This is a genomic window from Desulfosarcina variabilis str. Montpellier (assembly GCF_048565275.1).
In the GTDB taxonomy this organism is placed as follows: domain Bacteria; phylum Desulfobacterota; class Desulfobacteria; order Desulfobacterales; family Desulfosarcinaceae; genus Desulfosarcina; species Desulfosarcina variabilis.
The window spans coordinates 4670679-4728349 of record NZ_CP159846.1; the positions used below are offsets into that span (position 1 = coordinate 4670679).

Annotated in this window: 53 protein-coding genes, 1 tRNA gene, 1 other RNA gene and 1 pseudogene (2 of these 56 cut by a window edge); 19 read left to right on the forward strand and 37 right to left on the reverse strand. The window is 51.0% G+C overall.

Annotated features, from left to right (window positions below; all coding sequences use genetic code 11):
- The 3 genes from rnpB to ispD form a co-directional block, all read left to right on the forward strand.
- Positions 1 to 201: RNase P RNA component class A (rnpB, locus tag Dvar_RS21070), an RNA gene on the forward strand (it extends 177 nt beyond the left edge of the window).
- 51 nt (positions 202 to 252) lie between these two features.
- Complete coding sequence (locus tag Dvar_RS21075; protein WP_419663922.1) at positions 253 to 1557, forward strand: HPr family phosphocarrier protein; 1305 nt, start codon at positions 253 to 255, stop codon at positions 1555 to 1557.
- Complete coding sequence (gene ispD, locus Dvar_RS21080) at positions 1554 to 2276, forward strand: 2-C-methyl-D-erythritol 4-phosphate cytidylyltransferase (RefSeq protein WP_419663923.1); 723 nt, start codon at positions 1554 to 1556, stop codon at positions 2274 to 2276. The genes Dvar_RS21075 and ispD overlap by 4 nt, the downstream gene beginning before the upstream one ends.
- On the opposite strand, the gene Dvar_RS21085 is transcribed toward ispD, so the two are convergent.
- From Dvar_RS21085 to Dvar_RS21190, 22 genes are all read right to left on the reverse strand, one after another.
- On the reverse strand, positions 2268 to 3275 hold the full coding sequence (locus tag Dvar_RS21085; RefSeq protein WP_419663924.1) for a gluconeogenesis factor YvcK family protein: 1008 nt from the start codon (positions 3273 to 3275) through the stop codon (positions 2268 to 2270). The two genes, ispD and Dvar_RS21085, sit on opposite strands and share 9 nt — an antisense overlap.
- Complete coding sequence (locus Dvar_RS21090; protein ID WP_419663925.1) at positions 3272 to 4348, reverse strand: SprT-like domain-containing protein; 1077 nt, start codon at positions 4346 to 4348, stop codon at positions 3272 to 3274. The genes Dvar_RS21085 and Dvar_RS21090 overlap by 4 nt, the downstream gene beginning before the upstream one ends.
- A gap of 181 nt (positions 4349 to 4529) precedes the next feature.
- A complete protein-coding gene (rpe, locus tag Dvar_RS21095) occupies positions 4530 to 5180 on the reverse strand; it encodes a ribulose-phosphate 3-epimerase (protein WP_419663926.1) in 651 nt (216 codons plus the stop codon).
- 22 nt (positions 5181 to 5202) lie between these two features.
- Complete coding sequence (locus tag Dvar_RS21100) at positions 5203 to 6195, reverse strand: PASTA domain-containing protein (protein ID WP_419663927.1); 993 nt, start codon at positions 6193 to 6195, stop codon at positions 5203 to 5205.
- A gap of 3 nt (positions 6196 to 6198) precedes the next feature.
- Positions 6199 to 7146, reverse strand: coding sequence for a tetratricopeptide repeat protein (locus Dvar_RS21105; RefSeq protein WP_419663928.1), 948 nt, complete (start codon positions 7144 to 7146; stop codon positions 6199 to 6201).
- A gap of 6 nt (positions 7147 to 7152) precedes the next feature.
- Complete coding sequence (gene yidD, locus Dvar_RS21110) at positions 7153 to 7518, reverse strand: membrane protein insertion efficiency factor YidD (RefSeq protein WP_419663929.1); 366 nt, start codon at positions 7516 to 7518, stop codon at positions 7153 to 7155.
- A 59-nt stretch (positions 7519 to 7577) separates the two neighbouring features.
- Positions 7578 to 9302, reverse strand: coding sequence for a type II secretion system ATPase GspE (gene gspE, locus Dvar_RS21115; RefSeq protein WP_419663930.1), 1725 nt, complete (start codon positions 9300 to 9302; stop codon positions 7578 to 7580).
- Positions 9299 to 11680, reverse strand: coding sequence for a type II secretion system secretin GspD (gene gspD, locus Dvar_RS21120; protein WP_419663931.1), 2382 nt, complete (start codon positions 11678 to 11680; stop codon positions 9299 to 9301). Before gspD ends, gspE begins: the two co-directional genes overlap by 4 nt.
- A 48-nt stretch (positions 11681 to 11728) precedes the next feature.
- A complete protein-coding gene (gene gspC, locus Dvar_RS21125; RefSeq protein WP_419663932.1) occupies positions 11729 to 12610 on the reverse strand; it encodes a type II secretion system protein GspC in 882 nt (293 codons plus the stop codon).
- Between the two features lie 3 nt (positions 12611 to 12613).
- Positions 12614 to 13483 (reverse strand): type II secretion system protein GspN, encoded by an 870-nt coding sequence (gene gspN, locus Dvar_RS21130; RefSeq protein ID WP_419663933.1) that lies wholly within the window; start codon positions 13481 to 13483, stop codon positions 12614 to 12616.
- Between the two features lie 8 nt (positions 13484 to 13491).
- A complete protein-coding gene (locus tag Dvar_RS21135; protein ID WP_419663934.1) occupies positions 13492 to 14043 on the reverse strand; it encodes a hypothetical protein in 552 nt (183 codons plus the stop codon).
- Positions 14044 to 14049: 6 nt separating this feature from the next.
- Entirely contained in the window at positions 14050 to 15492 is a 1443-nt protein-coding gene (pilM, locus tag Dvar_RS21140; RefSeq protein ID WP_419663935.1) for a pilus assembly protein PilM, read from the reverse strand.
- Between the two features lie 154 nt (positions 15493 to 15646).
- Positions 15647 to 16717: a general secretion pathway protein GspK gene (locus Dvar_RS21145; RefSeq protein ID WP_419663936.1), complete on the reverse strand. Its 1071-nt coding sequence runs from the start codon at positions 16715 to 16717 to the stop codon at positions 15647 to 15649.
- A 7-nt stretch (positions 16718 to 16724) separates the two neighbouring features.
- Entirely contained in the window at positions 16725 to 17438 is a 714-nt protein-coding gene (locus tag Dvar_RS21150) for a type II secretion system protein GspJ (protein ID WP_419663937.1), read from the reverse strand.
- The gene (locus Dvar_RS21155) at positions 17431 to 17817 is read right to left on the reverse strand and encodes a type IV pilus modification PilV family protein (protein WP_419663938.1); all 387 of its coding nucleotides are present in this window, start codon (positions 17815 to 17817) and stop codon (positions 17431 to 17433) included. Before Dvar_RS21155 ends, Dvar_RS21150 begins: the two co-directional genes overlap by 8 nt.
- A gap of 1 nt (position 17818) precedes the next feature.
- On the reverse strand, positions 17819 to 18391 hold the full coding sequence (locus Dvar_RS21160; RefSeq protein WP_419663939.1) for a prepilin-type N-terminal cleavage/methylation domain-containing protein: 573 nt from the start codon (positions 18389 to 18391) through the stop codon (positions 17819 to 17821).
- A gap of 50 nt (positions 18392 to 18441) precedes the next feature.
- Entirely contained in the window at positions 18442 to 18897 is a 456-nt protein-coding gene (gspG, locus tag Dvar_RS21165; RefSeq protein WP_419663940.1) for a type II secretion system major pseudopilin GspG, read from the reverse strand.
- Positions 18898 to 19112: 215 nt separating this feature from the next.
- A complete protein-coding gene (gspF, locus tag Dvar_RS21170; RefSeq protein WP_419663941.1) occupies positions 19113 to 20339 on the reverse strand; it encodes a type II secretion system inner membrane protein GspF in 1227 nt (408 codons plus the stop codon).
- Positions 20340 to 20356: 17 nt separating this feature from the next.
- Positions 20357 to 21766, reverse strand: a complete 1410-nt coding sequence (gene rsmB / locus Dvar_RS21175; RefSeq protein WP_419663942.1) for a 16S rRNA (cytosine(967)-C(5))-methyltransferase RsmB — start codon at positions 21764 to 21766, stop codon at positions 20357 to 20359.
- A 29-nt stretch (positions 21767 to 21795) separates the two neighbouring features.
- Positions 21796 to 22755 (reverse strand): methionyl-tRNA formyltransferase, encoded by a 960-nt coding sequence (gene fmt / locus Dvar_RS21180; RefSeq protein WP_419663943.1) that lies wholly within the window; start codon positions 22753 to 22755, stop codon positions 21796 to 21798.
- The gene (gene def / locus Dvar_RS21185; RefSeq protein ID WP_419663944.1) at positions 22752 to 23261 is read right to left on the reverse strand and encodes a peptide deformylase; all 510 of its coding nucleotides are present in this window, start codon (positions 23259 to 23261) and stop codon (positions 22752 to 22754) included. The genes fmt and def overlap by 4 nt, the downstream gene beginning before the upstream one ends.
- Before the next feature lie 43 nt (positions 23262 to 23304).
- On the reverse strand, positions 23305 to 24249 hold the full coding sequence (locus Dvar_RS21190; RefSeq protein ID WP_419663945.1) for a bifunctional riboflavin kinase/FAD synthetase: 945 nt from the start codon (positions 24247 to 24249) through the stop codon (positions 23305 to 23307).
- Between the two features lie 108 nt (positions 24250 to 24357).
- Between Dvar_RS21190 and Dvar_RS21195 the strand changes: the two genes are divergently transcribed.
- The 6 genes from Dvar_RS21195 (at position 24358) to Dvar_RS21220 (ending at position 28460) form a co-directional block, all read left to right on the forward strand.
- A tRNA-Leu gene (locus Dvar_RS21195) sits at positions 24358 to 24444 on the forward strand.
- A gap of 257 nt (positions 24445 to 24701) precedes the next feature.
- The gene (mntA, locus tag Dvar_RS21200; RefSeq protein ID WP_419663946.1) at positions 24702 to 25115 is read left to right on the forward strand and encodes a type VII toxin-antitoxin system MntA family adenylyltransferase antitoxin; all 414 of its coding nucleotides are present in this window, start codon (positions 24702 to 24704) and stop codon (positions 25113 to 25115) included.
- A gap of 1 nt (position 25116) precedes the next feature.
- Positions 25117 to 25539 (forward strand): type VII toxin-antitoxin system HepT family RNase toxin, encoded by a 423-nt coding sequence (hepT, locus tag Dvar_RS21205; protein WP_419663947.1) that lies wholly within the window; start codon positions 25117 to 25119, stop codon positions 25537 to 25539.
- Positions 25540 to 25604: 65 nt separating this feature from the next.
- Positions 25605 to 26075, forward strand: coding sequence for a GNAT family N-acetyltransferase (locus Dvar_RS21210; protein ID WP_419663948.1), 471 nt, complete (start codon positions 25605 to 25607; stop codon positions 26073 to 26075).
- Positions 26076 to 26210: 135 nt separating this feature from the next.
- Positions 26211 to 26702, forward strand: a complete 492-nt coding sequence (locus tag Dvar_RS21215) for a GNAT family N-acetyltransferase (protein WP_419663949.1) — start codon at positions 26211 to 26213, stop codon at positions 26700 to 26702.
- A 33-nt stretch (positions 26703 to 26735) separates the two neighbouring features.
- Complete coding sequence (locus tag Dvar_RS21220; protein WP_419663950.1) at positions 26736 to 28460, forward strand: PocR ligand-binding domain-containing protein; 1725 nt, start codon at positions 26736 to 26738, stop codon at positions 28458 to 28460.
- Here the strand turns inward: Dvar_RS21220 and Dvar_RS21225 are convergent.
- Positions 28455 to 29204, reverse strand: coding sequence for a metallophosphoesterase (locus Dvar_RS21225; protein ID WP_419663951.1), 750 nt, complete (start codon positions 29202 to 29204; stop codon positions 28455 to 28457). The two genes, Dvar_RS21220 and Dvar_RS21225, sit on opposite strands and share 6 nt — an antisense overlap.
- Positions 29205 to 29416: 212 nt before the next feature.
- Here Dvar_RS21225 and Dvar_RS21230 point away from each other — a divergent pair.
- Positions 29417 to 29674 (forward strand): annotated as a pseudogene (locus Dvar_RS21230) (ankyrin repeat domain-containing protein); the annotation flags it as partial.
- A gap of 170 nt (positions 29675 to 29844) precedes the next feature.
- On the opposite strand, the gene Dvar_RS21235 reads toward Dvar_RS21230, so the two are convergent.
- The gene (locus tag Dvar_RS21235) at positions 29845 to 30465 is read right to left on the reverse strand and encodes a hypothetical protein (RefSeq protein ID WP_419663952.1); all 621 of its coding nucleotides are present in this window, start codon (positions 30463 to 30465) and stop codon (positions 29845 to 29847) included.
- 689 nt (positions 30466 to 31154) lie between these two features.
- On the opposite strand from Dvar_RS21235, the gene Dvar_RS21240 reads away from it, so the two are divergent.
- The 3 genes from Dvar_RS21240 to Dvar_RS21250 all read left to right on the forward strand — a co-directional run bounded on the left by Dvar_RS21240 (position 31155) and on the right by Dvar_RS21250 (position 33829).
- On the forward strand, positions 31155 to 31643 hold the full coding sequence (locus tag Dvar_RS21240; protein ID WP_419663953.1) for a hypothetical protein: 489 nt from the start codon (positions 31155 to 31157) through the stop codon (positions 31641 to 31643).
- Positions 31644 to 32116: 473 nt separating this feature from the next.
- Entirely contained in the window at positions 32117 to 32605 is a 489-nt protein-coding gene (locus tag Dvar_RS21245; RefSeq protein WP_419663954.1) for a MarR family transcriptional regulator, read from the forward strand.
- 30 nt (positions 32606 to 32635) lie between these two features.
- Complete coding sequence (locus Dvar_RS21250) at positions 32636 to 33829, forward strand: Bcr/CflA family efflux MFS transporter (protein WP_419663955.1); 1194 nt, start codon at positions 32636 to 32638, stop codon at positions 33827 to 33829.
- A gap of 100 nt (positions 33830 to 33929) precedes the next feature.
- Here the strand turns inward: Dvar_RS21250 and Dvar_RS21255 are convergent, their stop codons facing one another.
- Entirely contained in the window at positions 33930 to 34487 is a 558-nt protein-coding gene (locus Dvar_RS21255; RefSeq protein ID WP_419664142.1) for an ABC transporter substrate-binding protein, read from the reverse strand.
- Here Dvar_RS21255 and Dvar_RS21260 point away from each other — a divergent pair.
- Complete coding sequence (locus Dvar_RS21260; protein ID WP_419663956.1) at positions 34438 to 34569, forward strand: AraC family transcriptional regulator; 132 nt, start codon at positions 34438 to 34440, stop codon at positions 34567 to 34569. The genes Dvar_RS21255 and Dvar_RS21260 overlap by 50 nt on opposite strands.
- Positions 34570 to 34611: 42 nt before the next feature.
- Here the strand turns inward: Dvar_RS21260 and Dvar_RS21265 are convergent, their stop codons facing one another.
- Positions 34612 to 35289, reverse strand: coding sequence for a carbohydrate-binding family 9-like protein (locus Dvar_RS21265; protein WP_419663957.1), 678 nt, complete (start codon positions 35287 to 35289; stop codon positions 34612 to 34614).
- 37 nt (positions 35290 to 35326) lie between these two features.
- On the reverse strand, positions 35327 to 36421 hold the full coding sequence (locus Dvar_RS21270; RefSeq protein ID WP_419663958.1) for a site-specific integrase: 1095 nt from the start codon (positions 36419 to 36421) through the stop codon (positions 35327 to 35329).
- A 137-nt stretch (positions 36422 to 36558) separates the two neighbouring features.
- Here Dvar_RS21270 and Dvar_RS21275 point away from each other — a divergent pair, with 137 nt between their 5' ends.
- Entirely contained in the window at positions 36559 to 37632 is a 1074-nt protein-coding gene (locus tag Dvar_RS21275) for a DNA-binding protein (RefSeq protein ID WP_419663959.1), read from the forward strand.
- 24 nt (positions 37633 to 37656) lie between these two features.
- On the opposite strand, the gene Dvar_RS21280 is transcribed toward Dvar_RS21275, so the two are convergent.
- Positions 37657 to 39015 carry a hypothetical protein gene (locus Dvar_RS21280; RefSeq protein WP_419663960.1) on the reverse strand — a complete coding sequence of 453 codons (1359 nt, stop codon included), beginning with the start codon at positions 39013 to 39015 and terminating at the stop codon, positions 37657 to 37659.
- A 450-nt stretch (positions 39016 to 39465) separates the two neighbouring features.
- Here Dvar_RS21280 and Dvar_RS21285 point away from each other — a divergent pair, with 450 nt between their 5' ends.
- Complete coding sequence (locus tag Dvar_RS21285) at positions 39466 to 40248, forward strand: ATP-binding protein (RefSeq protein ID WP_419663961.1); 783 nt, start codon at positions 39466 to 39468, stop codon at positions 40246 to 40248.
- A 131-nt stretch (positions 40249 to 40379) separates the two neighbouring features.
- On the opposite strand, the gene Dvar_RS21290 is transcribed toward Dvar_RS21285, so the two are convergent.
- Complete coding sequence (locus Dvar_RS21290; protein WP_419663962.1) at positions 40380 to 41519, reverse strand: mandelate racemase/muconate lactonizing enzyme family protein; 1140 nt, start codon at positions 41517 to 41519, stop codon at positions 40380 to 40382.
- Entirely contained in the window at positions 41509 to 42249 is a 741-nt protein-coding gene (locus Dvar_RS21295) for a hypothetical protein (RefSeq protein ID WP_419663963.1), read from the reverse strand. The genes Dvar_RS21290 and Dvar_RS21295 overlap by 11 nt, the downstream gene beginning before the upstream one ends.
- Positions 42250 to 42951: 702 nt before the next feature.
- On the opposite strand from Dvar_RS21295, the gene Dvar_RS21300 reads away from it, so the two are divergent.
- Entirely contained in the window at positions 42952 to 45234 is a 2283-nt protein-coding gene (locus tag Dvar_RS21300; RefSeq protein ID WP_419663964.1) for an ATP-binding protein, read from the forward strand.
- A gap of 4 nt (positions 45235 to 45238) precedes the next feature.
- Here Dvar_RS21300 and Dvar_RS21305 read toward each other — a convergent pair whose 3' ends face one another.
- The 7 genes from Dvar_RS21305 to Dvar_RS21335 all read right to left on the reverse strand — a co-directional run bounded on the left by Dvar_RS21305 (position 45239) and on the right by Dvar_RS21335 (position 53016).
- On the reverse strand, positions 45239 to 45826 hold the full coding sequence (locus Dvar_RS21305; RefSeq protein ID WP_419663965.1) for an OmpA family protein: 588 nt from the start codon (positions 45824 to 45826) through the stop codon (positions 45239 to 45241).
- Between the two features lie 80 nt (positions 45827 to 45906).
- Complete coding sequence (locus Dvar_RS21310) at positions 45907 to 48960, reverse strand: caspase family protein (protein ID WP_419663966.1); 3054 nt, start codon at positions 48958 to 48960, stop codon at positions 45907 to 45909.
- Between the two features lie 202 nt (positions 48961 to 49162).
- On the reverse strand, positions 49163 to 50257 hold the full coding sequence (locus Dvar_RS21315) for a cache domain-containing protein (protein WP_419663967.1): 1095 nt from the start codon (positions 50255 to 50257) through the stop codon (positions 49163 to 49165).
- Between the two features lie 247 nt (positions 50258 to 50504).
- Positions 50505 to 51032: a metal-dependent hydrolase gene (locus tag Dvar_RS21320; protein WP_419663968.1), complete on the reverse strand. Its 528-nt coding sequence runs from the start codon at positions 51030 to 51032 to the stop codon at positions 50505 to 50507.
- 15 nt (positions 51033 to 51047) lie between these two features.
- Positions 51048 to 51836 carry a hypothetical protein gene (locus Dvar_RS21325; protein ID WP_419663969.1) on the reverse strand — a complete coding sequence of 263 codons (789 nt, stop codon included), beginning with the start codon at positions 51834 to 51836 and terminating at the stop codon, positions 51048 to 51050.
- Complete coding sequence (locus tag Dvar_RS21330; RefSeq protein WP_419663970.1) at positions 51833 to 52201, reverse strand: hypothetical protein; 369 nt, start codon at positions 52199 to 52201, stop codon at positions 51833 to 51835. Before Dvar_RS21330 ends, Dvar_RS21325 begins: the two co-directional genes overlap by 4 nt.
- A gap of 188 nt (positions 52202 to 52389) precedes the next feature.
- Entirely contained in the window at positions 52390 to 53016 is a 627-nt protein-coding gene (locus Dvar_RS21335; RefSeq protein ID WP_419663971.1) for a DsbA family oxidoreductase, read from the reverse strand.
- 524 nt (positions 53017 to 53540) lie between these two features.
- Between Dvar_RS21335 and Dvar_RS21340 the strand changes: the two genes are divergently transcribed.
- Together Dvar_RS21340 and Dvar_RS21345 are read left to right on the forward strand one after the other, a co-directional pair.
- Positions 53541 to 56222, forward strand: coding sequence for a PD-(D/E)XK nuclease family protein (locus tag Dvar_RS21340; RefSeq protein ID WP_419663972.1), 2682 nt, complete (start codon positions 53541 to 53543; stop codon positions 56220 to 56222).
- Positions 56219 to 57671, forward strand: partial view of a UvrD-helicase domain-containing protein gene (locus Dvar_RS21345; protein WP_419663973.1) — the start only. It continues 1712 nt past the right edge of the window; 1453 of the gene's 3165 nt are visible here — the first part of the coding sequence; its start codon is at positions 56219 to 56221; the stop codon falls past the right edge of the window. Before Dvar_RS21340 ends, Dvar_RS21345 begins: the two co-directional genes overlap by 4 nt.

Below are 57671 nucleotides of genomic sequence, written 5' to 3' on the forward strand. Positions count from 1 at the left end.
AGTTCTTCGGGTGACCGAGGAAGCTGGGTAAACCCCATCCGGTGCAAGACCAAATAGGGGAGTGCTTGAGGGCGGCCCGTCCAAGCTCCCGGGTAGGTTGCTAGAGGTGCCGGGCAATCGGCATCCCAGATGAATGATCGCCACCTTCGGTACGGGTAACCGGCCGAGGGGACAAAATTCGGCTTACGGCGTACTCCAACCGCTATTCCTGTCTACAATGAATATGCATAATTTCATGAATGGAGCCCTGCTGTGAACGGTTCGTATTGTGATATTTCTTTTGCCGAAAAGGTCCGCATTTTTTCTTCCGATTACCTGAAGTGTTGCGCCTACATTTCGAATCGCCAGACACCCGACCATGTTTTTACCAAAAAGCTATACTCCAAATTGATCAGTACCTCGCAGGTGCTCGAAGATTTCCTTGATTTCCACGGCGCGAAAAACAGTGAAGACTGGTACCTGTACCGTGAGTTATGCGCCAGTGTCAGGCATTTGAGTTTAGGCGCTTACTCGCAGAAGCATATTCTCAACCGTTTGGTTTTTTATGATATCCCCGATACGGATGACTTCCGGGAAGCGGGTGAAGAAACCAACCGGTCGCTCAACACCGTGCTTCGTAACCTGTCACCGGTCATTATCGATGAAGCGGCACGGCTGAATATTGCCATGCCGATGGATGCTTTCGGTCCTGAGGATTTCCCCGGCATCACTACCGGAGAAATGCTGAAATACGACATTGACGATGATGCCAAGGACGTCCAGAAACGTAACATCGTTAAGATCGCCAATGAATTTCTGAGCATAGCCAACACATTTGATCCCTTGGGGTTTTACGAACCCTATAAACATGAAGAGATGATCGCAATGGTGCCGGAAAAGGTGAACGAGGTGGAAATCCGGCGTTTTGAAATGCTGGTGCATAATCTTCAATCATCGTTCGACACCTACGTTATCCATGGCGGCTTTCGGTTTGGCGATCGCAAGTTGAAATCATTGAGGAGCTATTTTTCAGTTGTTTTTCACCTTCTGCAAATGATGGGACGTTTGCTCCATTTTTATGAGCGCCACCTGTATGAAGCCGGTTATAAAAATACCTATAAGCGCGTGCAAGATACGATGACATCTTTAGTCGACCCCATGATGCTGCTTGATCGAACTATCAATTACGGCCTGTATTATGCCTGCCACTACCTCAATTCAGGAAAAAAGATGGCCCGGGACATCCTCAATGAAAATATTGAGCGCAGCTCGATCATCGTGGGGATTCCGGTCAAGCTGGGATTTCACAGCCGGCCCAGCCTGCTGGTGGCCAAAATTGTGCAACATTTCGGCGGCCATGTGGAACTGGTTGTGGGTGAGGATCGATTTGACGCCAGCAGTGTGCTTGATATTCAATGGGCGGGAGGAAAAATTCAGAAGGAAGAGATCACCGAGGTCGTCTTTGAGGGAGACAGTCGTGCCCTGGCCGATATTCAGATCCTGGCCAGCGTCAACTATGGTGAAGACACCATGGGCAAAGGGGTGCCGCTTCCCAGCGAATTAAGTTATCTGAAATGATCTGCGCTGTGATTGTTGCCGGGGGTAGCGGCTCCCGGATGCAGGCGCCGGAAAAGAAACAATACCTGCATCTATCTGGACTGCCCCTGCTTTGCCATACACTGATGGCGTTTGACCGGTGCGCCGATTTTGACCAGATTTGCCTGGTGGTTCCCGGAGAAGACCTGGAAAAGTGTAAAACCGATGTTCTGGCGCCGTTGTCTCTGGCGCACGACATTCAGCTTGTGGCGGGTGGAAAACGTCGACAGGAATCGGTGTTGAATGGGTTGAACAGTTTGAAGGCGAAGAGCGGTATCGTCATGATCCATGATGGGGTGCGGCCGTTTGTCCGATCCTCGCTGATCGAGCGCTGTCTTAAGGGGGTACAGGCCACAGGTGCCTGTATCCCGGCCATCCCCGCCACCGATACTTTAAAGCAGGTCGATGCAAACGGCGTCATTGTCGGTACCGTAGAGAGGCAGACGATCCGTTTGGCTCAGACCCCTCAGACATTTTCCATTGAGTTGATCCGGCGCGCCCATCATGATGCGGCGCGCAACAATTTCGTTGCAACAGACGATGCATCCGTTGCCGAAAAATTCGGCGCGTCAGTGATCGTGGTCCCCGGTGACCCCGACAATATAAAAATTACCACCCCCCATGACCTGATCGTTGCCCAGGCCATTTTCAAGCGCTGGGGCATGATGCAGCAGGACAGTTTAGAATTCCATCTAACTTGAGGGGTGTGGTAAACCACCAAACATAATGCGTGCGAACAGGCCGGCAAGCTTTTGCGGATCATGGCGGATAATGTCGCCGGATGTTTCCAACAGATCTTCGGCAATTATTTTACACTGGTTATCGACCAACCCGATTTCCACAAATTCAGATTTTTGTTTGCGATAAAGCTTGAGTAAACGATTGTCAGGACGATGGTTGTTGACGATGGCTGAGGTGATTTTGCATCGCATAAAGCTTTCCAAGGTGGCAATAAAATCGCAGGCCTGGAAATGATTCGTCTCTCCATATTTGGTCATGATATTCACCACATGATACATGGGCGCGGATACTTCTCTGAGCTTTTCACAAAGCCCGGGAACCAACAGGTTGGGGATAATACTGGTAAACAGATCGCCCGGTCCAAGAATAATGATGTCAGCCTTGGCAATGGCTCTGAGCACCGGCGGAAAGACCGAAATCGTGTCACTGTGGTGAGGAACCAGGTAGACATCCCGGATGGTTTCACGTTGATGCCCCCGGGGCATGTCAATGGCACTTTCGCCGAAAATGCGGCTGCCGTCGGTCAACTCGGCCACCAGGGTGGCGCGGTCGATGGTGACCGGCAGAATTTGGCCTTTGACATCCAGTATCTCGGCCAGGGCCTGCACACCGGCTGGAAAGCTTCCCGTGTAACGCGAGAGCATGGTCAGCAGCATGTTGCCGGCGTTATGTCCCTTCAGACGCCGGTCTCTTTTAAATCGCTTCTGAAAGATCGACCGGGCGACGTCCTGGTGAGGAGACAGGGCCAGGATACACTTAAGAATGTCACCGGGAGGCAGTGTGCCCAGTTCATCGCGAAGCCGTCCGGTGCTGCCGCCGCTGTCCATCATGGATACCACCGCGCTGATACGGATACCGGTCAGCTGGCGCAGTCCGGACAGCAGGGCAAACTGGCCACTGCCACCGCCGATGGTCACGACATTCAGTGTATTTTTAAGGGCAGCGCATTTCTCGGTCACGAGGATCCTTTCCCGTGGTATTCCAATACCTGATTGTTGAATCCTGCAGCGTTCCGGATGCCTTTGGAAACGACCAGTTTCTTGCCGCATTGGGTTCCATCGGACAGCACTTGGGCATCGTGACTGGGGCCTTTTCGCGAAAACGAGCGTAAGTGGGGGTAACGCCGGGCCAGATAACGGGTCAACTTGTCGTCAACGCACATGGGCAGGCCGGTATCATTCACCTGCTGCGTGCTGATAGACGCCTGTTGTAACGTGCTTCTGAACCCCGCGATGACGCCGACAGCAAAATCGGTCTTTCGGTATCGGTTCAATTTTTTATCCTGGCAATAATCGGCCCAGGTATTGTCGATATAACGGTGGACGCTGGCATGGACATATTCGGCAATCTGAACATTTTGAACGGATCCGCTGATCTCCAGCACCCGTCCCATGCGGCCCTTTTCCAGCACCCAGGCCTGTGCCCACACCCCTTGAACAAAGTAAAAGTCCTGCAGCAGATGCGCCAGATGATACGCTTCACGGAAATGCCGCAGGCGAGGACGCCCTAAAAAGATGCTCGTGTAGCGTTGATCCTGGCCGTGACTGATCAGATCGATATTATGACGCCGAATCAAATCAAATGCCTTGCGCATGGCGGCGTGGGCCTCGTTGGGGTTACTGCTTTCAGCCAGGGCCATGAGCTTGCGAATTCGGATCACCATGCGATCATTATCATCCAATGGATCGCCCTGATTGAGCCGCTCATGAAGGGTCGGGTAGGTCCCCGAGGCTCGCGGGTTGGCGCTTAAAAAACGGCAAACCTGCTTGAAACTGCTGCCGTGACCGGTTTCTTTGGCGCCGGCCAGTCCCTCATGGGCCACCTGATGAGCCATTTCATGCAAAAGGACGTCCTTGACATCATCCCAGCCATGCTTCGAAACGAGTTCACTGCTTAAGATAATTTCACGTTTGGCAGGGTCCCAGCATCCCAACCGTTGAGGCATCGCGCGGATCGAAAAAAGCGGGCGCCTGATCGATTGCCGCAAGGGTGGGGGCAACAACCAGCACGCATTTTCCCATTCGGCGATCAAGCCGCGGATCACCTGATTTTCGAAAGCCGATTGTATCGCAGTGCTTTTCTTTATATTCGTCTGCAAAAAGCTAACGCTACCCTTTGATTCGGCATGGTCGCATGATTAAAATAATCAATGGAGCAGTTTTTTAGACAATAGCCGGTTGCTTGAAAATTGCATCGCCGGCCACCCTGGCCAATTACCAGCTGGACTTGAGTTCGGCAATGGTTTGCGCGTAATCGTCACTGCCAAAAATGGCGCTGCCGGCCACGAACACATCCACACCGGCCTGGGAAATCCGGGAGATGGTTCCCCCATTGACACCGCCATCGATCTGGATCAGGGTGGGTAATCCCCGTTCACGGATCATGGTTTTCAGTTGAGCGATCTTATCCAGTGACGAGGGGATAAACTGTTGTCCGCCAAATCCAGGGTTCACGCTCATGACAACAACAAAATCCAAGTCGGCAATGATCCACTGAAGGGTTTCCACTGGGGTTGCCGGGTTCAAGGCGACACCGGGCTTGGCCCCTTTTTCGCGGATCAGCTGAATCGTCCGGTGCAGGTGGGTGCAAGCTTCCTGGTGGACGGCAATGTAATCGGCACCGGCAGCCGCAAAGTCGGCGATATAGCGATCGGGCTGGGTGATCATCAAGTGGACGTCGATGGGTAGCTTGGTTGACCGGCGAACCGCTTCGACCACCAACGGGCCCATGGTAATATTCGGTACGAAGTGGCCATCCATGACGTCCACATGAATCCAGTCTGCGCCGGCTTTTTCCACAGCCTGGATTTCATCACCGAGTTTTGAAAAATCAGCCGACAGGATCGATGGTGCGATACATTTCATCCTTACTTACTCCTTCAAATTTTTAACGGCCGTCCATGATCTGAGAGTCTACCAATTGACCATCTACGTAAATGAGTACCGTGGGGTTACCACTTTTTGGAATTAAAAGCCAGATTTCTTGCCCAGGCCTTAAAAAATCGTCAAAAAGGTTGATGGAAAACAGCGCCTGATTCAACTTCACTTGTACCCGACGGTTTAAAAACCCGTTGTCCAGTGAAAAATGATACAGCCCCATCCCGTTGGCAGAAGGAGGGTTACCGATCGTTGGGCTGGTGGGCATTCGATTGACCTGCAAGTCTACAAGACTGCCCACCGTCACCCGATAGCCGGCCATCGGTGTCTGGGCAACAATGGTTTCCGGAGGCGCCTCATCATTGATGACGCTGCGAATATGTCCGGTGTTCAATTGTAGCTGCTCCAGACGACGGATCGCCATTTCCAGAGTGAAGCCTTTCAAGTCGGTCATGGCCGTGGAGAATGGATAGGATTCCTGGCTGACCAGCAGATCCACACATTTTTTTCTGCTTACCATGGAACTTGGAGGCGGAAAATGGGCGATGACCTGGCCAACGGGGTGCAAAGGGCTGTGCATGCGGGACACCACTCCCTGGCACAACCCGTTTTCAGTTAGCACAATTTTGCTTTGTTGAAAGGAGAGTCCTGCCAGGTTGGGCATCACCACGGACTCGGGCCCGCGGGAGACTTGGATTTTTACGTCCCTTCCACGTTTGATGGCACTGCCGGGTTCCGGGGATTGTTCAATCACATAATGCTGGGGCACCTGGTCATCATAGCGGGTGCCTTTCACGCGGGTGTTGAGGCCAAGGTCGGAGAGCATTTCAAGCCCAACCAGAACGTCCTTGCCGACCAGATTGGGGACGATCACCGTATCCTCGCTTTTAATCATCAGCGTCAGTGTCAGATACGTGCCGATGCCGGCCATGCCCATGAACAGGACGACCAACAGGATGCCCCGTAAAAACCGGATGGAAAAGGATTTGAGCGATACGTTCATGATTTAAAAATCGATCGACAGGCTCAAGGTGATGCCGGACGCCGTGGCGGCGATGGACAGCGGCGGCTGCTTATACCGGTAGAGGTCATTGCGAAACGCATCAACGCGGTTGCGATTGAATTTGTGTGCGCTTGAGACGGCGCCGTAAATATTTCCGCTGTAAAATCCGAATTCAATGAAACTGATCACGCCGCCGAGTGCGTAAAGCTCATTGTCAAAGGCCTCCCAGGCACTCAATATCAGGCCGGCATTGATTAAAAAGGCGGCCAGCGCATCCTGATAGCGGCCGCAATACATCTGCCCACCGCCGGGGATAATGGAAAGGAGCCCTGCGGTGAAGGGGTGTTTGGTCCGGATCTGATCATGGCGGGACACCGCCGCGTTTAATTGCGCCACCTGATAACGTGCCTGATGCGCCTGGGTGATCTGGCCAAACGATCGCTTGGCCGGCTCCCATTGTCCGGCATCCACATGCAGCCACCCCAGTTCGTAGCGGGCCCGGTCGATTATTTCCGGTTCCGTAGATGTGGCGATCAAATTGTGCAGATCCAGCATGGCCTGTTCGATCATGCCTTGGCGGGCATGGCTGCGGCTTAGCATAAAAAAAGCCTCGCTTTTGAGCCCCGCTGCCCTTTGATTGTCCGCAATGGCCATAAAAACCTGCACTGCATCCGGATATTGCGCGGCTTGGAAGTGAGCCATGCCAACCAGATAGTTGGCCCTGGACGTTCTGGGATCGTTTGGGAAGAAGTAGATGAAGCGGCCAAATTCATGGATGGCTTCATTAAATGCACCGCGGTCATAACAAGATCGGGCGTACCGGTATTGCTGGTCGGCATCAATGACCATGAACTGCTGCGCATCGGCCCAGGCGCTTTGGATAAAAAAGAAAAACACGCAGGGTATGAGCAGGGTATATTGGATTGGGAAAATTGGGCAAAAGCGCTTCATGGGATGTCACTGCCACCAGAAATCGTTGTTTCCAACCGGATCTTGACAGCGACGGCCATCACGCGTCATGACCATCGGACTGTGGTTTAATTCATCCCGACCGCAACGCATCAGCCGATCGCAGGCCATGATCCATCCCATTAGCGCCCCGTGACGATTGATGGCGGAAAGGGCATAACTCGAGCAGGACGGTGTCATGGGGCAACGCGGACCATCCGCAGCAGACAGATAACGGCGGAAAAAATGAATCGGCGATGCGGTGAATGTCGGATTCGCCTGTAGGTCATTGGTCACGGATGTGACCGGCTTGGCACAGGCACTGCCACCGGCCAGGATCAGCAGGATGATAATTACCAGTTTGGATCTCTTCATAGGCCATGGGTCAAGCCAAACGGATGCCTGGCGGATATCGGATGAATCTTCGATGACGGTTATTGCTGGGTGACACGCAAGACTTCTTCGATGGTGGTCTTTCCATCCAGTATTTTCAGAATCCCGCTTTGGCGCAGGGTTCTCATGTTGTTTTTAAGCGCGAGCTTCTTGATTTTCGTTGCATCATAGGTTTGCAAAACCAGGTTTTTCATGGCTTCGTCAAGATGCATGATCTCGAATATGGCCGCCCGTCCGCGGTATCCGGTGTTGAAACACTTCTCACAGCCTTGGGCCTGATAAAAGGTATGGGATTTAATTTGCTCATCGGTAAGACCGATACTGCTGGCGATGGCGCCGGGCTGGTAGGGCGTTTTGCAGTGATCGCAGAGTACTCTGACCAGGCGCTGGGCAAGCACGGCGATCACCGATGAGGAAATGAGAAACGGTTCCACACCGATATCGACCAGACGCGTGATGGTACTGGCGGAATCGTTGGTGTGCAGGGTGGAGAAAACCAGATGACCGGTCAGGGCCGATTGAACGGCGATGGAGGCGGTTTCCTGATCGCGAATTTCACCAATCAGAATGACATCCGGGTCCTGGCGAACGATTGAGCGCAACCCCACGGCAAAGGTGAGATCGATTTTGGCGTTGACCTGAATCTGGCTGATGCCCTTGAGCTGATATTCGACCGGATCTTCAATGGTGATAATATTGATGTCGGGTTTGTTGATTTCGGATAAAACCGAATACAACGTGGTAGTTTTACCGCTACCCGTGGGACCGGTCACCAGAATGATGCCGTTGGGCTGGGTCACCAGATGGTTGAGCAGCTCAAAATCATCCGCAGGCATGCCCAGCTCTTGCAAGTTCAGAATTTCACCGGATTTGTTAAGGAGACGCAGGACCACCCGTTCGCCAAAGGTGGTGGGCAGGGTGGAAACACGGACGTCGATGTCCTGGCTGCCGATTCTGACATCCAGGCGGCCGTCCTGGGGCAGCCGTTTTTCGGCAATATTGAGTTTGGCCATGACCTTGATGCGTGAAATCAGGGCCGCCTGAATCCATTTCGGCGGGGTCAACAGATCATATAGAATGCCGTCCACCCGATAGCGCACCTTGAAGCTGTCCTGGTAGGGTTCGATGTGGATATCGCTGGCCCGAGCCTTGACCGATTGAGAAATAATGTGGTTGACCAGCTTGATAATGGGGGCATCGCTGGTATCTTCCAGCAGGTCGGCCGTGTCCTCGATCTCGCTGATGATGGTACTGCCGTCATCTTCCATGTTCTGGACCAGTTGCTCGGCAGACCCCTGGCTCATGTCAAAAAGCAGGTTGATCGCGGCAAAAATGGCACCTTTTGTGGACAGCACCAGATTGTAGTCGGTAAAACCGATCAAACGAGCCAGGTCGTCCAGGGGCTGGAAAACCGCCGGATCATTAACGGCGATGATGTTGACCATCTCTTCCGGCAGCGTCGGCTGTCCGGCTGCCGGATTGTTTTTCAGCACCAGCGGGACCATGATGTGGCGCTTCAAAAATGCAATGGGGACATTGCGGGCCCGGTCCTCGCCGAAGCTTTCCAGCGGCAGTTCCGGCCAGAAGGGCAGCTCATAGAATTGACTGAGCGCATCCAAAAGCTGCGTTTCGTTAATGACCTTGCGTCGTAAAAGCACCTCCGATAAGATGTCGCCTTTTTCTTTCTGGAGCCTGACCGCATCGGCATAATCTTCATCGGAAACGCCGAATTTGTTTTTTAATATGTATTCCAGTGATTTGTTCATGGGATATTTCTTAAAATGAGGATGCCGCGGTATCCTTGTTTAATCAGTGCATCGCGAATTCTTCGGGCTGAATCCAGTTCCAACCCCTCGCCAATCTGAACCCGATACCAGATTTTTCCGTCCATATCCGTTTCAACGACTTTGGCTGCATGCCCCAGTCGGGTCAGCCGGTCCTTGGCATCCAGGGACGATTGTTCGTCGGTGAACGCATGCACCTGAATCATGTATGGACCGCTCGGCGCCATGGTTAATGATTCCGAACTGGCGCCTGCATCCTCTTCTTCAACGGACGTTGGGTCTGACGGGGGGGTAGGAACTGTGGCTTCGGGCAGATTGGATTCGATGGATGGGGGTTCGATACCGCCGGCGGCACCCCGATACAGCTTGATCTGGGCTTCACGCAGCTGATCGATCTGGGTCTTTTTGGACTCGAAGACATTGTTGGCTTCGTTGGGGTTCTGGATCACCCGGGGAGTGACGAAAAAGAACAGGTTGGTCTGGTCACTGCTTTTACCCATGGTCTTGAAAAGCCATCCCAGGCCGGGAATGTCCCCCAGGCAGGGAACCCGGTATTCGGTCTGATTAAACTCGTTGCCGATCAGCCCGCCCATGACCACCGTGGCACCGTCCTTGACCATGACCGTGGTTTCCACGGTCCGCTTGAGGGTCGTGGGCTGGGTGGCGCTGGATGAATCGGCCACGGTGGAGATCTCCAGGGAAAGGTTCAGCCGCACCATACGGTCCTTGTTGATCTGGGGCGTGATTTTAAGGGTCCGGCCCACATCCCGGTACTCAAAGGAGTTGTAGGTGTCGTTGTTGGAGGTGGAGGTGGCGGTCTGATAGGGAACGTTCTTGCCCACCATGATACTGGCCTCCTGGTTGTCGGTGGTCAAAAGCTGCGGGGTGGACAAGATGTTGACATCAGTGTCTTTCTTATAGGCCTGAATGACGGCGGCGATGCTGGGAAAGGTGATCCCGGCAATTTCGAGCGCCTCACCGAACACGCCCAGGCCAAAGCCGGAGGGCAGGTCCGGCATAAGCACCGTATCGCCGTCGGAGTTCACCGATTCTGAATAGGAAATGTTCGAATCATCGCCGGAATTAAACCCGCCACCGACCACGCCTTGATTTTCATTGCCCTCACTGTCCGTGCTGTTGAGTTCAATCGTGTCCCCGATCTGCCATTCGGTTCCCAATTTAAAGTTTTTATTCGTGTTGACCTCCATGATCAGGGCCTCGATATAGACCATTTTGCGGGGGATATCGACCTGGCGGATGATTTCCACCAGAGTGTCATAGTCGTCCCGATCGGCGGTGATAATCAAGCTGTTGGTGGCTTTGTCAGCGGTGATTTTTACGTCCTCGGAGATCACCGGGGCTTCCTTGGCCCCGCCTTTGCCGGTTTTATCCTGACCGTCGGAAGGGATATCCTTGAGAACGGTAACAATCTCCTCGGCAACGGCATAGTTCAGGTAGTAGACGTGGATTTTTTCCTTGCCCTTGGGGGTTTCCTGGTCAAGCACATCGATCAGACTGCGCATGCGGTTGGTGTCATCTTCACTGGCCACCATGATGATGCTGTTGGTGCGCTCGTCGGCCACAAAGGACGCGCTGCGATCCACAGATGCCGTCCGCGTTCTTCTTTTGCTATTGGATGACTGAGATGTTTTGAAAACAGTTTCCAAAAGGGTGACCAGGTTGGATGCATCGGCGTTGTGGACTGGAAACACCGTGACTTCCCGGCCCACGCCGGGGACGTCGATGGTTTTCAGAATTTTCATCAATCGCGCGATGTTGGAGTAATTGTCAGTGATGATCAACGTGTTGGTCGGCGCGTAGGAGAGGATGACGCTGCTTTTGGACACCATGGGCGTTAACAAGCGCTTGACTTCATCGGGATCGGCAAATCGCAGGGGAATCAGTTGGGTCACCACTTGGTCATTATCACTATCACCCTTGGATTTGAAACGTGTTTCAATATTTTTGGTCCGTGCATCCGGGGAGGGAATGATTTTGATCAGACGTCCGGTTTCCACCGTGGCGAACCCATGCACATCCAGGACCGATTCGAATACCTTATAGGCCTCATCAACGGAGATCTTGGAAGGAGAAATAATCGTGACTTTGCCCTTGACGCGCTGGTCAATAACAAAGTTTTTTCCGGTCAGCTCACTGATGAACTTGATGAAGACGCTGATGTCCACATTGTTAAAGTCTATGGAAACAAAACGCTGCGATCCGCCTGCCGCCTTTTGACCGCTTTTTGTTGTCTGGTTTTGGGCATAGCCGTTGGCGGCAATGAGAATACAGGTTAGTATTACGATCAGTGCGCCGATTACTCGCTTTTTAGAAGGGGAATTGTTTTTTTTGCTTTGCATGTCTTTTCCTAATTCGCGCCGACGGAGTAGGGAGCCCCCGTCGGTCGGCTATCTGATACGGTATTCGATGTTTTTATCCCTTCCCCGGCGTTTTAATTGCACAGAGAGCGAAGATGAAGATCTAAGATTGTCGACCAGCCGCAAGGCGTCGTCAACCGTTGAGATTTCAGTTCCATCCACGCCGGTGATCACATCGCCGTTCCTGAGGCCCATGCGACGAAAGATGGAATTGGGTTTTATCCTCGACAGGCTAAGCCCTGCTGGAACACCATCTTCCATATGGGGCTGGATTTTAACCTGGGTCATCAATGATCCGACGTCCGTCATTGCTTGATCGATATAGGACCGTCTAAGCGAGATGCGTTGGGCGCGCACAGCCCGGTTTGTGGGGGTACTCCGGCCAGAGGCCAGTGTTCCGGATCGGCCTGTTGATTTGCCGGCTTTCAGATCCTGCATCTGGAGGACCTCGTCCTTGCCGTCAACGGTCAACACTACCTTTTCCCTGAAGATCTCTTTGACCACCGCCGCCTGAATGGTGTCGCCGGTGCGGTACAGCTCTTGTTGGTGGGTCTTGACATCTTCAATGACCGCGTAGTCTCCATCCCTGGTTCCTGAGACCGTGCCCCATAATTTTAAATTTAACTTTGTTTCCTCTAAGGATTCAACATCCAATTTTTCGGCATTCGATTTGGCTTGAGTACTGGCGGCCGTGCGGGTTTCAAACAGATTTCGTTCCAACACCGCATTATAGGCGGAAAGCGGCTTTCGGGGGATATGCGCGTCGCTGACCGGGTACGCCGGTTTCTCGGTGGACACAGGGCCACCGCCCAACCTGTCAGTGACGCCTTCATAGAGGCCATCAACAGCAAAGTAGGCCATAATCATAATGCAAATCAGGTTGATGACAATAAAAATGGCTTTGGGTCTCATCGCCTATCTCATGGTCACATCCGGGCTGTCGATGGTTCCGAATACACGGAAATTGAGCCCCCGGGTGCCTAATGTTCGTGGGTTAACGATGCCCTGCGGAATCGTATCTTGCAGCCTGGCAAAAAGTTCAGGACGCGGTTTGATATTCCCATTCAGCCGCAATCGGCTGGAATCAAAAGGATCTTCTATCTCTATTCTGCCACTTATTTTACCTTCCATCAACGGGCCGTTGAAGGTGAAGGCCTTGATGCGAAGCGTCTGCCCGGCCAGCGAGAAGTCCGCTTCGGTCTGGTCCATGATCAATTCCGCAATGCCGAAAAAAGCCGGGTTCAGGGTGATCGTCAGGCCTGGGGCGGTCAGCAGCCCATTGGCCTGGCCGAAGGGCGCGCGGCCACCATCGTGGGTCAGCCGGCCGTTGAGTGGCCCGGCAAGTGTGAACCGGGTAATGGATTTCAGTGCCTCGATCTGTTCCAGGCGGATGGACGACAGGTCTGCTTCCGCATTGAGCCGGCGGGTGGGGCCGCTACCATTGATGAATACCCGGCCGTCAAGGGTGCCCTGGGCAATAGCAGCTTTACATTCAAATCGTTTTCGTTCCTGAAACAGCGTTGACAGCGCAGGGGATAATCGTGCGTGATCGACATGAACCAGCTTGTCTCCCTTGTGCCGGATATCGATATCAATAAAATTGGCCGCCAGCGGAAGGGCTGGCCGAATCGCATCCGCCGTGATCGACAGGGATGGATCAACACCGGCCAATCGATCGTTGACAAACGATTTGACCGCATTTTCAGGAAATAGAAGAAACAAAAAGAAAAAGACGGCCACCAAGGCGAATAGAATATAAATAGAAATGATCTTGAATAGGCCCATGAGAACCGCTAAATCTCCAAGGTTTCAACTTGAAATATGGTATTAATCAATCCCGCCTTCTGTTCACTTTTTGCAATCGACAGTCGCCTGATGACGATCATATCACGGGCGGTTTCAATGCCGTGAAGATAGGCCAGCAATTGGGACATGGTAATCTCCTGAAGTTTCATTTCGACCATGGAGAGTCGGTAGGGACTATCTTTTTGAGAGGTGGTGGTGGGCTTCATATAGGCGATATTGCTTTTCACCCCTGTCCGCCCGGCAAGGGTTTCCAAAAATGAAAAAAGTGTGAACCCTTGCCGCCGTGTTTTCAGCAGCTGTTGTGTTTGCTGGGCTTTGGACGATGTCTCCCGATAGGTCGTCTGCAGTTCTTTGATTTTCACCAACTGCTGTTCGCGGGTGGCAATCCGATCGGTTAGCTGCTCATTTTTGTCCAACACGGGAAACACCAGGAACTGGCAAAACAAAAAGATCACGATGGCGGCGATCGCTATGCCCACACTGATCTTTTCCCGCGTGTTGAGTTTAATGCTGCTAATTTTATTAATGTTAATCGCCATATTGCGCTAAATATCCAGTTTCAATTTAAACCGTACCCGGTTGCCCGACTTTTCGAGATCCGCCGAGCTGATGGTTACGCTTTTAAAGATGTCCGCACTTTCCAAACGTCCCTTGATATCGTCGACCGTGTTGAAGTTTTTTGTATTTCCTGAAAGCATCACATTGTCTTTGCCGACCACCATACGGTTGATCATGACATCGACTGATGCCGGAATTTTCTGGCTTAAGGCATCTAAAATGTCAACCACCCGCGCATTTGTGCCGGATAAACTCAGACCTGTACCGCCTTCTCCGGCTTCTTTGATTTTGACCTGCATCTGCTGCAAGGGATCGACAACACGGGTTACATCCGGAAACGTACTTTTGAATACCGTTTCAATCTGCTGATCCAGTTCAGTCAGACGGTGCTCTTTGGCGTTTAGGCGCATAAATTGACCGGTCAGTACCGTTGCAATGACCAATATGATCAACGCGGTGGAGACAATGATATTTTTCCGGTGTTCTCCCCAAAAGTGTTGAAATGTTGAGCGTTCGGTGGAAAAATTGATGCCACTGATGGTTTCGGTTTCCATCAAGGCCAAAGAAAGGGCCATGTCCATATGGCCGGCTTCCCATTCTGGCGTGTCGGTCTTTGCGGTCAGCCGAGGAAAGGTTCGAATCGCATCGATATTTTTGATCGACACCCCCATCAACCGGGACGTTTCATCACCCCGACCCAACAGATGGTATTGTGAACCCATGGAATAGACTGTGGATGGGTTGACCGAAATTCCCATATTTTCCTGGAGAAGGGTGAAGGTACGCTTGATCGCCATCTCCATGCTGCGCATGACCGGATAGCCACCGGCCCCCACCGGCAGCGTTCGCACCATGCGCACATGGCCTTCGCTCACCGCGTAAACCGTGTGATGCGTCTGACTGGTATCGATAAACAGATAGTCATTTTGAGGGCCGGCCATCCGGGTCATGATGCGCGTTGCGGCATAACCGCTAGGGGTGACGATGACCGGGTGAAGATTGACCGCTTCCAAAAGCGCCAAATACCGATCAAGCGTTTCTTTCTCAGCCACAAAAGCGAGAAGTTCCTGCCCGCCGTTTTGTTTCACGGCTTCAAAATCAAAGACCAGGGACTCTACCGACATGGGCAGGGTCGGTTCCAGTTCAAAAGGCAGCACCTGCCTGATTTTTTTTAAATCGGTAAAGGGTACGGAAAGGTTCCGAAAGGAGATAAAAGTCGTGGGAATACCGAGTACACAGGTGGCGCCGGTCGGTTTAAGGCTCTCCATCAGCGAATCGAGTACTTTGGACAGACCTTCATTCTCGTCACCGTCCGCTGGAATTGGGGCGTAAAACTGGTTTTCCAGCGTGCATCCCTTGAACCCACTATCCAACAGGACGGCAGCGATGGCCGTTTCGCTAATTTCTAAGCCGAGAACCTTGTGACTCATGGTTGATTTTCTATTTGTTGGTGAACGTTCAACAACGTTATTCAGTGGTGATCGTAGGTGTTGTGGTACCCGGCACCCAGCAATCGGCGCGTGACTAACGTTGAGCGATTGTCGAGATTGCTTAAGATATTAGCTGATTTTTTATTGATGTACCTTATTCTATTTGCCAAATCAAGGTTTTGCACGTCCAGCGACCGGTCTCCTGTTCTTTTTCTCGCTGAACCACCGTGGTCAGGGTACAGGTTCTGGCATCTGTTTTGGCGGTAGAGACAATGCGAAACAGGTCGCTGGCGGCGGTGACCAGATCGTCCCCAATATCAAGCCCGGCGGCACCGGGGACATTTTTTAGCCAGGTTGTGTTATTGATTTGATTGATATAGGTTTCATCGTTCTTGGCCACCCGGTATTCAACCAGCGCTTCCGCCAATTCGCTGCTTTCAGAAGGCAACAGGGACGACAGCACCAGTGCATCCGCCGTGGAAATGTTGATTTTGCCGTCATAGGTAAATTTGTTTGCTTCGTTTTTTGACAGCCCATGAACGGTCAAAAGCGATTCGATTCCACCTACGCCCCCCGCACCATAAAACAGCTCCGGCGTGACCCCTTGCACCAGTGCAATTTCTCCCAAGTGGTCGAAGGGGCCGTTTTTGCAACTGTAAGGCGGATCCAGCTGTTCGTAATAATCGGATTCAGCACCGCTGAGACCTGTGATGGCATCATCATCACCTTGATCCAACCAGTCCTTCATGGAGTTGATGACCATGTTGGGATCACTGTCCAGCGTTTCCTCGAACATGGCGAACACCTGCTCCAGCAATCGCTCCCAAAGCAACCGCTGTGTGGGGTTAAACTCCCGCCCTTCCGGGAATTTAACCAGGGCATTGACTTGGATTTTACCCCGTTCATCGGCAATGGTGACATCCAGAGCGCCTGTATCAAAGGGAATCAGCTCAAGCATTTCAGAGACCTTTTCCGGATTGGCCCAGTCCTCCTGAACGGTGTCCGTATTGTTTTCTTTGCGGTCAGTGATCAGCATCATCTTGGCAACTTCGGCTCCGGATCGTGCCATTTCGGACAGGACCAGCTGTTCGCGGGCCCGAATGGCGCTGCTTACCGATGCGCGGATACGGCGATTCAGCTCCAGGCCGGCGGTAAACAATACAGCGATTACGCCCAGCGCCACCAGAATCGCCACGCCCCGCTGGTTGGCCATGCACCGTGGCATGGTATGCCTACGTTTCGACTGCTTTGCGAAAAACATGCAACCGTACCCGTGTGGAAAAAGTTCTCGATCGATCCTGGCTTCCCGTGGTCAGGCGGATTTCGATCAACCGCGGCGTCGCATATTTGTTATCGGACGACTGCGAATCCCAGCGGTCGATGATCTCGCCTTCCTCATCCATGTATTCGAATTCCAGGGCCAGCACATTGTCACATAGAACCGGATCATCCGGGCTTTCTTCAAATTCCGGAAAGGGATAGAGGTGGTCCGCGCGGCGTACCACCAATTGGTCGTCAACGCCCTCATCCACATAATAGACAATTCGGCAGACCCCCTGACGCGGATCCTGGTTCAACGGCAGATGGGCCAGGGAGGCAAAGCGCAGACGAGAAAAGCTGCTTCCGGCCACATCCGTTGTATCGCCCACTAAACGATAAATATCCTCCTGCTCCTCTTCGTTGAACTCTGGTTTGGTGTAACGGGGGTAATCGGTAATGACCAGGGACCCCAGATCTTCGGCCATGCGCGTCAGGCAGATACGGGCCGTTTCAAACACGGCAACATCTCCACCCACGGCATCGGCACTTGAAAAAACAACCCGGAACGAGCCGAACACCGTGGTAATGATGACGGCGAAAATAAAAATGGCCACCATTATTTCAAGGAGGGTAAACCCGCCTGCCATCCGTGCTTTCTTTAATGCCGTTGGGTCTGTATTATTCATACAGCATCCTATAGGTGGTCAGGGTAAACGTCTGGTCACCGGATGCGACGGTCAAGGTGATGCGTTTCAAGGTCGGTCCGTCTTCCTTGATCAGATCGGAGGATGCGGTGTCGGTCTCGATCTGCCAGGTGAAGCCGGGATGCAGATCACCAAAATCACCATTGTCATCCGTCAGATCCTTCAACTCGCTGGTGTCGATATCGGACAGCTTATGGCGAGCCAGCATGGTCGCCATCGTATCAAACCGCCCGCGGGTGTCCATGAACAATGTCTGGGTATGCATGCGATAGATCGCCGTCAATGCGATGGCCACCACGGCCAGGGCCACCATCACTTCCATGAGCGTAAAGCCCTTGTCCCTGTTTCCCCCTTTGTCCATGCTACCACCTCTCTTCGCCGCGAATCACATTCACACGCGGCAAGAACGGCTCAATGTAAACGGACATACGATCCCCATTTTTGGTACGAATGCGTATGACTGCTTTGTCCGAATGGCCCTGAGGGTAAAAGGCAATGGGCACCGTCCCGCTTGAGATGCGGTCGGCTTGAGAAAACGCCACGTGGTCGATGCTCACGCCGTTGGGAAGGCGATAGCCATTTTCCCGGAGGCCGGCGGCTTCGGCTTCGGGCAGATCGGCGGGGGCAACCCATAGCTGTCGGGTATCAAGGGAAATATTCATCACATAGATTAGGCGCTGGTGAACTGCATTTTCCTTTGCCTGGTGAAAATTGGCGATGATCCAGCGCACGGTTTCATCGCCACTATCGGGGAAGATGTTGCTGTGCAAGCGCGGAATGGCCACGACCAGCATGATACTGATCAATGCCGTCACAGCCACCATTTCGAGCAGGGTAAATGCATGCTCGTTACGCAATCCTGCTGCCATCGGTTGCCTGGCGACAAGACGGCGGGGCATGGACGTTATGTTGAGTGATCGGCGTGTGGTACGCAAGGCATATGACCAAAAGTCGTTCAAGGCGTCAGGCCAGGACTTATTCCGGATCAGTCGGATTCCCAGCTGTTGATGTCGGCGTTGGTATCTTCGCCTCCGGACACGCCATCGGCACCATAGGACATGATATCAAAATCATCGTGGATGCCAGGACTCAGATAGACAAAGTCATTGCCCCACGGATCCTGGGGAACTTTGCCTTTTTCCAGGTATCCGCCTTTGCGCCAGTTCTTGGGAACATTTCCGGATGATGGTGCTTCCACCAATGCCTGTAATCCCTGTTCGGTGGTGGGATAGGCGCCGTTGTCCAGTTTATACAGCTTGAGCGCCGTTCCAATGCTTTCGATCTGCATGCGGGCCTTGAGTTTTTTGGCTTGTTCTGGCCGCCCCATGATCCGCGGGACAATCAGTCCGGCAAGGATACCGAGAATGACGATGACCACCATCAGTTCGATCAGGGTAAAACCACGACGGTTGTTTATAAAATGGTAAACAGTCCGCTTCATATTTCCTCCGCATCCATGTCGTAAGCCATTAAAAGACATTGGGTATCCAATTTTGTTGGTTGAAAAATAAAGTCGAATATTAACCCAATGCTTGCAAACAATCAAGGCATACAATGATTATGGTTTAGTAATTAATGGTAACCGCACACGCTGTTAACCGCCCATCATTAAAAGATCGACGTGGATCTTAAGGCAGCGCCATCGAACCACCCATTCTATCCCACCAACTGGTTCATCTCAAAAATGGGCAGGCAAATGGAAAGCACGATAAACAAAACAACCACGGCCATGACCAGAATCATGACCGGTTCCAGCATGGCCATCATGCTCATGATTGATGATTGGACTTCATTTTCATAAACGTCGGCGATTTTATAGAGCATGGTTTCCAGCTCCCCGCTTTGCTCACCGACTTGGATCATCTGCACGGACAGATCCGGGAAAACCGAGTCTGCGGCAAGCGATGCGCTCAACCCCTGGCCTTTTTCAACTTCGCCCGAGGCTTTTTCGATCAAACCGGAAATGACAACATTACCGGTAATGTTTTTGACGATTTCCAGGGCCGGCAGCATGGTTACCCCGTTTTCAAGCAGCGATGCCAATGTTCGCGTGAAACGGGCCACGGCGATTTTTTTAAGCAACGAACCGACAATGGGCAAGGATAGAAAAATGCGATCCGTGGTGGCCAGGCCGTGTTCGGTCTTTCTAAAGGCTTTCAGTGCGATCAGGCCAACGATAATGAAAACCACCAACAACCACCAGTAATTTTTGAAGATATCGCTGGCCGTGATGAGAACGCGTGTCGGGGTGGGCAGGGCCTGGTTCATATCCTCAAAGATGCCGGTGATGTTGGGCACCACAAAGGTCATCAGGAAAAACAGCACCACGGTGCCGATGAGGGTCATGAGAATGGGGTAGGCCATGGCCGTTTGGATTCGCGATTTCAGTTCCTGCTGCTTCTCCATGATGTCGGCCAGGCGCTCAAGAACGATTTCCAGTGTCCCGGATGTCTCACCGGCACGCACCATATTTACGTATATTTGAGAAAAGACGGACGGGTAGAGGGACAGGGACGAGGCAAAGCTGTTACCTTCGACAATGGAATCCTTGATGCGTGCGGCAAGCTTGGTAAACCCTTGGGTTTTGGTTTGGGACACCAGGGTTGTCAAGGCCGTGACCAAGGGAAACCCGGATGCCGTCAGCGTGGCCAGCTGCCTTGTCCACAGGCTTACCTGGGCCGGCGTAACGCGATTGAAAAATCCTTGAAATGGTGATTTGCGGACTTCTTTGGAACTGTCACCCTCGGTGATTTCCTTCACATTGATGGGAAAGCTGCCCATGGCGCGGATTTTTTGCCGCGCGGCCTGGGCCCCATCGGCATCAATGATACCGGTGACCGTTTTACCTTTTTTGTCAAGGGCCTGATAATCGTAAACGGGCATAGGATTGAATCCTGTGGTTAGCAGCGCGAAAGGCGTGCTGCGAAAAATCCGTCCATTTGGTGATGGTGAGGAATGATCCTGAGAAAACCGTCTTGGTTTATAAAAGGATGCACGCTTTTCTCTTCAATTGCCTGAGCGTGATTTATAACAAAATTTGGGTGGTTTTTCAAAAAGCGTTTGATGACCCCTTCGTTTTCTTCCGGCTCCATACTGCACACGGAAAAGACCAGGACCCCTCCGGGTTTGACCCATGGGGCCAAATTTTCAAGAAAACGCAGCTGTCGGGCCGCATAGCGGTCAATATCTTTTTTTTGGAAAGACCATTTTGCATCCGGATTGCGGCGCAGCACGCCCAATCCGGTGCATGGCGCGTCCAAAAGGACCCGGTCGAAACTGGAATGGGGCGCCATCGATAACGGCTGGTGCAGGTCCGCGGGGCTGGTCCTAATGATGGATATGCCCTGGCGGTGGGCCTCGTCTTGGAGTCGGGTCAGTTTGGACCCGGCATTGTCCAGGGCAACGACGCAGCCGCGATTTTGCATCATCCCGGCAATATGGGTGGTTTTGCCACCCAGGCCGGCACAGGCATCCAGAATGGTTTCGTCCGGCTGCGGGGAAAGGAAAAGGCTGACCAGCTGCGCAGCGCCATCCTGGACGGCAAACCGGCCGTCTTTAAACGCCTGCATTTCATGGATCGGGCAACGCGGCCCAGTCAGATTGAGCGCACCGGGAAGGGCGTCCAGCGGCTGAAGATCGGCAGCCTGGGCATCCAGGGCGCCAATCAGTTGCACCAGATTGTTTTTCAGAAAATTGCAGCGCAGGGTCAGGGGCGGAACGCTGTTCATCACGTCGCACAGCGCTGCGGTCTGGGCGACACCGTAGCGATCGATCCAGCGAGACACCAACCAGTGAGGAAAGGATTTGTCCAGGGCCATGTGGTCCACGGGGCTTGAGGCCGAATCGGGAAGCACAAACCGTCCGGGGGCGCGCAAAACATTTCTGAGCAGTGCGTTGACAAACCCTGCCGCCTTGCCCGCCCGATGGGAACGGGCCAGATTGACCGCGGTATTGACCGCCGCCGAGGGGGGAATGCGATCCATGAACAATATCTGCAACAGCCCCAGGCGCAAAATGTTGAGAACCAGGGGTGAGAGCTTTTTCACGGGGCGGTCGGCAAAGGTCTCGATGACGGCGTCCAGTCTCAGGCGCCAGCGCAACACACCGTAGACCAGCTGGTTGAACAGGGCCCGATCACGCGTGGAAAGCCCGGATGTCTGGGGAGCCATCTGATCGAGTACCTGATCCAGTGTGACGGCGCCGCTGCCGATCCGGCTTAGCACGGCCAGGGCAGCAGCCCGGGAATCGGTAAACAGTCGGCGTCGCCGCGATTGATTGCCCACGGCTGGGCGGTGGTTGGATGGGGGCATGGTTGATCGATGCTATGAAGAATAAATGGTTAGCGCAACTTTTTCGTTGACCCCAAACATGTGCCATCCGGCAGCCGACACCCACACAAAAAGTCATCAATGGGCAGGCGTTTTCCTGACTTGCCCTGAATTTCTTGGATGGCCAGAGCGTTTTTCCCGGTGGCGACCCGTAATTCGCCTGGAAAACACTCTATAATCGTGCCCGGGGTGATGCTGACCTCCCGATCTAGCACACTGGCCTTGAAAATTTTCAGGCGCACACCGTCACTGAACGTGTAGGCGCCGGGCCAAGGGGTCAAGCCCCGGATCAGACGCTCGATCTGTTCGGCAGGCAACGACCAGTCGATCTCTCCATCCTTTTTCTTGAGCATGGACGCATAGGTTGCCTGGTCGTGGGCTTGGGGGGTCGGCGTTAATGTCCCGCCCTGCAATTCATTTAGCGTATCGATGAGGAGCCGGGCGCCCATCAGGCTAAGACGGTCATGCAGACTGGCCGCGGTGTCATCGGATTCAATGGCGGTCTTTCGCATGAGTAAAATATCACCGGTATCCATGCCTTTGTCCATCATCATGGTGGTGACGCCGGTTTGTGCATCGCCTTTGATGATGGCCCATTGGATGGGCGCAGCCCCCCGATGACGAGGCAGTAGCGATGCATGGACATTAATGGCACCCTGGGTGGGGATAACCAAAAGCGATTGGGGTAAAATCTGACCAAAAGCCACCACAACGAACAGATCCGGCTTCAGCTCGGCCAGTTGGGTGTGGAATTCATCAGTGCGCACGGTTTCCGGTTGCAGGATTGGAACATCGTAATCCAAGGCGGCTTTTTTTACCGGTGGGGGGGTCAGTTTGCGACCACGCCCCTTGGGGCGGTCAGGCTGGGTAACCACCGCAACAACGGTATGTCCGCTGTCGTGAATGGCCCGCAGCGTCGGCACGGCAAAATCCGGTGTTCCCATAAAAACAATACGAAGGGGGCGACTCACCGTTTTTTCATCTCCTTATTGACGCGGCGTTTGTATAGATTGCGTTTCAATGCGCTGATACGATCGATAAACAAGGTGCCGCCCAGATGGTCCAGTTCGTGCTGGATGACGATGGCCAGCATGCCTTCGGCCTCAAAGCGCAGGGGATTGCCGTCACGATCCACGCCTTCCACCAAAACACGCGCATTGCGTTTCACGTCAGCCCGAAAATCGGGTACGCTCAGGCAGCCTTCGTTTTCCGAAACGATTTCGCCTTCACTTTCGATGATGCGCGGGTTGATCAGCACATGCAGATCATGGCCGTCTTCCTTGGGCGCGATGTCATAAACGATAAAGCTCTGGCTGATGCCCACCTGGGGGGCGGCCAGTCCAACGCCCGGCGCAGCGTACATGGTGGTGGCCATATTGTCGATCAGGGTCTGCATGGCGCCATCGATATTTTCGACGGGAGTGGTTTGCTTTTTCAATACTTTGTCAGGATAGGTAAGAATATCTAAAACGGTCACTTTGGCTAACCTTTGGTTTTATGGTGCCCATTCATAGACAACATTATTCAAAATAGGGGGCCAGAATTTTGCTGGCATCGGCGATGTCCTGATGGATTTGCTCCACCAGCTGGTCAATACCGGTAAATTTGATTTCAGCTCTAAGCCGCTGAACAAAATTAACCATTATTTTTTGCCCGTAAATATCCTTTTTAAAATCCAGGATGTGGGCCTCAACGGTAAAGATGTGATCATCAAAGGTGGGACTGTAGCCGATATTGGCCACCCCCGGATAACGAATGCCGGCGTGTTCGACGATAACGGCATAGACGCCGACTTTGGGGGACAGCTCGTCTTGCAGGTTGATGTTGGCCGTGGGAATGCCCAATAGTTTGCCGCCCCGGTCACGGCCATGGGCGACAACGCCGCGGATCTGATAATTACGGCCCAGCATCTTGGCGGCATTTTCAATCTGGCCGTCCATGACCAACTCGCGGATGGCCGTGCTGCTGATACGGCCGGTGGTACCGTTGGTTGCCTGAATCCAGTCGGCAACAACCACGGAAAAATCCATTTCCTCGGCAAATTGTTTGAGAAGGTCCACATTGCCTTCCCGCTTGTTGCCAAAGCTATAATCGCTGCCGACGACGATTACCTTCATCCCGATTCGCTTGATCAGGATGTCCTCGACAAAGGTCCGTGCTGACAGCTTGGCAAATTCCATGGTAAAGGGAAGGCAGATCAATACGTCGATGCCGGATTTTTCGATCAGCTCCATTTTCTGTTCGTTGAGGGTGATCAGCGGCGGGTGACCGTTTTGGGTGATGACCCGGATCGGGTGCGGTTCAAAAGTCATGGCAACGGCCGTCCCTTCGATGGCATCGGCCCGCTCGATTACCTCATGAAACAGCGCCTGGTGTCCGATGTGTACGCCATCAAAGTTGCCGATGGTAATGACTGCATTCTTGAACGGTTCTTTTACGTCTTCGATGTTTTTAATAATTTTCATGATGTTTTGATTTTTTCCACAAAAATGATCTTGACACAAAAAATAAAAACCTATAGTTAGTGCATCTTCAGTTTGAAATCAACCCTTTTGAATTCAAACCGAAAACGTGCCGAAGTGGCGGAATTGGTAGACGCGCTAGGTTCAGGGTCTAGTTGGGGTTCCCCAGTGGGAGTTCGAGTCTCCCCTTCGGCACCATCCGAAAAATAAAGGGCTTGCAGACAGCAACATCTGCAGGCCCTTTTTTATTCGGGGACTAATGAGATCTCGCCAATCCGGTTATGTTGCGCCGTAGCAGGTTAACTGAATTTTTCTCACGCAAAGCCGCGAAGAACGCCAAGAAGCGCTTATTGAAGATTTTTTTATGAGAAATGTCATCTTTGCACTGATGAAGGCGTTTGACTTTAGCCGCTACGTATATTAGATAAAATATATATGAAAACAAAGAGATAGAGATGAATACGGTGTTCAATAAAAAGGAGCTGACAAAATTTTTGGCCAACCATTCGGTCATTGAATCCGCCTATTTGTTCGGGTCCATGGCCGATGGCACGGATCGTTCCGGTAGCGACGTTGACATCGCTATCCGATTGGTGCCGGACTTGACACCTGAAGCGGCTTTTGATCTCAGGCTCGAACTGATGGATGCGCTGGAAGAAATTATCAATCGTCCTGTGGATATCGTTATTCTGAACAGCGCCTCGCTTAAGATGATTCGACAGGTGATGACAAAAGGCAAAATGCTTTATGCGCGTGACAGGAACGCAGAACGGGCATATGCAATCCAAAAACAAAAAGAGTATTTTGATTTTCAATTCTACATTGAAAAAAATCGTAAGGAATTGAAATCTTTTTTCGGAGCCGTTTGATATGCCAGACAAAGATGTGGTTGAATCAAAGCTGAATTTTCTTCGTGAGTATCTTGTCGACCTGAAAGAATACGAGATAATTTCTTTATCCGATTACAAGAAGAATAAAAAAGACCAGCGGTTTGTGGAGCGCACGATTCACCTTGCTTGTGAAAGCTGTCTGGATATCGCGGCCCACATTATATCAAAGGGCGGATTACGAGAGCCAAGAGACAATAAGGATCTTTTTTTGGTTCTTTTTGAAAACCGCATCATCTCAGAACCTGTATATGAAGCCATGACCAAAATGGCTAAATTTCGCAACATCATCGTCCACGACTACGCCCGCATCGATCCGGAAATCGTCGTTGGAATCCTTCACCGGAAGGTCGACGACTTCAGAAAATTTTCCAAGGAAATTTTGCAGTTCATGGATAAATCCTGAATTGTAGGATTTTTACCTTCCTGTCTTGGAAAAGTATAAATACCGCTGCAACCGTTGCTTTAAACATGGACATTGTCTATTCAACAATAACAGATTTTGATGCATGGATCTTTCTTGCAAGACAAGTCGAGCCGATTTTTGGTCCGATGGCAGATGAATTGGACTTTCAGGACGCCTTAAAACAGGCGATTTCTTCGTGCACAGCATTTTGCATTCGCTCAGAACCGAAGAAAGACAATCATCGCTTGATCGGCGGCGTCGTAATTTCCAGAGAAGCAAATGAAATCGCATGGCTTGCCGTATCACAGGAAGATCGTGGAAAAGGGTATGGCCGGAGATTGACCGAATTTGCAATCAGCAAACTGAATCAACGAAAAAACATATTTGTTCAGACCTTTGATAGATCAGTCTGTGAAGGAGAGCCTGCAAGAAAGCTATATCTGGACTTTGGTTTTGCTGACTTCAAAGATGGTGGGCCCAATCCTGCGGGGGTGCCGACTGTCATAATGCAATTAGAACCGTTAAAGACCAATTAAAACAGGCAACCTACCACCATTTGGCTTTTTTCATTGGACATTTGACATTCGTTACGATCGTGTGCAGAAAAAAATAAAAGCAAATCCAAATGCGATTACCCTGACGGGTCACCCCGGCCAATGGGCTCAATGGTCATGGAAATTATTCAGGCAACATCACGAAAAGATCTCGATGAGGTTCGGAGGCTTTTCCGGGAATACGAAACGCATCTTAACGTCGATCTATGTTTTCAGCAGTTTGAATCAGAGCTGGCAACGCTTCCCGGAAAGTACGCACCGCCATCAGGAATGCTACTGCTTGCCACGGATGGGCAAATGGCTGTCGGTTGCGGTGCATTGCGAAAGATTGAGTCGTTGGGAAACCGCACCTGCGAAATGAAGCGGGTCTATGTCTGCCCCGAAGCCAGGGGCCAAGGGGTGGGCAAACGAATCGCTATACGGCTCATCCAGGAAGCGGTTGGTTTGGGCTACGCTACCATGGTTCTCGATACACTGGACAGACTGAAAGCCGCAATCAATCTTTACCAATCATTGGGTTTCGTAAGTACAAAGCCCTATTACGACAACCCGCTTGCTGGTGTCGTCTACATGACACTTGACTTGAGAGGCCACAGACCAGACAATTGAAGGCATGCGAACCATTGTGCCAGAGAAAATAAAATGGATAATTTCAGACTATTTGATTTGGTTGATTTGACAGCTGTTCAGAAGATGGCAGAGTCACACTATCAATCAACCGGCATGCCCATCGGGATTATCGATGCCTTTGACAATTCGATTCTGGTCGGGGTCGGCTGGCAGGATATCTGTCTTAACTTTCATCGTTCCCATCCTGATTCTGCAAAAAGATGCCAGGCTAGTGACAACTATATAAAAGAAAACCTCAAAATTGGCGAATCTTGTAAATATAAATGCAAAAATGGGCTTTGGGATATTGGGATCCCGATTGTAGTAAGAGAAAAACATGTGGCTACGCTTTTCATCGGACAGTTTTTTTACGAAGGAGAGAAGCCCAATAAATCGTTCTTCATTCAGCAAGCCACCCGGTTTGGTTACGATCTTGATGAATATCTCGAAGCACTAGAGCGCGTGCGGGTTTTCAAGCATGAAAAAGTTGAAGATATTCTTGATTACGATAATGCATTGGCTACTTTCCTAATGGATCTTGCGGAAAAATCATTATCGAAGAAAATTGCAGACAATGAACTTCGCAAGGCGCAAAATTACCTGTCCAACATCATCAATTCCATGCCCTCAGTATTGATTGGCCTTGATGCCAATGAGAAGATCACGCAGTGGAATCAAGAAGCTGAACTGACAACGGGTTTATCGTTTAAGAATGTTCTTTCAAGACCATTTAATGAAGTCTACCCGCGGTTAAGGAATAAATTGCCAGATATCAAAGAAGCTATTGATAATAAACAGATTATTACGCGCAACAAGGTGTTGTTTACGGATGAGCGTGCAACCCGTTACGTAGATATAACCATTTTCCCGATTATAGATGATGGTAGCTCAGGGGCAGTAATCCGAATTGATGATGCCACTGACCGAGTTCGTTTGGAAGAGATGCTGGTCCAGAGTGAGAAAATGCTTTCTGTTGGCGGTCTGGCGGCAGGCATGGCCCACGAAATCAACAACCCCCTGGCAGGAATTCTGCAAAACACGGCGTTGCTGGAAAATCGTCTGCTTAAGGATCTGCCGGCCAATCAAAGGGCCGCCGATGTCGCCGGAACGACACTGCCTGCCATCCGGCACTACATGACACTGCGCAAGCTGCCGGTTATCATCGACAGCATCCGCGAATCCGGTACGCGCGCCGCCGCCATCGTTAAAAATATGCTCAGCTTCGCCCGTAAAAGCGAAAATGTCGTCTCTATGGAAAATTTAGGTACCTTGCTGGATCAGGTGCTGGATCTGCTCAAGACCGATTACGACATGAAAAAGCACTACGACTTCAAACAGCTTCGGATCGTCAGGAAGTACGACCCGAACGTCTCGACGGTACCCTGCGAAGCCAGCAAAATCCAGCAGGTGTTCATGAACATTCTCAAGAACGGCGCCGAGGCCATGGTAGAGACTGAGGCGCCGCCGACGTTTATACTGCGGGTCGCAACAGACGGACCGTGGGTACGGGTAGAGATCGAGGATAACGGTCCGGGTATGGACACCATCACCCGGCGGTGTGTATTCGAGCCGTTTTTCACCACTAAACCCAAGGGCAAGGGAACTGGATTGGGGTTGTCGGTTTCCTATTTCATCATCACCGAGGGTCACGGCGGTGAAATGAGCGTTCACGCAGCAGATGGCGGCGGCACCCGTTTCGTTATTCGTCTGCCAAAGACTGGCAAAAAAAGGTGTTTTGACACATGGATTCATTCATAGCTGCACAACCATTTCTGGAATAAATGCCTCGTTGCGGGCATGTGGCACGTAACCCCTCGGGTTGCAGATAATCCGGGTCCTGCCGATTCGGTAATCAAAACTGTCGTGGATGTGGCCGTGTATCCATAGCTGCGGCTGATGCTTCAGGATAAGGTTTTCCATGTTCGATGCGAAGGCCGAAGAGAGCGCGTGGCCCTGAAACCGCTCGGGGATCGACTGGATTGAGGGACAGCTGTGTGTTACCACAACTGACTGACTGGCAGTGTCAGTTTCCAGGAATTCGCGAAGCTTTTTTACGGATCGTTTGTGCCAGGCAACGGTGTCGATCGGCCGCAGAGTGCCATAGGTCCTGCTGTTGCGTATCAGGCGGTAATCATTCATTCGGTCGGCGGCGACACCCATGGCAACGTCCGGCTCGCCTGTCAGGGCCATGTCGGTCCAGAGGGTACAGCCAAAGATACGGACCCCGCCGAGCTCAAAGGACTCGTTTTCGAGGACGCGGACATGGGTACCCCTGGCTTCAAGCTTCATCTTGTCGATGAGCCCTGGAAACTTGTCACGATAAAATTCATGGTTTCCAAGCACATAAATGACGGGGACCTTCAAACCCTTGCCAAGCACCCAGCGCAGCCCCCTCAACCCGACATGGGTGTCGCCGGCCAGGATGACCACATCCGCGCCGACATCAGGAATCGAAAAATCTTCAAATTCAACGTGCAGATCGGACATGATGTGCAGTTTCAAAATAATTCCTCCTGGAATCGTTTTTGAAGCATAACATCAATTCCAGGGTGTATCCAGGGCATCTGGCAGTAACGCCAGGGTGGCTGCATTTGAAAATGTCCTTTGTTCATCACCCCCTCGCCACCGGTATAGTCGTTGCTTCCACTTGACACAGGGGGAAACATTTCGTTGTCGTTGTCAGTGGAGCGAAGAACCAAGCAGGAAGCACGCCGTTAATCGTATCTGCGTGGAGTAGACAAACTGAGGCAGTTGATTATCTCTGTAGGAAAGGAGCAAATGTGAATGCTCAGGCCGATAATGGCACAACAGCGTTAATATATGCTGCACATTACAATTTTTTCGATATGGCCAAAGTCCTGCTAAAATACAATGCAGATACAACGCTGAAAGATAAGTATGGAAACACCGCTTACGATTATGCTTCAAGTTACGAATACACACGATTGATTGATCTTTTAGGTAATCAATAGCCGATAAAAAGATATGCCGAAGTCCGGGGTATTTTCACTGCTTTCTCCGAGCTGATGTGCCTCCACAACGTTAGCTGGAGGAGATAGCAGCATTGGGTCACTCAAATGGCAAAGCCTTTGAACTTTGACCATACCCAAAGGACACGGCTTTCCTCTGCTATGCATTGATTCTATTTGCTCAATTCTGCTGCATCTTGCTCCGCCCACTCATGGATTTTATCCATAAAGAAATTTTCAACTTCGTCTGGTATGATTTCTGATATTTTAGGGTCTTCTAAAATGGTGGGTTTAATTTTGTCGATTGATAAAAGGGAGCTTCTGTAACAATTTATTACCTCCGTTGCGTCGAAATTACGCTCATTCTCAAAGTCTAATATTTTTATTGATATCCTCCCTTCACCTTGTGTAGGAATAATTTTGCCATCGCTATCGGTTGAAAAAGCTTGGGTCCAATCATAGCAATAAAACGATGTTAATACTCTTTTGTATCCGAGGGCTTCGATTGTGATTTGAAATGGTATGTTGCCTTGCCTATCTATTGAAAATTCGTCATTTTTACTGGTTTCAGAATCCGATCGAGTTCTTTTTGACTTTGATACTGGCCCTACTTTGCTGAGCCTAATTATTTTTTCAAGGTCAATACTACATTTATTGGCAAGATCTATAAGCTTTTTTTTGTCTGCCTTATTGAGTTCTGACAGCGATTTGATATGGGTTAAAATTTCGCTACTATCGCGAAGTTCTTTTTTTAATAGAGTACGTGCAACTGAAGATAGTTTTATTTCACTCATAATAACACCTCCTTTTTTATCTAAGCATATCTATACAAAAGTGCGAAGTCAAGCTTTAGACTTGTCTGAGACAGAAATATTATGTCAATTTTGATATTTTAAGTCATTATTTATATTAAATCGTTATTTTTGATGGATACCCATGCAAAATTGGATATAGGATTATGCTTGCTGGAGTCGCACCAAATTCGTTTTTGCGTTTTTGGGGCCGGTATTTTTTTTAGGGTACGGGGATGAAATTGTGCGTTTCTTAAACGAGAGATGACAAAAACGCATAAAATCATTGCAGGATCCACCGCCACAAGTAGTATAAAAATATCCTTTGTTTAGCCCGTCAATAGCCTTGGTAATTTATCTCACGCAAAGTTGCGAAGCTTAAGAATCGCTTTTTAAAATTTATTCCGATTTCGGTTTCTTCGTACGCGAGGAGAGGTGAATGGACAGCAATGTGAATATCCGGCTTAATTTGAACCTGATGCGCCGATTGGATTAATGACAAACTCTTTTTCCCAATTTTTTATCCTTTTAAGTACCTAATTTTTTGCTGTTTTGCTGCAAAGTCGATCACCCTCCACATTAAAGGCCAAACAAAAGCGCATTTTTTTCCGTCAATAGAATGAAAGGCCGTTTTACAAGATCTAAAATATCGGACATCCGGCTGCAAGATAACAAGCATAAGGAGGAAAAAAATGACGTATTCAAGACGCTTGGTTCAAAACAATGGATTCGCGGCAAAGTGGACACATGGCATGCTGAACGTAAATATCATTGTTTTTATCCTTTGTATCATGATGATTTTTCTGATGTGTGGAGTCGCATCAGCTGCATACAGTGACCATTACTCACGAAAGTCCTCGGCAGCCGGATCAGCCTACAGGACGTTGAAATACGGGGGGACTTACAGCCAGGCCGGACAGAACTACATCAATAACCGGGACAACTGGTCTACAACAGGGCAGGTACGCCGGAAAACGCCCGCAACCGCAAGGGAAAAAGCCCAAAGCCATCAGCTCATTCGAAAAACGAATAACATGATCAAATCCATCTATGGCAATCCCCACAATTTCGGCCCCAGCCCTCAGGGTGCGCGTTGGAAGCAAAAAAGACAGATGTATCAAACCATTAAAAAGAGCAATGATTTGATCCGGCGCATTAACAATGATCCGCTATTGAAATAGGCGCTCTTACCCTGCATCATTCACAGTTGTAATCGTGAGATATAACTTTTGTCTCTAATCCATAAAAAACGCCGGGGACTTGATCACACAAGCCCCCGCTTTATTCAGACTGGGTCCAATCCCATTTAGGGGCATCTTCCATCAGCAAAATGAAAATCATTTAACTTCTCATTTTCAAGAAGATGTAGATGTCAATCGCCTGATCATAGACCTGAGAACGTTTCTGTTTTCCTCTGTCGAGGAACTGATCGTAGCCGTCTTCGAAAACCTGTTTGAAAATCCATGTTTTCTAGGGACTGTAAAAATGTTGGCGGAAAAATGTGGGCTTTGATTTAGTAAACAAAATTGAATGTCAATAATATTGACAAAAAAAGGGATGTGCCATACATTGCACTAACAAAACGGGCTCGACAGTTTGCCGCCGTACGACAGGAAAACTGCCGGCCTCTTATTTTTTGCATGGGGGTGATCAAATGGACGACAACGCATTTAAATCCAAGGTGGCCTTTATCGTTGAAACCGACGGGCTGTTAAAAGATTATATCGATTCCATCGTGATCAAAAGAATCAAGTCCCGCATGACCGACGACAGCTTCAAAAATTTGAGTGCCAACCATGTTCACGCCGCCCTGATATTGAAACGTGTTTCTCCGTGTGCCCTGAAAACCTTCGCCGCAACAATGCGCATGTCGAGGGCCGCCGCATCGGGCCTGGTGGACCGTATGGTAAAAGCCGGTGTGGCCAAACGCGAGCCCAATCTCCACAACCGCAGGGAAATCCTTTTGACCGTGAACCCCGATTTTGAAGCCCATGTGGCGCATGTCCGGTCGGAAATTACCCGCTGGTTTGAAACCCTGGTGGACAGGATGGGAATGGAAAATTTTGAAAAATGGCATACCGTGATGGTTGCCCTGAACCGGGTCCTTCAAGAAGAAATTCACGCCGGTCGTGCCGTGATCTAACGTTGTTATCGCTTTTCCGGAGTTATCCCAGTGAATAAAAAACAGAAATTTTTCGGCGATCGTTCAATCATCGCCATGCTGGCGCTGCTCAGTGCCTTTCCTCCGTTATCCATTGACCTTTATCTGCCGGCGCTTCCCCGCGTCATGGAGATGCTGCATGCCAGTCAGCGCCTGGTCAACCTGAGCCTGAGTCTATTTTTGATTTTCTTTGCCCTGGGCATACTGGTCTGGGGGCCCATCAGTGAAAAGTACGGAAGGAAACCGATTCTGCTCATCGGCCTTGCCCTGTATGTTCTGGGCAGTGCCGGGTGCGCCCTTTCGTTCAACGTGACCCAACTCATCGTGTCAAGAGTGTTTCAGGCCTTTGGCGGAGGCGCCGCAGGGGCAGTGGCGACGGCCATGGTCAAGGATATGTACACCGGTCGGAAACGGGAAACGATGCTGGCCGTGGTCATGGCCATGGTGGTGGTGGCGCCGGTGGTGGCACCGGTGATTGGGGCCATCATCCTGGAATATATGTCCTGGAATGCCATCTTCTGGGTATTGACAGGTGTAGGCGCCTTGTCGTTTTTTCTTTCCCTGCTCCTTCAAGAGACACTTGAAGTGCGCTATTCAGGTTCTCTGGTCCATTCCCTCGGCCGTCTGGCAGTGGTGATGAAAAACCCCGGTTTTTCCATCCTGCTCGGGATTTTTTCTCTGGCGCCCTTGCCTATGATGGCCTTTATCGCGGCCTCCGCTTTTATCTATATCCAGGGGTTCGGGATGACAGAGGAAATGTACAGTTATTACTTCGGGTTCAATGCCCTGGGGGCCATGGTCGGCCCCCTGTTGTATATCCGGCTGTCGCGATGGATCTCACCGGGGAATATCATTGCCTCCTGTTTCGGTCTGATGACGATCTGCGGTATCGTCATTAACGTGGCCGGCAGCAACTGTCCGAAATTATTCGCGCTGACCATGGCGGCAGCCACCGTTGCCATGAGTCTGATGCGGCCGCCCACGGCCAATTTGCTTTTGTCCCAGCAGGAGGGGGATACGGGATCAGCCGCATCCCTGATCAACTTCATGGGGATGTTCATGGGCAGCGTGGGCATGTTTCTCATCTCTCTGGAGACGGAGGGGATGATCTCAAGTCTCGGCCTCATGCAAATTGTTATTGGAGCGGTCTGCGGCAGTCTCTGGTTGATATTCCGTGGGCGGTCATTTATCTGTCAGCCTGCCTGATTTTTATACCGGGATATCGATGGACAATCAGGTTTCAATCAGCGTTGTTTGCCGGAACCTCAAGAAAAAAAACTCATGCCCACCAGGCAAAAGAGCGGTATTATTTCATCTTTTCGAAATTCTTTCTGACCGCTTTCAATTCTTCATCAGACCGGCAGATATTCTCCGCCGCGATGGCATCAAACTGTTTGGGAATGGAGAATCCGAATTGACTGTTGGAAGCGGTTTCACCCCATAGACAGTCTTCGATGACACTGTGGTCCTCGCCTCTCATTATTTTCCATCCTTCGGGCGTATCCCAGGCCAGGGGTTCTTTTTCAACGGCGGCGATGATTTTTTTCGCGTCAACGGTGCCGGCCCGCTCAACTGCAGCTTTGATAAAATAGATGCCTGCATAGGTCTTTCCGGCCATATAATCGGGATATTCATTGAAGCGTGCCTGATATTTCCGGACAAAATTTTTGTTCACTTCAGAATCCGGGGTGGTGAAAAAGTAGCGCGAAGAGACATAGATGCCGTCCGGCATATCATTTCCCATGGGAACCAGGACTTCGAGCGCGCCCGCACAGGGAAAGGCGAACTTGACTTTTTCAAACAGTCCCGTGGAAATGGCCTGCTTAATAAAGGTAACCGCATCAACGGTCGGGTACGAAGACAGCCGGACCTTCCGCCGGCTGTTCAAAAAATACACATCACTGTCACCGCGTGAGTACCGCGACAGATTCGGAACACTTCAATGACGGGATCTCCCAGTTCCAATCAAGGAAAAATCCAAGGGCATTTCATTCAAATTCGAGTATCCCAAAAAAATCCGGGAGGTGGAAATTCGGCCGGGGAAAGTCCACCGGCGACCAGGTCAGCCAATGCGGATGAGAGGTTTTATCCGCGCACTTGTAAACGTTTGCCCGCCACCGCACCCCGGGTGCCGGTCGATGGACCGGCGCGTAGCCTTTGAGCAGATCCATGGGGATGGCGCAGGATAGGCTCCAGGTGATGGGGGTTTCAATTTCCGGGTCCACAATGCAGGGCAGGGTATGGGCACTGACGATCCGATCGCATGCTTGCTTCGGGATTGTTTCAATTTCCTCTCTGGTCCCTTTGGGATGAAAATGGAACAGTACGGTGCCTCCGCAGTTTATCTCCAGGTTGAAATAGCCGATGGTCGCATCCGGTTCTGGTGAGAAAAAGAATTCCACGCAGCTGTCCGCACAGACGCTTTGCTGGTGCCCGGTGGCCATGGCGCGCACATAACGGTCCGCCACCTGGAAAATGATGTGCACGGCGTCCCGTGTGTAGGCGATTTTGAAGGCTGTCCTGGGAAAATGGTCGGGATGCGGTCCCATATGGTGGGTAAGCCGGATTTCCTGCACGACCTGCCAGGGGGAACGGTTCCATACGCCCCCGTGAGGGGGTGCGCTTTCCATTCTTGGAACCAGGGTATGATAGGGTGTTTTCAGCATAAGCATCGCACCAGTTTATACCGAAATTAGCTCCAACTTATTTGTTTATAAGGTGTTTGTATGTTGATAACAAATCAGAAACCTTTTGCATGAGGGGGATTGATGCATTTTCCATTAAGCGTTGACCTTCATCAATATACCCCCAAACGGTCGCATCGCTTTTCCACCCGCCTTGTTTTTTAATCAGTGCAAAATCAATATTTTCTCGTGCCGCTGACGTAGACAGTCCCCGTCTGAAGCTATGGCTGCTTAACTCAGGCGCAAAATCAAAACCGCATGCCACGCCGATGGTTTTAAGCAACGCGTTAATTGCGGCGGGTGTGATTTTTTTGGCTTTGATTTGTCCCCACCGGTTAATCGGACGAAAAAGGGGGCCAGTTTCGATTCCGGCTTCATCGATCCAGCTTTTAATCGAACTTGCCGCACAACAGTGGCTTGAACCATAAGGGATGGCCCGGACGATCCCGGCACCGTCCTGATCGGTTTTTGATTTGGGCAACAGAATAATCAAGCCTTCCGGTTCCCAGATTAAATGGTCCATTTGAATGGCTGCGATTTCGCTTCGGCGAAATGCGCCAAAGAATCCTGTCAATAGAAGGGCCTTGTCGCGAATTTTTTTGGGGCCATGCGGAAGGGATTCCAAGTGATCCAACATGGTCGCAATATGCTCCAGTCTGAGTGCCTTGGCCTTTTTTGGGGGTTTACCGTGCGTGCGCCGAATACCGTGTATGGTTTGACGGACAAGCATGTCCTGGACGGGATCAACCATTCCTTGAGCTTTATGCCACTGGCTGATTGCCGTCATGTGCAGCTCGAGTGAGCGGGGATTAAGCTGCCTGGCCTTGTCCAGCAAATAATGAACGATCGTATCGCGGTCTGTGGGAAGGCGGCCTCCCCATTTTTCAAATTGCCGCAGCGCAGAACTGTATGTTCGTTTTGTGTTCTGGGAGCTGGCTGCGTTAATGTACTGCTGTAATGATTCTTGATCACTGCGGTCATTTTCTGCGGCAGGGGATACAGTGTCTTCATTCCTATTATATCGATTCCTGTTTCGCCTACTATTTTCCATTTTTAAAAAACCCCGCAAAAATTGGCTTTTACGTAACGTTATTACAGGCCACCCAATACCCATTTTCATTATAACCGACGATAACATAGATTATCGTCGGTTAGCAAGGATGACAATTAACGGCTTGCAAAAATATAATATTACGTTATATTATGTAAACCGTAATACGGTACAAAAACAGCGATAAGGAGGGCTCAGATATGGGTAGAATCGGTGTTACTTATAAAGATGTTGTTGAGGCTGCCGTAACAATCCGAAAAAACGAGGAAAATCCAACGGTCGACAGAGTCAGGCAATATTTGGGAACAGGCAGCAAGAGCACAATCGCGCCATTTTTAAAAAGATGGAGAAGCGAGCATCAACAGGACGCAGATGCCCCACAGCTGCCAGACGAGCTTGCCAGAGCGGTTAAAAATATCCATGAGCAAATTCAACAACAGGCTGATATTAAAATCAATGAAGCGCAAAATAAATTTGATACGGCAAAAAAAGAATTGGAGACCCGGATTGCTGCACTAACTGCCGAGCTTGACCAGACGATAGACCAGAACAAAAGTCTTGAAGACGCGTGTGAAAAATTGGGCGGTCAAAAACAATCGCTTGAAAAATCACTTGACGCAGCTCACTTAGCCCTGTCGAAAAGCAACGCGCGTTGTGAGGCATACGAATCCAAAATTGATGAACTGAAACTAGCCGTTAACGACTTAAACGTTGAAAAGCGTGATATTCGGGAAAATTTTGAACACTTTCAGCAAGAAACAGCCAGAGATCGCCAACATGAGCGGGATCATTTCATCCAATTAAACCAGCAACTGCAGGACCAGCTCAAGGAAATGAATACGAAACTGGGAATGGCTGAATCCACTGTCCGCGAGCATCAACAGCAAATCCGCGAACAATCTCGCACAATCGACGACTATGCGGGCATGAATACCGACCTTAAAAAGGACTGTCATGTTAAAGATGAAAAAATCGACGTCCTTTTGCAGGAAATTGAAAAAATGAAAACCCGATTTACAGAGTCCAAGCAACAAAATCAGGTATATCGTGAAAAAATCAGCATTCTTACCGGTGAATTAGCCTCGTCAAAAAACCATTTGCAGTCATTGATGACAATGTTCGAGAGAGCAGAAACCCGCCTTAATACAGCGAAACAGCAGATTGACGAATTAGATGCCAAAAATAAATTGATCCTTCAAGAGAAGGCCGAGATGTCTGGACAACTCAAGCAGTTAACCATCGCGGCAAAAAATGATAAAAGCCCTGATCGGTGATGAACTTTGGAGATTTCTTTTCCTTTACATGCCCCTGGGGGTGTCCTCGGCAAGGTCCTGCTCATCCTCCTCGATGATAAATACAGTTTCGTAAGTTTCACGGTCATCAAGGATTTCCTTAAAGATATTGAAAAATCGCACCGTCGGCCTGCGGGCGCCCGACATCGGAAGGGTTGACCAATTTAAACGGAATAGGCGCGTATCATCCCTGGACAGCTCAAAGCGGCGCAACCATCGCCCCTTTTCCAAAATCCGCGTTGACATGTCGGGATGCAGCGGCAATTCCAGATTGTCCACCAGGAAAAACAAGTCCCGTCCGTAACGATAGAGGATAAATTCATGTCCGCGCCTTGAAAGAAACTGACCTTGGGTCTGAACGCCGTCATAAGCGGGAAACTGTTTCCCTGTTCGTTTTCCAGATATGGGGTCGAATTCAAGAACCGTTTTAACCGAATTCAGATTCTGGAGAAAAAGAGTGCGCGCAGGCGTCTTATCTTGGCGCGATAATCCGCGAAAGAGCATGCCCCATTCAGGTAGAAAACGATTGGTGAACTTAAAACAAAAAATAAAACTTAAAAGCGTGGGAATCAATGTGGCGGCATAGGCGGCCCCCCAGTGAGGATAAGGGAAAATCGGTCGTAGGGCGGCAGCGGCCAAAACGTTTATGGGAAGGGACAACAGGAGAATTCTGCCCATCAGTCCCCTGGCCAGAAAAATATAGCGCGTCAGGTAAAAAAAACGGCAGCCTGCGGCGCATATCAACCCCGCACCAAAAGACAGTATGGTAAGCATGATTGGAAAGACAATGATATCCTGCCCCAATACCATGCCCATGAGCCTTGCCCGTTGAGGAAAATAGACAGGGTATAATCGGCCAACCGGACTAGCCACATAGGAAAACCATAAGGTTTTGCAAATGATGAATAATCCGGTGGTGATGATCAAGACGCAGCAAAACAAGATCAAGCCTTTCAAGAGCCAGTCTACCAGCGATCGAAAATAACCATAGACGGAACCCCATGAAAATCTTGCGGATTTAGCGGCGTCTGCATCAACGATTTTAAACGCTGTTTTTTCGACCCGAAACCCAGCCCATAACATCCGCCACAGTATCGTCGTCGCAATAGCACAACCGATCAAAGACAGCAGCAGGGCACTCGACTCCAGATGTTCGTTCAATAGCTGAATTTTAGAGTGCAGGAGAAGATTCTGAAACATCCGAGAAAGCTCTTTTAACGCCGGCATGTTGATCGTGGCATAGAGCTTGTCCAAAAATATCAACGCCCAGCGTCGGACCTCATCAATAAAGGAAAGTACGGATTCATTAGCGCCCACCGATACCATCATTATTATATGGTATCTTAAATATTCCTGCATTTGCATGTATGCTCCACGTGAGCTGCTATGGTTTCGCGGGATGGGAGGGTTGAAAAACATGTCCCATTACCATCACCATTTTCTAATCGGCATAATGCATTCAAAAATTAGAAAATATCCTTTTGATGGTGATGATTAAGAGGTACACAGCGTTTCGTGTGGCCTGCCGGGAAGCGGCAAAAGCCTCCTCATAATCCTGCTGGACGATCAATGTCCATCCTTCCTGGTTTTTTTCGAAAACGCCACAATTTCTTTGAGGCCGTCGTTAAAGACGAAGGACTTTCCATCGGTACCAGCGTTCGAGGCAAGAATCGGGTGTGAACTGGTTGATATTGGTCTGATTGCCTATCGAAAGCCGCTTTATCAGGTCCTGGCAATCGATGTTGATCCGGTCAGGCAAAACAGCGGCCTTCAATCTGTTGAACAGATCTTCAAACGGATCGGGGAGGGGCGATCATGATTGATTACGACCTTTACTGCAAAATCAACCACCTGTCTCAGAACGACGGATTGACGGCCCAACAGATTGCCCGGGAACTTGCCATGGACGTCAGGACCATCCGAAAGTGGCTCACCGAAACGCAATTCAAACCCCGCCAAAGCACTGTGCGACCCAGCAATCTCGATCCATTTAAAAAGGACATTGTCCAACATTTGTTCAGGCTGCAATTTGTCAAGCCGTCGGCCAATGTCATTTTTCTCGGTGGTGTGGTCCTTGGAAAAACCCATTTGGCCTCGGCTTTGGGGTACGATGCCTGCCTTAAAGGATATACCGTCCTGTTCGCCACCGCCATCGACGTGATCAATACGCTCTCCGCGGCTCAAGCCGCAGGACGGATGAAACAGGAATTGAAGAAATACACCCGTCCTTCGTTGCTGATCCTCGATGAGCTTGGCTTTTTGCCTATCGATAAAACCGGTGCGGATCTGTTGTTCCAGGTCATCAGCCAGCGCTACGAGCAGGGACCGATCGTTATCACATCAAATCGTGCCTTTAAGAACTGGCCGGAAATCTTCAATAACGACAGCACGTTAACCTCAGCCATTCTTGATCGGTTGCTTCATCATGCCGAAACGATCCTCATTCTCAGTATAACCGACAATGGCAAAGGCACGGCCGCCAATGCTGCCCGAATTGTAGAGAATGATTTCGATCTGGCTCTGCTTTTTGAGATACCAACCCTTATGAACCGTGGCGGAGCAGTAGATCGCACCCACTTCACAAATGGCGGATTGTAGATCATTAAATAATCTGAACTTTTATTAAACGACCCGATCGGGCTTGTCTGTGATGCGGGTTGAAGATGCCGGGGAACCACCCCAACAAAGGATGGTTCCCCACCTGTTCGGTTATGGATGTGATGAGGCTTTCATGCATGCAAAGCAGCGAATCGGACCGACCACCCGGCGATCAGAGATGGCTCTATGGCAACGCCAAGCCCTGTGCCTGACGGTGCCGGCGCCTTGCCGTCAATACCAAAAGAGACATCCTCTCTGACGAGATCGGTTTTTAATACGTACTTGGAAAAGGAGCCTTCCAGGTGGATGGCCTCCGGGCAAAGCATTGCCAGATGGCGTCCGGCAAATGATAAAATGGCCGTCTCCCCGACATGCGAGCCCAGCACCACCATGATCTTGTGTGAGACGGCCTGCTGGTAAAGATCGTAAGCCTTGATGAACCCACCGCAGCTTGACAATCGGATATTGATGCCATCGCAGATGTGGTTCTCGATCAGGTATTGCGGTCCATGTGTCGTATACATGGATTCGTCGGCAATGATCGGTATGCGGCTCGCCGCTGACACGGTTTTCAAGCCTTCGAGATCATCCCTGGCCACAGGTTGTTCGACGGCGCTGATTGCCATGGGGGTGGCTTGTTCGATGAATTTCAGTGCCGCCTGGGGTGTGAAGGCGCAATTGGCATCCACCCGGATGTCGATGCCCGGACCGATCACCGATCGGATTTGCTTCAACTGAGCGATACCGCTTTCAAGGTCAACTACCTTCAGTTTCAAAGCGGAAAGATTCAATTGTTGAACCAGCTGCAAGGTCTGGAGAAACTGATCTTCACGGCAGATAAACGGGATCACGCCTGAAAAACAGAGTCGACCGGTTTTGCTGTCACCACTAAAAAAGCGGTACAGCATCTGTCCCTGGTGCCTCGTCCACAGGTCCAGAAGGGCTGTTTCAAGCGCACAGAAGGCCGCTGGATGGCTGCAGGCGATGGCGTTTCTGCCAATGGTGGTGAGCAAGGTGAGTAGCGCGCCGCGTGAGCCGACTTCCTGTCCCAGCACCTGTTCGGCCAGTGCGTGTGCCGCAATCAGGCTATGTTCCAGACTTTCGCCAGTGACGTAGCGTCTTGGTGTCCCCTCACCGAAACCGGCCATGCCTTCACTGTCAAGGACGGTCACGACAATGCTTTCGGTTTCCCGCCGAGAATGCAGACGGTGCTCGATTTTTCGTGAAAAAGGAATCTTGAGATTATCGATTGTAATTTTTTTAAGCTTCATTCCAAGCCAACTCCATGCTATATTTCTTAACTTCAGTGTAGAAATTAGGCCATTGATACCACTGGTAAGGATATTGACGGATATAATATTCCATTCGCTTCCAGGATGCTTCGCTCAGTGATATATCTTCCACACCGTCGGCCAGCGGTTGAACTGATAAATCGTAATGGTTTTTACTCCTGTGGATCAGTCCGAAATATACTGGCGCTTTTGCGCGTCGATAGAGAATATCCAGTGTTCTGTCCTTGGGCAAGGCCTGACCAAACAGGCTGATACGCTCTTTTTTGGAGGGACGCCAGTCGCGAATTTCATCGCAGAGCGTAATCAGGATCCGTCCTTTATTGATGGCATTCAAGGCCTTGAATACCACATTGGGGCTATCGGCATCAATCAATTCAAGATCCACGGCGTTTGATTTTTTTACCAGCGCCTGCTTGAGCGTATTGGTTTTAAACCGTAAAATAATTGAGGGACGATAGTTATTGGCTGCCAGAAAAAGGGGTATATACTCGACACCGCCAAAGTGGCCGGTCACGAGGATACAGCCCCTTTCACTTGCCTGGCGAAGCATCCTCGCGCCGGATACCGAGACGGATCGGTTGAGATAGTTCATCATCCCAACCAGCGATTTATGTGCATTGATCATTTTTTCGCAATAATGGTCGAAAATGCCGAGATAGGTTTTTACTTTCAAATAGAAGAATTTAAACGCACTCAATTTTTCATCCAATACATGGTTCAATGATTGGGAGATGCTTTTTCTCTCATCGGTATTGATGCCGTAGTAGTAAAACCCTATAATAAAGAGATACTTGCGATAAAGAGAAAGTGGCAGATATCTGGCAAGGAAAATGTTTGGCTGGCGTTGAAAGAATCGACTCAAGTCGGCACGGGTGCTCTGGGAAAAGAATGTCATAACGTTACCCTCCTAATACGTGTGTTAAGGTTTCGATGCGCGCATTGCCATTTGCGTCCAGGGCAACATACAATGCGCGATCAATTGAAATCCAGCAGGATAACGTATGGTCAGGTTTGGGTTAACGCGCTAGTCATGTGTTGCCATTAAAGCTTCCTGAACGGCTATCCTGTCAGTTCGTGCCCATCCATAAATGGCTAATTCGCCCGATATCGGCGTTGCGCGAAAAATTTAATCCTCGGAATATTAACTATATGCACCCCAAGGGCACTTCCTTCGGGCGCCTGGGGTTAAATTTTTCTTCGCGTCTTGATCTCGACCGAATTTTCCTATTTCTGGACGGACACTATTTATATCGGTAATCGCCATACAGGCCTTTACCCTGTGGCCTACAAGGTTAACGTGTTTAAAAAGGTGAGATTTTGCCGCGAAAATATGGTATTTTAAACTGTCCCCCATCGATTAGATCTGAAGGACCCCGTTCACGCTGTTTGGTCTTTTACGGAGTTTCCGCCAATGAATCTGCCGATGCGTAAAGAAATCAATTGTATTAATTTCATAGGGCTATTTTCATTTATCGAAAAATACTACGGTGCCTGGGGAATCAATACAGTCATGGAAGGCCTCATCGACAACCCCGACTATCTTGTCAGCGATGTGGATGATCCATCCCGGGTCATGCCAATCGGCCGTAAACAGATCGTTAACATGAATTACTGGGTTTCCAATGACTTTTCGATGCAGTTGCTGAGCAATGTTCGCAAGGTCGTCAGGTCGGAAAACCCGCTCTTTGATGCGGGCCGTGGGGCAGTTAAAGAAAATTTATCCAGCAGCGCCCTTTTTAGCGGCAGATTGTTTGGTCCCCTTTTCCTGGCCAGGCAGGCGGCCAAGATAAACGCGCGTTTTAACCGGACCAAACGGGTTGTTCTCAAACAGCCCGGCCGCAAAGAAGTGTCCTTTCAACTGCATTACTATCCCGGATTCCGTGTCACCAAGGATGTCTGCGACTGGAATCTTGGACTTTACACGGGGCTATTACACGCATCGGGGGCCGAAGAAATCCGTTCCGAAGAGGTAAAATGTATATCTGACGGTGATCCATACTGTGAATTCCGCTTGAAATGGAAAGAGTCAGGGATCTTCAATCGCATGAGCCGATGGGCTCGAGGGTGGAACATCAAAGGTGAAGTGCGCAAAATCATCGATGACTATGAAAGTTCCTTGAAAGAGCGAGACCGGCTGATTGATAAACTGGCCAACTCCGAAGCAAAATATAAATCACTCTTCGAGAGCACCGCCACAGCCAATGCGATCCTGGAAAACGATTTAAAGCTCTCTCTGGTGAATACCGAATTTGAGAAGATTACCGGCTATTCCAAGCAGGATATGGACAAGACATACACGCTGGAAGACATCGTTAAATCCAAAGACTACACCACCATTAAAGAATATCTGACCGAAGAAAAGGATGATACCAAGGATAAAAGCTTTGAATTTAAAATCATCAACAGGGATGGTATCGAAAAGGACGTCCTGGGAAAAATGGGGAGAATCCCCAACTCCTCGAAGATCGTCATTTCCATGATGGACATCAGCGAAAAGAAACGGGCGGATAAGGAAAGGGAAAGTCTTAAGATTCAACTCGTCAGGGCTGAAAAAATGAAGGCCCTGGGTTTACTTGCCGGTGGGGTGGCCCATGATCTCAACAATGTGCTGTCAGGTATCGTGAGTTATCCGGATCTGCTTTTGCTGGATATTCCCGAAGACAGCCCCTTAAGGAAGCCGATCATGGACATCAAGGCTTCGGGGGTCAAGGCGGCGGCCATTGTTCAGGATCTGTTGACGCTGGCAAGACGCGACATATCCGTCAAGGAGGTTGTCAACCTCAACGAAATCATTGGTGATTACTTGAAGTCGGCCGAGTATACCAAGATGATGTCCTTCCATCAGTCTGCCGAATTGGTCTTTGAGCCTGACGCGCATCTGCTCAATATCCTGGGGTCGCCATTAAACTTGTTAAAGGCTGTCATGAATCTGGTGACCAATGCCGCCGAGGCGACCAAGGATGGTGGAAAAATTCGAATCGTTACCGAAAACATCTACCTTGAGCATCCCATCAGCGGATACGATACTTATCGAGAAGGAGACTACATCATTCTTTCCATTACCGACAACGGTGTCGGCATTCCCAAAGATGATATCGAGCGTATCTTCGAGCCTTTTTACTCTAAAAAAATAATTGGCAGAAGCGGTACCGGCCTTGGAATGACTGTCGTATGGGGGACGGTCAAAGATCACGACGGACACATTGACGTGACCAGCGAAAAAGGAAAAGGAACGACTTTTCAGATTTATTTCCCTGCGACACGAAGAAAAAAGGAGCAGAAAAAAGATGACGCGTATAACCTTTCAGCGCTAAAGGGCAACGGAGAGACGATACTGGTTGTCGATGATGTCCAGGAACAGCGAGATCTTGCTTCGAGCATTCTCAAAAAGTTGGATTATCGCGTCAGCACGGTCGGCAGTGGTATTGATGCGGTTGAAATGATCCGGGAAAACAGTAAAATCGATATTGTGATTCTGGATATGATCATGAGCCCCGGAATTGATGGCCTGGAGACATTCAGACGAATTCGTGAGATCAAACCCGATCAGAAGGCCATCATCGTGAGTGGTTTTTCTGAAAGTGAGCGTGTCAAAGCGGCCAGACGTATGGGCGCTGGCGCTTACATCCGCAAACCGTTTCTCGTAGGTAATCTGGCGCGGGCCGTTAAAAAGGAATTGACCCAATCGGTGTGATTATTTATTGAATCCTGACAAATTCAACACGCCTGTTCAATGCCTGCCCTGCTTGGGTGGCGTTGTCTGCCAGTGGTTTTGTTTCACCAACGCCGATGCACGACATCCGTTCCGGAGCGATTGGAAATCTTGATGTTAAATAACGGGCCACAGCTCGGGCGCGCATTTCCGAAAGCACCTGGTTGTAGTCATCCGTCCCCCGACTGTCGGTATGGCCAGTAATCACCACGGTTGCGTGGCTGAGTTCATTGGCGAGGACTTTGCCGAATTGATCCAGTAAACCGGCAGATCCGGGCTTGATATTTGCTGAATCGGTATCGAAATGGATCAACGCACCTGCCCGGGGTGTTAACCCGCCGGCCTCCATTAGCTGGATGCCTCGAAGCTGGAATCGTTTACCATTGATGATTCGATAGACACTGTTTTTTTCGACTGCATAATCGATCCCATCGACAGTCATTGTTCCTTGCTGGAACTGCAAGGCCTCTATGATTTCAGGCGCGGTCTGTGGAAATTTCAGTTCCTCGGCCATGATGGGAGAAATGAACATCAATAAAACGACAATATAAATAACAGACACGATGATTCTCATCTGAACCTCCCCATGCTTAAGATCCCGCCCTATACTGCCTGCGCCTTGCTTGCAAACCGCTTTCACGTATCCATGCGCGGCTATTGTACTGCAGCGATCGGCAGATCCCCGAACAGCTCTTTTCTGGAAAGCCACGGCGTCTGGGCGCCCAGGGTTTCATGGTCCACATACTGGCTTACATAGTCCACCAGTTCCAGAAATTCCACGTAGCCATTGTTGTTCGCATCCGCTTCATCGGATTTCGAGGTGAGCCCCCGGATCAGGGCGTAGGTAAATATGCCGTATCCACTTCCGATATCCGAACTTTCGAATGAGTATTGACGGCCTTTTGAAGCGGAAAAGACCATGATACCATTTCGTTTGCCACTGAAAAAAGCACCCGCCAGCTCATCATTGGGCACAATGGTCTGGCGGACAAGGCTTCCGGAATGACAGGCGTCCAGAAAAAGGATCACCCGTCCCTTGATTCTGGACAGGTGCTCTCCCAACATATCCCAACTGATCCCACCTGATTCTGGTTGCCCCATCATCGCATCCGATGTCAGAAAATAGAACGTTCCGTTCTCATCCCTGACGCCGTGGCCCGCCATGAAGATTACCGCGATGTCATTTTCGCCGATATTGCCGAGTGCCTCCAGCTCACCGGTGATCCCCTTTACCGTGGCCATCTGGTTTACAGACAGTTTGGTGGTAACGCTACCGAAAACCGACTCCTTTTGATCATTCAGCGCCCTGGCCAAGGCCTGCGCATCGGTATGGGCAAATTGGAGGTTCCAGGCTGGTGAAAGATTCGGATAATCGCTGATCCCCACGCTCAGGACATAAAGATTCGTTTTGGGCAGGTTCGGATCGTCGCAAATAATATCCTTGTACTTGGGATTACTGGAAAAGTCCTTTTCATCCCAGGCCACGGCGGTAATCCGGTTCAGCCCCGCATATAGCGGAATATCCAACGTTTGACGAGCTACCTTGGTGTTGACAAGAAGCTCTCTTGCGGGTTTGCCATTGGTAAAGACCCGGATGGCAGTCAACGACTGGTCGGAAACCGCTGAAACCTTTAGCGGATATGTTTTTCGTGCCACCCGGCTTAACGTCTGGTGACCGGGTATGGATACTGAGGGAGGAGTCGTGATCGTCGGCGCCGGTCTTCCGGTGCCAGATTTGCCGGAAAGTCTTTCCTTAATTATATGCGGGCGGTTGAAGATAGACTTGAACTGCTCATAGGTAAATGTCTCCATTCCGCCATCTTCCACCCAGTGCAACAGCCCAGCCCCTTCCGGGCTGGTGGCGTAGTAACCGTCGGGGGTGACGATCAGCCATTCCCCGTCCTTGGAAGAAACCATGCGCGCGATTTCCTCTCCAGCCTCAATATCCCAGATTCGGTTGGTCTGATCGTCTCCAGCCGTATATGCATAATGTCCGTCTAAGGAAAAACCAACTGCCCGTATAGCGTCCAAATGCCCGCGGATATGGATTCGGTCTTTGCCACTGGCGGTTTCCCAAATTTTTACGCCTTGCTTGTCATCTCCAGAAATAGCCAGGCGTCCGTCAGGTGAGATCGAAATATCGGTGACGTTACCCAGGTGCTTGTTAACGGTTCGAACCGGTTCACCTGAAAAAGCGTCCCAAATCGTAACGGTTTTCCAACTTCCCGTAAAAAACAGCCGCCCGTCTGGAGAAAAAGCGGTGCTGTGGATCCATCCCGATTTGTCTTTATTGGAACGGATCTGCCGGCCGGTGGTAACTTGCCAGAGCCGCCAGGTCCTGTCGCTTCCAGCGGATAAAATGGTATGGCCATCCGGAGAAAAATGCACTGAATTCACCCAATGGCGGTGGCCCTTGAGAAAATGTATCGGGCGGCCCGTTGTGATATCCCATAAAATGCAGGTATGGTCACGGCTCCCGGTAATTGCCGTGTGTCCATCCGGAGAAATCGCCAGGCAAGTTACGTCGGCGGTGTGCCCGGTAAAGGCTCGGATTGATTTCCCATCCCTGATGTCCCATAGCTTGACCGTTTGATCCGCGCCCCCGGATACGGCATGGTGGCCATCCGGGGTAAATGCAAGACAGAGCACTTTTTGGGGATGGCCCTTAAAGCGTTGCGTAACGGCGCCTGTTGAAAGGTCCCATAGAACAAGGTTCCCATTATCGGTCCCCGTGAGGATAAATCGTCCATCTGGCGAGTGGTCGGCGGCCAGCACCTTTTCCAGTTTACCCTTAAAAGACCGCACCTGCCGTCTGCCGGCGATATCCCACAGACAAAGGTGGCCGTGACTGCTTGTGGAAAGCACAAATCGACCGTCTGGCGACCAGACGACCCGGTGAAGTTTGCCTGTATTTTCGGGTAAGATGGTTGTCCGTTTCCCGCTGTCGATGTCCCATATGGCGATCCCTAAATCCGATGATGCCGCGATATTTCTCCCTGTGGGAGAAAACGCCACGGATTCGATACCTCTGGGAATTTCAGCAAACGATCGGATGATCCTGCCGGATTGGGTTTCAATCAGTTCCATTACCCGGCCGGCAGAAACAAAAAATCGACCGTCCGGCGAAAAAGCCAGATCAACGATCGGGTTACCCCACCGCGTTGACGGGGAATACTGTCCCAGGTTGTATATGTTCCGCCCGGAATCGATAGCATAGAGCTGGTTTCTCCTGTTGCCTAAAAGAACGAGCCGACAGTCACCTGAAAAGGCGATGGTCGTCGGCATCATGTTGCTCAAGGCTTCTTTTTTACCGGTAAAAGATCGGATGGTCCTGCCAGTGGTGGTTTCCATCACCACAACCGTCTGGTTTTCGTCACCGGAGATCGTTTTTGATCCATCCGGCGTGAACACCACGCGCTTGACCGCCGCCTTGTGGGCTTTTGGACGACGATGCATTCGCCCCGTGGCAAGCTCCCAATGAATCAGGTCCCCATTGCTGTAGCCGGCCAGGGCGGTCTTCTGATCCGGTGAGAAAACCACATCTTTTACCATGGCCTGAGCATTGAAAGTCCGGATTTGCCGACCGGTCGAGCTTTCCCAAAGCTTGATGCTGCCATTTGCATCGCCGGACAGAAGATACTGTCCATCAGCGGAAAAGGCAGCGCAGGTCGCGGCACAAGCATGGCCCATTTGAAGCACCGGTTCCATGTTGCGGATCCCGGAAAAGATAGCACAACCGGTGCAGCAAAAAAGCAGTGTCGAGATAAGCAGCCATTCCGGTTTCGACAAAAAGGTCCTTAACATCGGAACGGAAGGTCTATTGGTCACAACCTGTTGCATATCAATTCAAGTGATCATCCTTTATGACGAAGCCCGCATCAATGAAACGATCGTCCCCGGGGCATGGACCCTACCTTTTTTGCAGGCGATCAATGGCCATCTGAAGGCTCACCCCCATGCGTTTGATGGCCCGCGCCAGAGCCCCGATTTCATCGCTCCGCCTGGTTTCATGAATTTTTTCTCCCAGTTTGCCGAGACTGATTTCAACGGCGATACGGGTGAGGTTCTGGATCGGTTTGCTGAGCCGGTTGGCCAGAAGGAAGGCGATGAGGAGAATCATGGCGATGGTCGTGATTAAGAGGGTCACGGCGTGTCGTATGGCAAGCCGGGATGCGGCAAAGGCCTCCTCATAATCCTGCTGAACGATCAATGTCCATCCCTCCTGGGTCCTTTTAGAAAATGCCACGATTTTTTTTGGGCCGTCGTTAAAAATGAAGGACTTTTGATCGGCAAGCGGATTTGAGGCAAGAATAGGGTGGGAACTGAAATCCTGAAGTCTTGAGGCGACTTCACCCCTACTATGGGCGATCAGACGATTTTGTTGATCGAGCAAAAGGGCAAATCCGGTTTCTCCGATTCTGGTATCGGTGATGGTTTCCGACAGATCCTCAAGGGTCATGGCAATGGCGATCACACCAATGCTTTGCTTGCCTTTTTCCTTGATTGGTTTTGCCAGGATCAGGGCCGGCTTTTTGGATGTCTTGCCCAAAAGAACCTGCATGCCCACAGGCATGCCCGTCTGAACCTGCCTGAAGTAATCACGGTCACCATAATAGACGGTTGGCTTACCATCGCTCCTTCCAATATTCTGCCCATTCGGCTGAATGGTGAACGCAAGGTAGGTATAGCGATAGGTATCCTTGATGGATTTCAGGGCCGGATTCTGCTGCTCGGCATCCATTGACAGAATCGCCGGGGTCATGGCGTTTTGTTCGAGCACTTTCAGGTTGAATGCGGTCCAGTCGTCGACGCTTCTGACCAGGGTGTCGGTCAGGCTGGTCAGTTTGTCTTCGACATAGCCGGACCATTGCTGTCCGGATTTATAAATGCTGATGTAGTAAAGACCGCCAAGGGGGATGGTCGCAATCAACAGCATTGCAAGCAGAATTTGGTGGAGAATACGAAAGCCTTTCTTTTCCTGGGTACCTGTCTTGCTTTTAACCATACCTGAATCTCCTCCCATCACAAAAAATGAGCTTGACCGGCATTTGCCTGCGTTGTCCGCGGTGTTGCCTTGCGGTTTGTTATCCTGAATGAAGATGGGAACCAACCAACCAACCAACCAACCAACCAACCAACTAACTAACTAACTAACTAACTAACTAACTAACCAGCCTCACATGGAAAACGAACTATCAACACTATCGCAGCAGAAGCATGCTGGCAAGTATTATAAGATGCTTCATAATAATTCATTGGTATGGCATTTTTTGGTTGAATGGCCACCGGCAAATGGCCACTGCAAGCATTAGAAAAGGTAAAAATGTCAGTGTTTCAAAAAGCAAAATACGAATCACCTGCTCGTCAAAGGGCGGCGGCACATGAGGCAGGGTTTTCAGCCAGGGAACAGGAAGGGAAACCAATGCCTCGCTGAAGGGCCAGAACATGGCCAGACGGGAGTCCACATAAAGGCTGTCCAATATAAAATGGCTCAGCCAGGCGATTGCCAGGCCGATGATTACGCGCCGGTGCGCCTGCCGCACCCGTGCCCGCTGCAGGTAAAAACAGGCGGCAAGACACACCATAGCAGCGCCGTTTACAAATATGCTGTGACTGACAAAAAGATGGTCATGCCCCCAGCCTGGAATGGGCCAGTCGGGCAGATTGGCGGCAGCAATGATCGCTACAAGGATGATCAGGCGCCGGTACAAAGTGCCCCGTGCCGGCACACACAAAACCCCCACACTAGCGCCTACCAGGCAATGTCCCAGTGATGTCATGGTAAAATCCGTTCCTTAATCTATATATTCGTCGAGCTGTGGCAAGACATCGCGCAGGACAAAACCATAATCGGGCACCAGGCCGAGTGCCTTGGTGGCATACTGTCTGGCCTCGGACGGTCTCTTGCAGAGAATCTCAAGCTGGGCCAGATGAGCGAGTATTTCCGCGCGGGTGGCCCAGCGAACGATCAGCCGGTCCTGCTCCTGCCAGTTAAGAGTTGCCGCCAGTGCTTTTTCAAGAAATTGCCTTGCCCGCTTCGTACCGCCCCCGAAAACGATGGGGGTCCACATCGACTCGATGCCGGCGATCAGATAGGGTTTGGGACTGCGCTCATCCCCCATCCGAAAGGCGTCCATCAAACGGTTTTTTGACAGGTTCCCGTAATAAAGCATCTTAAACGTCTTCAAGGATGCCAGTTTGCCATATACATCGGCCAGGACAATGGTGCTTTCTGCACTGGGCCATCGTTCCTGGACAAGCTGCATATGCGCCAAGGCGTCGGTGTAGTGCTGATAGGCCCTGTCCCTGTTGTCATGGCGCTCTATATTTCCCAGCTGAACGTTGATCAGTCCCGCGTAGTAGTGGGGGTGCCAGGCCCCCGGGTGCTGATCGATCAGATTGCGGGACTTTACCAGAAGCTGGCGCACCGATGCTTCGTCATGTGAAAAATAGGCTGCTTCGATCTGGGTTTTAAGCGTGTAGCATTCAGGGCATACCGATGCGGGTTGCATTTCTGCCGTGACGGTCAACCCGGTCAGATGAAATGAAAAAAAAGCGGTTATCACGATCAGAAGGCGTGTCATGGTAAATTCCTGGTGTGCGGGAAGCGTTTAAAAAATTGCCTGATCAGTTCTGCAACATCAAAATAAAGAACAATAAAATGTTCCCGATCGGCAAGCCGGCTGAATCCGGAAAATTTTTCAATGCCTCTGGCCGTATCAAAGGCCCCGTGGATGACAACCACCAGCGGCATAGCGGTTATTCCGTCGTATCCTGAAGGAATGTGAACACTGTACGATCGCTGAAACGCGCCGGTGAAAAGATCCATGCGCTGGTGATAAGTGGCAGGGCCATTGATCGGGGAGGGCGGTAATGCCCCAGTGCAGCCATTCAAAAAGACAATTGAAATGAATAAGCCGAACAGGCCGTATGGTAGACCTCGGTTCATTGTGTTCTGGATCCGGTTCAAAGCGTCAGCAGCGTTTGATGATGGCTTGTATTAGAATAGCAACAGGCTGACTGCTAACTTCAAGGATTTTTTTGTATCCATAATGTAAATGATATTATCTTTTTTCAGGGCCAGTCAATGACCTTGATCAACCGAAGCATTCTTACCCAACCGTGGGGATCAATGTGTCAACGGCGCTGGACACCTGAATTTTCAACCATCTGCTCGAGGGCTTGAACGGACTGGAACCCGACCAGATTATGCGATCCCACCATAAAAGTCGGTACCGCACGGATGTTGTTTTGCCGCGACCGCTTCCAGTCTTCATCCACAGCGGCAAAGAACGTTCGCTGTGTCAGGACGTCCTGCGCTGTCCCCGGATCAAGGCCAATGCCCTGGCACAGGTCGATCAGCACGTTGGTATCACCAATATTCTTACCGTCCCGGAAATAGGCCAGAAATACGGCGTGGTGAAACGCATCCCCCACGCCCTTTGCCTCGGCCCATTTTCCAAGCTCCTGGGCCAGACGGCTGTTATAGGTCATGGAACGCTTGCCAAAGGCAAGGCCCAGTTCACCGGCCACCGATGTGAGCCGCTTGAGCATGGCCGGGATGTCAACCGGCTGGCCGGCGAAAAGGTCCTCCAGGGTCTGCCCGCCTGCGGGTGTTTCTGGATGCAGGGGGAAGGCACGCCACTGGACACGCAGCGCGAAGGTGCGTTGAAGCTGTTCAATACGCCCGGTACTGAAGTAGCACCACGGTCAGATGTAGTCGGAGTAGATCTCCAAAATCGGTGATGGATTTTCGTTTTCCATTTCTGCAGCTCCCCTTTTTCCCTGGATATAACGTGTTAATTCAAGGATTAGCATGTTAAGTCGCTTGTCAAGCCTGCTGTGTTGCCGTGGCAAGGTCACCGCATTTGAATCAATGCTACACCTCGCTCCCATGCTCTGCATTGGAGCGCCCTCCCTTTATCCATCGAACCGGTGGAGGGTTCCCACGCAGGCGCGCATCCCTGCCAACTTAACTGGTTCCGAAGCTCCGCTTGGGAACCTTTATTCCGTAAAGGTGAACAGTGGTACGCGCTCCCGTGCGGAGCATGGGAGCGAGATGAACAACAATGATTGGCAGACCCGAGTGCGCCATCACGCGGACGACAATTATTTCTCATTGAAATAAATTATCTTCGGATGTGCTTATCAATATTTCTCGTAGCAAAATGATCTGCAGCTTATCAATCAGTCTTTGAGAACTTAATTTTTTTGAAACAAATTAAATCGTTGACTCTTTATTGAAGGTCTTCTAACCTAAATTATGAGAAAAACGAAAGGGAAGCCTATTGGAAAATATCAGTATTGATTTTTTTCTCACACCTGACGGCCCGAGCGGACGGCGCGTGCGCACCCATCTGGCCAGATACGCACCAGGCCTTTACCGTATTGCCGGGCCCTGGTCAGAGTTGATGGCCAGGGCGCATGCCGCCTATATGCTGCAACCACAGGCGACCGCCTGGTCGGAAACACTTCGGACACTGGCAGCAAAAAATGGGGATCACTTCTGGAGCGGCAGCGTTGATGTCGCGCCTGAGGAAACGATCGCCGAGCTGGGTGCCGCGCTGACGCGTCTGATCGAAGGGGGCGGACCGGATGCCAATTGGGATGCTGGATTGGACCAACTGCCCCGTCCCTCCCGGCTGCGCACACGAATTTCCCAGCTTGCGGAATTGATCAAACAGATCGGTACGCTGCCCGAATCATTTCAGATGATGGCAGATTTGTTAAGCACCCGGCACCAGCCATTGAGACCCATACGTGTGGTTCATCTTCCTGATCTGTTGCCCCTGAACAAGTGGCAGGAGGCGGTATTGAACCGGCTGGCCAAAGATGCCCCTGTCGCTGACAGCAGGCTGCAAGGCATCCTCAACCATGCCCTGGAGCCGGTTAAAACCGCCAAACCGGCGCTATTGGCGGCCCGATCCCTTTTTGCATCGACAGAGGAATCGATGCAGATGGACGAAAGCGTTCATGTGCTGGCTGCCCGTGATCGTCTGGAAGAGGTGGAAATTGCCGCCGGTATGATTCAAAAAGCCATTGGCCGGGGAGCGCCGGCCTGCCAATGGGGACTGTTGCTGCCAAATGATGCATTTACCATCCAGACCGTCGAAGCGGTTTTCAAACACTACCATCTTCCCTTATCCGGCCTGGAGTATCGTGCATGGCAGCGGGATCTGGGCCGGGAAGTGGTTTACCTGATGCTCGTGTGTCTGCGCAAACCCGCACCGGTCATGGCCATTGCAGCACTGTTGACATCTGCCCTGATGCCCTGGTCCCTGGAGATCGGAGAACATTATGCCCAGGCGCTGATGAACGGGGATATGGCGCTGAAACGCTGCTCTCCGGATGACAATGCCAGACGACTGATGGGGGCCATTGATGATGGGGCTGAAACGCGATTGAGCCTTCGGCAGCATCTGGACACGTTAAAAACTCTTATAGAAAAAGAAGAACAACTCCCTGACCATCGCCAACGGGCGATGGATTGTATCGATGATGTCCTGCTGTCACTTGAGAAGATGACCGATGATATAGACTGGGACAGCCTGCTCGCCAGGACCAGGCCGCAAACCATCACCGTCGATCGGCAGCGGACCTACTGGAAAGAAGGCATCGCGGTTTTTCATGAAGGCCAGGAACCGTGGCGGCGTGTGAATCATTTGCTGGTGTTGGGGTTCAACGACGGTCATTTTCCGTCGGGCAGCAAAGCATCGGCTGTCCTGACGGATGCCGAGTGGGAGCAGGCGGCATCAACTGGATGGGCGGTCACCACTGCTGAGCTTAAAAGAGAACAGCAACGGCATCGCTTTTCCCGGCAACTGGGTGCGGCATCGGACAGCCTTACCTTTCTGTTTTCACACCGGGATCCAGGTGGCAACACGCTGGAGGCGTCCAGCTCTCTGGTCTTTCTGGCGCGCCGGTTTGGCTGCGCGCCAGAGGACCTGGTGCTCGAGGCCGGCCGCCGGGAGGATCGGCAAAAGGTGCCTGAACTGTCTGTCGCCGAATCCGCCAGATCGGTTTTGCCACGGGCGTTGCCGCTTGCCGACATTGATCTGAAGCGTGATCTGCTTGCTGCCATGGATCCCGAATCCGACCAGCCTGTTGCCTTGTCTCCCAGTGCTGCTGATACCCTGATGGTATCCCCGTTTGCCTGGCTGCTCAGACGACTGGACTGCGAGCCCCGGGTGTGGGGCACGGATGCGCTGAATCCCATCATTGCCGGAATGCTGGCCCACGGTGTGTTTGAAAAGCTTTTTCTCGTGGGCAGGCCGTTGATTGAAAAGGATCGGATTCCTGAAACGGTGTCTATTTTATTGAATCGAATGATGTTGACGATGGCGCCGTTTTTACGCGGTCCGGACTGGCGGGTCGAGCGGCTCAAACTGGAGTCGGAAATCATTCGGGCGGCCGAGCGCTGGAGAGACCTGCTGGATGCCTGGGGGGCTACGGTGATTGGTGCCGAGCGCTGGCTCAAAGGCGTTTACAAAAAAATCCCGCTGCGTGGCCAAAGCGATCTTTTATTGCAATTGCCTTCCGGCAAACTGCTGGTCGTGGATTACAAGAAGTCATCCAGTAAAAAACGCCGCCAACGGATGCGCAGCAAATTTGACCTGCAGGCCAACCTTTACCGTCTGATGATCCAGTCCAACGGGTTTCCCGGTCCGGATCACGCATCATCTGATATCGGAGTGGTCTATTATCTTCTCGACGATATGACAGCCTTGTCGGACAGCCCGATTGTCGCCCGGGACACCGTGCCGGGACTGGAAATCATGGATCATGACATTTCCTTGGAGGCCATGCGGCACCTGGACCGGCGATTGGATGAGATCCACTTGGGCCGGGTGATGCTCAACACTACCGAAGATGAAGCCTGGTGGGACAAAAATGCCGGCATCAAGGTCTATGCGCTGGACAACAGTCCGCTTTTGCGTTTGTTCATGCACGAGAAAAAGGAGGCATCATGAGTGCCCTGCCGCGATTAACCATGGTTCCAGCCGGTGCGGGATCCGGGAAAACATATCGCATTAAAGAGCAGCTGGCCGACTGGGTCAACGCCGGTCAGGTGGGGCCGGACCGCATTGCCGCTGTCACCTTTACCGAAACGGCCGCCAGCGAACTGCGCGATCGGATACGCATCGAACTGATGGCCCGGGATCGCCTGGAAGATGCCCTGCGTCTGGATCAATCCTTTATTTCCACGATTCACGGATTTGGCAACCGCCTGCTGGTGGAGTACGCCTTTGAAGCACAATGCTCTCCGGACACCCGTCTGTTGGAAGAAGATGAAGAGGGACTGCTGCTGAGAAAGGCCATCGCCAATATCCAGCGGATCGAAACCATCAGCCGCAGACTGGCGGCCTTTGGATATCGGTACGATTTTTTGAGCGGAAGAGACGGCGCGGGCCAGTTTCGGGATCACATCCTTGATTGCGTCAAGCGGTTGCGCGTCATCGGTGGCGATTTGAAGCGGACTGACCGGCTGGCCTGGGCCCTGGACTATCTTGAACAAACCTACGGGGCAACAGAGGATGCCGACACGCTGACTACCACACTCAAGCACAGCGTGCAGCAATTGCTCTACCAATATCCCACTTGCATGCGTGATTATGTGAACTCCGACAGCGCCAAAGCGGCAGTTGAAGCGGATTATCGCTGGCTTCAGGAAGCTGCCACCACCCCTGCCCTGGATGACGATTGGACGCTCTGGAAAAAACTTCAGCAGCTGAAGGTCTTTAAATCCAACAAACAGCTGCCGGCGGACTATCAGGAACTGGCCCGCACTGTGATCGGCCACGCCGACAATCTTTATGTGCATCCGGGACCACTGGAAAATGCCAGGCAGCACGTCAGGGTGCTTTTGCAGTCGGCATATGACGCCCTGGCCGACTATGCCGCGCGTAAACGGGAGAAAGGGATTGTCGACTATACCGATATGATCGATATGGCCTGGCGACTGCTGGACATTCCCGAAGTGGTCGAACACGTTGCCGGTCGTTTCGACTGCCTGGTGATCGACGAGTTCCAGGACACCAATCCCTTACAGTTCGCCATGCTTTGGAAGTTGTATCGCCAAGGGGTCCCGGCCCTTGTGGTGGGGGATGTCAAGCAATCCATCATGGGATTCCAATCCGCCGACCCCAGGCTGATGTGCGCCATGATGGACTGTCATCATGAGTGTTGCCAGCCGCTTGACTGTAATTGGCGCTCCCAGCCGGCGCTGATGGATGTGGTCAATGCCGTGGGAGAAAAGATGTTCGCTGACGGGTACACCTGCTTGACCCCGCGGGCCGCCTTCACGAGCCGGCTGTCGGCCCTGGAAGCCATCGCCTTTGAAGGCAAGGGCATCAAACCAAAAATCCAGGCCCAGCACGTTGCCGCACGCATCAAGGCGATTCTTTGTGGTGGTCAGACCC

Excerpts from the sequence above, each read along its gene's own strand:
- Dvar_RS21215 (WP_419663949.1), top strand. The coding sequence starts at position 26,211 with ATGGAAATTATTCAGGCAACATCACGAAAAGATCTCGATGAGGTTCGG.
- gspC (WP_419663932.1), bottom strand. The coding sequence starts at position 12,610 with ATGAGACCCAAAGCCATTTTTATTGTCATCAACCTGATTTGCATTATG.
- Dvar_RS21305 (WP_419663965.1), bottom strand. The coding sequence starts at position 45,826 with ATGAGAATCATCGTGTCTGTTATTTATATTGTCGTTTTATTGATGTTC.
- Dvar_RS21330 (WP_419663970.1), bottom strand. The coding sequence starts at position 52,201 with ATGAACCGAGGTCTACCATACGGCCTGTTCGGCTTATTCATTTCAATT.
- Dvar_RS21265 (WP_419663957.1), bottom strand. The coding sequence starts at position 35,289 with ATGCTGAAAACACCCTATCATACCCTGGTTCCAAGAATGGAAAGCGCA.
- gspD (WP_419663931.1), bottom strand. The coding sequence starts at position 11,680 with ATGCAAAGCAAAAAAAACAATTCCCCTTCTAAAAAGCGAGTAATCGGC.
- pilM (WP_419663935.1), bottom strand. The coding sequence starts at position 15,492 with ATGAGTCACAAGGTTCTCGGCTTAGAAATTAGCGAAACGGCCATCGCT.
- rpe (WP_419663926.1), bottom strand. The coding sequence starts at position 5,180 with ATGAAATGTATCGCACCATCGATCCTGTCGGCTGATTTTTCAAAACTC.
- Dvar_RS21310 (WP_419663966.1), bottom strand. The coding sequence starts at position 48,960 with ATGGAACCGGTGCTTCAAATGGGCCATGCTTGTGCCGCGACCTGCGCT.
- Dvar_RS21240 (WP_419663953.1), top strand. The coding sequence starts at position 31,155 with ATGACGTATTCAAGACGCTTGGTTCAAAACAATGGATTCGCGGCAAAG.
- rsmB (WP_419663942.1), bottom strand. The coding sequence starts at position 21,766 with ATGCCCCCATCCAACCACCGCCCAGCCGTGGGCAATCAATCGCGGCGA.
- Dvar_RS21325 (WP_419663969.1), bottom strand. The coding sequence starts at position 51,836 with ATGACACGCCTTCTGATCGTGATAACCGCTTTTTTTTCATTTCATCTG.
- Dvar_RS21245 (WP_419663954.1), top strand. The coding sequence starts at position 32,117 with ATGGACGACAACGCATTTAAATCCAAGGTGGCCTTTATCGTTGAAACC.
- Dvar_RS21220 (WP_419663950.1), top strand. The coding sequence starts at position 26,736 with ATGGATAATTTCAGACTATTTGATTTGGTTGATTTGACAGCTGTTCAG.
- Dvar_RS21190 (WP_419663945.1), bottom strand. The coding sequence starts at position 24,249 with ATGAAAATTATTAAAAACATCGAAGACGTAAAAGAACCGTTCAAGAAT.
- Dvar_RS21290 (WP_419663962.1), bottom strand. The coding sequence starts at position 41,519 with ATGAAGCTTAAAAAAATTACAATCGATAATCTCAAGATTCCTTTTTCA.
- Dvar_RS21270 (WP_419663958.1), bottom strand. The coding sequence starts at position 36,421 with ATGGGTATTGGGTGGCCTGTAATAACGTTACGTAAAAGCCAATTTTTG.
- Dvar_RS21210 (WP_419663948.1), top strand. The coding sequence starts at position 25,605 with ATGGACATTGTCTATTCAACAATAACAGATTTTGATGCATGGATCTTT.
- Dvar_RS21280 (WP_419663960.1), bottom strand. The coding sequence starts at position 39,015 with ATGCAAATGCAGGAATATTTAAGATACCATATAATAATGATGGTATCG.
- Dvar_RS21235 (WP_419663952.1), bottom strand. The coding sequence starts at position 30,465 with ATGAGTGAAATAAAACTATCTTCAGTTGCACGTACTCTATTAAAAAAA.
- ispD (WP_419663923.1), top strand. The coding sequence starts at position 1,554 with ATGATCTGCGCTGTGATTGTTGCCGGGGGTAGCGGCTCCCGGATGCAG.
- mntA (WP_419663946.1), top strand. The coding sequence starts at position 24,702 with ATGAATACGGTGTTCAATAAAAAGGAGCTGACAAAATTTTTGGCCAAC.
- Dvar_RS21145 (WP_419663936.1), bottom strand. The coding sequence starts at position 16,717 with ATGCCACGGTGCATGGCCAACCAGCGGGGCGTGGCGATTCTGGTGGCG.
- Dvar_RS21135 (WP_419663934.1), bottom strand. The coding sequence starts at position 14,043 with ATGGCGATTAACATTAATAAAATTAGCAGCATTAAACTCAACACGCGG.
- Dvar_RS21150 (WP_419663937.1), bottom strand. The coding sequence starts at position 17,438 with ATGAATAATACAGACCCAACGGCATTAAAGAAAGCACGGATGGCAGGC.
- Dvar_RS21105 (WP_419663928.1), bottom strand. The coding sequence starts at position 7,146 with ATGAAGCGCTTTTGCCCAATTTTCCCAATCCAATATACCCTGCTCATA.
- Dvar_RS21260 (WP_419663956.1), top strand. The coding sequence starts at position 34,438 with ATGGCCTGCTTAATAAAGGTAACCGCATCAACGGTCGGGTACGAAGAC.
- gspE (WP_419663930.1), bottom strand. The coding sequence starts at position 9,302 with ATGAACAAATCACTGGAATACATATTAAAAAACAAATTCGGCGTTTCC.
- yidD (WP_419663929.1), bottom strand. The coding sequence starts at position 7,518 with ATGAAGAGATCCAAACTGGTAATTATCATCCTGCTGATCCTGGCCGGT.
- gspG (WP_419663940.1), bottom strand. The coding sequence starts at position 18,897 with ATGAAGCGGACTGTTTACCATTTTATAAACAACCGTCGTGGTTTTACC.
- Dvar_RS21100 (WP_419663927.1), bottom strand. The coding sequence starts at position 6,195 with ATGAACGTATCGCTCAAATCCTTTTCCATCCGGTTTTTACGGGGCATC.
- gspF (WP_419663941.1), bottom strand. The coding sequence starts at position 20,339 with ATGCCCGTTTACGATTATCAGGCCCTTGACAAAAAAGGTAAAACGGTC.
- Dvar_RS21155 (WP_419663938.1), bottom strand. The coding sequence starts at position 17,817 with ATGGACAAAGGGGGAAACAGGGACAAGGGCTTTACGCTCATGGAAGTG.
- Dvar_RS21320 (WP_419663968.1), bottom strand. The coding sequence starts at position 51,032 with ATGACATCACTGGGACATTGCCTGGTAGGCGCTAGTGTGGGGGTTTTG.
- Dvar_RS21275 (WP_419663959.1), top strand. The coding sequence starts at position 36,559 with ATGGGTAGAATCGGTGTTACTTATAAAGATGTTGTTGAGGCTGCCGTA.
- hepT (WP_419663947.1), top strand. The coding sequence starts at position 25,117 with ATGCCAGACAAAGATGTGGTTGAATCAAAGCTGAATTTTCTTCGTGAG.
- Dvar_RS21315 (WP_419663967.1), bottom strand. The coding sequence starts at position 50,257 with ATGGTTAAAAGCAAGACAGGTACCCAGGAAAAGAAAGGCTTTCGTATT.
- Dvar_RS21300 (WP_419663964.1), top strand. The coding sequence starts at position 42,952 with ATGAATCTGCCGATGCGTAAAGAAATCAATTGTATTAATTTCATAGGG.
- Dvar_RS21285 (WP_419663961.1), top strand. The coding sequence starts at position 39,466 with ATGATTGATTACGACCTTTACTGCAAAATCAACCACCTGTCTCAGAAC.
- gspN (WP_419663933.1), bottom strand. The coding sequence starts at position 13,483 with ATGGGCCTATTCAAGATCATTTCTATTTATATTCTATTCGCCTTGGTG.